This is a genomic window from Acinetobacter amyesii, assembly GCF_002018365.1.
GTDB lineage: Bacteria > Pseudomonadota > Gammaproteobacteria > Pseudomonadales > Moraxellaceae > Acinetobacter > Acinetobacter amyesii.
In genome coordinates this window covers 230,009-287,679 of record NZ_MVKX01000005.1, presented here as the reverse complement: position 1 = coordinate 287,679, position 57,671 = coordinate 230,009, and the positions used below count along the sequence as shown (strand labels likewise).

Annotated in this window: 50 protein-coding genes and 1 pseudogene (2 of these 51 running past the window's edge); 29 read left to right on the top strand and 22 right to left on the bottom strand. The window is 40.9% G+C overall.

Features of this window, described 5'->3' with window-relative positions; all coding sequences use genetic code 11:
• The 4 genes from B1202_RS09865 to ahcY form a co-directional block, all read right to left on the bottom strand.
• Positions 1–970: the start of an EAL domain-containing protein gene (locus tag B1202_RS09865; protein ID WP_078190424.1), read on the bottom strand. It extends 1,907 nt beyond the left edge of the window; the window shows 970 of its 2,877 coding nt (coding positions 1–970); its start codon is at positions 968–970; its stop codon lies beyond the left edge, outside the window.
• A gap of 183 nt (positions 971–1,153) precedes the next feature.
• Positions 1,154–1,867 carry a 16S rRNA (uracil(1498)-N(3))-methyltransferase gene (locus B1202_RS09860; protein WP_078190423.1) on the bottom strand — a complete coding sequence of 238 codons (714 nt, stop codon included), beginning with the start codon at positions 1,865–1,867 and terminating at the stop codon, positions 1,154–1,156.
• A gap of 32 nt (positions 1,868–1,899) precedes the next feature.
• Complete coding sequence (gene metF, locus B1202_RS09855; RefSeq protein WP_078190422.1) at positions 1,900–2,736, bottom strand: methylenetetrahydrofolate reductase [NAD(P)H]; 837 nt, start codon at positions 2,734–2,736, stop codon at positions 1,900–1,902.
• A 192-nt stretch (positions 2,737–2,928) separates the two neighbouring features.
• Positions 2,929–4,311: an adenosylhomocysteinase gene (gene ahcY / locus B1202_RS09850; RefSeq protein WP_078190421.1), complete on the bottom strand. Its 1,383-nt coding sequence runs from the start codon at positions 4,309–4,311 to the stop codon at positions 2,929–2,931.
• Positions 4,312–4,584: 273 nt separating this feature from the next.
• Between ahcY and B1202_RS09845 the strand changes: the two genes are divergently transcribed.
• Together B1202_RS09845 and B1202_RS09840 are read left to right on the top strand one after the other, a co-directional pair.
• Positions 4,585–5,532 (top strand): DUF4424 family protein, encoded by a 948-nt coding sequence (locus B1202_RS09845; RefSeq protein ID WP_078190420.1) that lies wholly within the window; start codon positions 4,585–4,587, stop codon positions 5,530–5,532.
• Between the two features lie 65 nt (positions 5,533–5,597).
• Positions 5,598–6,122: a cysteine peptidase family C39 domain-containing protein gene (locus tag B1202_RS09840; protein ID WP_078190419.1), complete on the top strand. Its 525-nt coding sequence runs from the start codon at positions 5,598–5,600 to the stop codon at positions 6,120–6,122.
• 64 nt (positions 6,123–6,186) lie between these two features.
• Here the strand turns inward: B1202_RS09840 and B1202_RS09835 are convergent, their stop codons facing one another.
• The 6 genes from B1202_RS09835 to radA form a co-directional block, all read right to left on the bottom strand.
• Entirely contained in the window at positions 6,187–6,699 is a 513-nt protein-coding gene (locus tag B1202_RS09835; protein WP_078190418.1) for a tetratricopeptide repeat protein, read from the bottom strand.
• Positions 6,700–6,812: 113 nt separating this feature from the next.
• Positions 6,813–7,151, bottom strand: a complete 339-nt coding sequence (locus B1202_RS09830) for a DUF3325 domain-containing protein (RefSeq protein WP_078190417.1) — start codon at positions 7,149–7,151, stop codon at positions 6,813–6,815.
• Positions 7,148–8,899 carry a PepSY-associated TM helix domain-containing protein gene (locus tag B1202_RS09825; protein ID WP_078190416.1) on the bottom strand — a complete coding sequence of 584 codons (1,752 nt, stop codon included), beginning with the start codon at positions 8,897–8,899 and terminating at the stop codon, positions 7,148–7,150. Before B1202_RS09825 ends, B1202_RS09830 begins: the two co-directional genes overlap by 4 nt.
• Position 8,900: 1 nt before the next feature.
• Positions 8,901–9,248: a hypothetical protein gene (locus B1202_RS09820; protein ID WP_078190415.1), complete on the bottom strand. Its 348-nt coding sequence runs from the start codon at positions 9,246–9,248 to the stop codon at positions 8,901–8,903.
• Positions 9,249–9,449: 201 nt separating this feature from the next.
• Positions 9,450–10,448 carry a Tim44 domain-containing protein gene (locus tag B1202_RS09815; RefSeq protein ID WP_078190414.1) on the bottom strand — a complete coding sequence of 333 codons (999 nt, stop codon included), beginning with the start codon at positions 10,446–10,448 and terminating at the stop codon, positions 9,450–9,452.
• Between the two features lie 123 nt (positions 10,449–10,571).
• Positions 10,572–11,960 carry a DNA repair protein RadA gene (radA, locus tag B1202_RS09810; protein ID WP_078190413.1) on the bottom strand — a complete coding sequence of 463 codons (1,389 nt, stop codon included), beginning with the start codon at positions 11,958–11,960 and terminating at the stop codon, positions 10,572–10,574.
• 185 nt (positions 11,961–12,145) lie between these two features.
• On the opposite strand from radA, the pseudogene B1202_RS09805 reads away from it, so the two are divergent.
• A pseudogene (locus B1202_RS09805) lies at positions 12,146–12,502 on the top strand (hypothetical protein); the annotation flags it as partial.
• Between the two features lie 247 nt (positions 12,503–12,749).
• Here the strand turns inward: B1202_RS09805 and B1202_RS09800 are convergent.
• A complete protein-coding gene (locus B1202_RS09800; RefSeq protein WP_078190412.1) occupies positions 12,750–14,111 on the bottom strand; it encodes an alanine/glycine:cation symporter family protein in 1,362 nt (453 codons plus the stop codon).
• A gap of 333 nt (positions 14,112–14,444) precedes the next feature.
• Between B1202_RS09800 and B1202_RS09795 the strand changes: the two genes are divergently transcribed.
• From B1202_RS09795 to B1202_RS09765, 7 genes are all read left to right on the top strand, one after another.
• The gene (locus B1202_RS09795; protein ID WP_078190411.1) at positions 14,445–15,848 is read left to right on the top strand and encodes an amino acid permease; all 1,404 of its coding nucleotides are present in this window, start codon (positions 14,445–14,447) and stop codon (positions 15,846–15,848) included.
• Positions 15,849–16,192: 344 nt separating this feature from the next.
• Positions 16,193–16,402, top strand: a complete 210-nt coding sequence (gene lptM, locus B1202_RS09790) for an LPS translocon maturation chaperone LptM (RefSeq protein WP_416202522.1) — start codon at positions 16,193–16,195, stop codon at positions 16,400–16,402.
• 24 nt (positions 16,403–16,426) lie between these two features.
• The gene (gene lysA / locus B1202_RS09785; RefSeq protein WP_078190409.1) at positions 16,427–17,671 is read left to right on the top strand and encodes a diaminopimelate decarboxylase; all 1,245 of its coding nucleotides are present in this window, start codon (positions 16,427–16,429) and stop codon (positions 17,669–17,671) included.
• 13 nt (positions 17,672–17,684) lie between these two features.
• Positions 17,685–18,530 carry a diaminopimelate epimerase gene (gene dapF, locus B1202_RS09780; RefSeq protein WP_078190408.1) on the top strand — a complete coding sequence of 282 codons (846 nt, stop codon included), beginning with the start codon at positions 17,685–17,687 and terminating at the stop codon, positions 18,528–18,530.
• A gap of 99 nt (positions 18,531–18,629) precedes the next feature.
• Entirely contained in the window at positions 18,630–19,232 is a 603-nt protein-coding gene (locus B1202_RS09775) for an alpha/beta fold hydrolase (RefSeq protein ID WP_078190453.1), read from the top strand.
• An 8-nt stretch (positions 19,233–19,240) separates the two neighbouring features.
• A complete protein-coding gene (locus B1202_RS09770; RefSeq protein WP_078190407.1) occupies positions 19,241–20,170 on the top strand; it encodes a tyrosine recombinase XerC in 930 nt (309 codons plus the stop codon).
• A 280-nt stretch (positions 20,171–20,450) separates the two neighbouring features.
• Positions 20,451–20,822, top strand: coding sequence for a hypothetical protein (locus B1202_RS09765; RefSeq protein WP_078190406.1), 372 nt, complete (start codon positions 20,451–20,453; stop codon positions 20,820–20,822).
• A 465-nt stretch (positions 20,823–21,287) separates the two neighbouring features.
• Here the strand turns inward: B1202_RS09765 and B1202_RS09760 are convergent, their stop codons facing one another.
• Positions 21,288–21,782 (bottom strand): Lrp/AsnC family transcriptional regulator, encoded by a 495-nt coding sequence (locus B1202_RS09760; protein WP_078190405.1) that lies wholly within the window; start codon positions 21,780–21,782, stop codon positions 21,288–21,290.
• Positions 21,783–21,895: 113 nt separating this feature from the next.
• Between B1202_RS09760 and B1202_RS09755 the strand changes: the two genes are divergently transcribed.
• From B1202_RS09755 to B1202_RS09730, 6 genes are all read left to right on the top strand, one after another.
• Positions 21,896–22,501 carry a LysE family translocator gene (locus tag B1202_RS09755; protein ID WP_078190404.1) on the top strand — a complete coding sequence of 202 codons (606 nt, stop codon included), beginning with the start codon at positions 21,896–21,898 and terminating at the stop codon, positions 22,499–22,501.
• A 525-nt stretch (positions 22,502–23,026) separates the two neighbouring features.
• Positions 23,027–23,779 carry an electron transfer flavoprotein subunit beta/FixA family protein gene (locus B1202_RS09750; protein WP_078190403.1) on the top strand — a complete coding sequence of 251 codons (753 nt, stop codon included), beginning with the start codon at positions 23,027–23,029 and terminating at the stop codon, positions 23,777–23,779.
• A gap of 18 nt (positions 23,780–23,797) precedes the next feature.
• On the top strand, positions 23,798–24,730 hold the full coding sequence (locus B1202_RS09745; protein ID WP_078190402.1) for an electron transfer flavoprotein subunit alpha/FixB family protein: 933 nt from the start codon (positions 23,798–23,800) through the stop codon (positions 24,728–24,730).
• Between the two features lie 462 nt (positions 24,731–25,192).
• Positions 25,193–25,825, top strand: a complete 633-nt coding sequence (locus tag B1202_RS09740) for a hypothetical protein (RefSeq protein WP_143221595.1) — start codon at positions 25,193–25,195, stop codon at positions 25,823–25,825.
• A gap of 290 nt (positions 25,826–26,115) precedes the next feature.
• On the top strand, positions 26,116–29,100 hold the full coding sequence (gyrA, locus tag B1202_RS09735; RefSeq protein WP_078190401.1) for a DNA gyrase subunit A: 2,985 nt from the start codon (positions 26,116–26,118) through the stop codon (positions 29,098–29,100).
• A 73-nt stretch (positions 29,101–29,173) separates the two neighbouring features.
• Positions 29,174–29,617, top strand: a complete 444-nt coding sequence (locus tag B1202_RS09730) for a DUF3887 domain-containing protein (RefSeq protein WP_078190400.1) — start codon at positions 29,174–29,176, stop codon at positions 29,615–29,617.
• Positions 29,618–29,685: 68 nt separating this feature from the next.
• On the opposite strand, the gene gltP is transcribed toward B1202_RS09730, so the two are convergent.
• Positions 29,686–30,981: a glutamate/aspartate:proton symporter GltP gene (gltP, locus tag B1202_RS09725; RefSeq protein ID WP_078190399.1), complete on the bottom strand. Its 1,296-nt coding sequence runs from the start codon at positions 30,979–30,981 to the stop codon at positions 29,686–29,688.
• Between the two features lie 460 nt (positions 30,982–31,441).
• Between gltP and B1202_RS09720 the strand changes: the two genes are divergently transcribed.
• Positions 31,442–31,990: a hypothetical protein gene (locus tag B1202_RS09720; RefSeq protein ID WP_078190398.1), complete on the top strand. Its 549-nt coding sequence runs from the start codon at positions 31,442–31,444 to the stop codon at positions 31,988–31,990.
• Positions 31,991–32,109: 119 nt separating this feature from the next.
• On the opposite strand, the gene B1202_RS09715 is transcribed toward B1202_RS09720, so the two are convergent.
• The 4 genes from B1202_RS09715 to B1202_RS09700 are packed head-to-tail and all read right to left on the bottom strand — an operon-like array spanning position 32,110 to position 37,027.
• On the bottom strand, positions 32,110–33,207 hold the full coding sequence (locus tag B1202_RS09715) for an ABC transporter permease (protein ID WP_078190451.1): 1,098 nt from the start codon (positions 33,205–33,207) through the stop codon (positions 32,110–32,112).
• A gap of 17 nt (positions 33,208–33,224) precedes the next feature.
• Positions 33,225–34,355, bottom strand: a complete 1,131-nt coding sequence (locus tag B1202_RS09710) for an ABC transporter permease (RefSeq protein WP_078190397.1) — start codon at positions 34,353–34,355, stop codon at positions 33,225–33,227.
• A complete protein-coding gene (locus B1202_RS09705; RefSeq protein ID WP_078190396.1) occupies positions 34,355–35,518 on the bottom strand; it encodes an HlyD family secretion protein in 1,164 nt (387 codons plus the stop codon). The genes B1202_RS09710 and B1202_RS09705 overlap by 1 nt, the downstream gene beginning before the upstream one ends.
• A 21-nt stretch (positions 35,519–35,539) precedes the next feature.
• Complete coding sequence (locus tag B1202_RS09700) at positions 35,540–37,027, bottom strand: TolC family protein (protein WP_078190395.1); 1,488 nt, start codon at positions 37,025–37,027, stop codon at positions 35,540–35,542.
• A gap of 348 nt (positions 37,028–37,375) precedes the next feature.
• Here B1202_RS09700 and serC point away from each other — a divergent pair, with 348 nt between their 5' ends.
• Positions 37,376–38,455, top strand: coding sequence for a 3-phosphoserine/phosphohydroxythreonine transaminase (gene serC, locus B1202_RS09695; RefSeq protein WP_078190394.1), 1,080 nt, complete (start codon positions 37,376–37,378; stop codon positions 38,453–38,455).
• A gap of 605 nt (positions 38,456–39,060) precedes the next feature.
• Here serC and B1202_RS09690 read toward each other — a convergent pair.
• Complete coding sequence (locus tag B1202_RS09690) at positions 39,061–39,993, bottom strand: hypothetical protein (RefSeq protein ID WP_078190393.1); 933 nt, start codon at positions 39,991–39,993, stop codon at positions 39,061–39,063.
• Between the two features lie 266 nt (positions 39,994–40,259).
• Here B1202_RS09690 and B1202_RS09685 point away from each other — a divergent pair, with 266 nt between their 5' ends.
• Positions 40,260–40,748 (top strand): YaiI/YqxD family protein, encoded by a 489-nt coding sequence (locus B1202_RS09685; RefSeq protein WP_372491130.1) that lies wholly within the window; start codon positions 40,260–40,262, stop codon positions 40,746–40,748.
• A gap of 5 nt (positions 40,749–40,753) precedes the next feature.
• The gene (locus B1202_RS09680; protein ID WP_078190391.1) at positions 40,754–41,665 is read left to right on the top strand and encodes a DMT family transporter; all 912 of its coding nucleotides are present in this window, start codon (positions 40,754–40,756) and stop codon (positions 41,663–41,665) included.
• Here the strand turns inward: B1202_RS09680 and B1202_RS09675 are convergent.
• Positions 41,662–42,231, bottom strand: coding sequence for a PilZ domain-containing protein (locus B1202_RS09675; protein WP_078190390.1), 570 nt, complete (start codon positions 42,229–42,231; stop codon positions 41,662–41,664). The genes B1202_RS09680 and B1202_RS09675 overlap by 4 nt on opposite strands.
• A gap of 28 nt (positions 42,232–42,259) precedes the next feature.
• Here B1202_RS09675 and B1202_RS09670 point away from each other — a divergent pair, with 28 nt between their 5' ends.
• From B1202_RS09670 to B1202_RS09660, 3 genes are all read left to right on the top strand, one after another.
• Positions 42,260–43,495 (top strand): lipoprotein-releasing ABC transporter permease subunit, encoded by a 1,236-nt coding sequence (locus B1202_RS09670; RefSeq protein WP_078190389.1) that lies wholly within the window; start codon positions 42,260–42,262, stop codon positions 43,493–43,495.
• Positions 43,488–44,171, top strand: a complete 684-nt coding sequence (gene lolD / locus B1202_RS09665; RefSeq protein ID WP_078190388.1) for a lipoprotein-releasing ABC transporter ATP-binding protein LolD — start codon at positions 43,488–43,490, stop codon at positions 44,169–44,171. Before B1202_RS09670 ends, lolD begins: the two co-directional genes overlap by 8 nt.
• Before the next feature lie 105 nt (positions 44,172–44,276).
• Positions 44,277–46,736, top strand: coding sequence for a DNA internalization-related competence protein ComEC/Rec2 (locus B1202_RS09660; RefSeq protein WP_078190387.1), 2,460 nt, complete (start codon positions 44,277–44,279; stop codon positions 46,734–46,736).
• Positions 46,737–46,768: 32 nt separating this feature from the next.
• Here B1202_RS09660 and B1202_RS09655 read toward each other — a convergent pair whose 3' ends face one another.
• Positions 46,769–47,737, bottom strand: a complete 969-nt coding sequence (locus B1202_RS09655; protein ID WP_078190386.1) for a lysophospholipid acyltransferase family protein — start codon at positions 47,735–47,737, stop codon at positions 46,769–46,771.
• Positions 47,738–47,865: 128 nt separating this feature from the next.
• Here B1202_RS09655 and sppA point away from each other — a divergent pair, with 128 nt between their 5' ends.
• Positions 47,866–48,891 carry a signal peptide peptidase SppA gene (gene sppA / locus B1202_RS09650; protein WP_078190385.1) on the top strand — a complete coding sequence of 342 codons (1,026 nt, stop codon included), beginning with the start codon at positions 47,866–47,868 and terminating at the stop codon, positions 48,889–48,891.
• Positions 48,888–49,697, top strand: coding sequence for an alpha/beta fold hydrolase (locus tag B1202_RS09645; protein WP_078190384.1), 810 nt, complete (start codon positions 48,888–48,890; stop codon positions 49,695–49,697). The genes sppA and B1202_RS09645 overlap by 4 nt, the downstream gene beginning before the upstream one ends.
• A 74-nt stretch (positions 49,698–49,771) precedes the next feature.
• On the opposite strand, the gene purN is transcribed toward B1202_RS09645, so the two are convergent.
• Positions 49,772–50,401 carry a phosphoribosylglycinamide formyltransferase gene (purN, locus tag B1202_RS09640; protein WP_078190383.1) on the bottom strand — a complete coding sequence of 210 codons (630 nt, stop codon included), beginning with the start codon at positions 50,399–50,401 and terminating at the stop codon, positions 49,772–49,774.
• A gap of 9 nt (positions 50,402–50,410) precedes the next feature.
• Positions 50,411–51,481: a phosphoribosylformylglycinamidine cyclo-ligase gene (gene purM / locus B1202_RS09635; protein ID WP_078190382.1), complete on the bottom strand. Its 1,071-nt coding sequence runs from the start codon at positions 51,479–51,481 to the stop codon at positions 50,411–50,413.
• Between the two features lie 134 nt (positions 51,482–51,615).
• Here purM and cxpE point away from each other — a divergent pair, with 134 nt between their 5' ends.
• The 4 genes from cxpE to B1202_RS09615 all read left to right on the top strand — a co-directional run.
• A complete protein-coding gene (gene cxpE / locus B1202_RS09630) occupies positions 51,616–52,833 on the top strand; it encodes a chloramphenicol efflux transporter CxpE (RefSeq protein ID WP_078190381.1) in 1,218 nt (405 codons plus the stop codon).
• A gap of 18 nt (positions 52,834–52,851) precedes the next feature.
• Entirely contained in the window at positions 52,852–53,556 is a 705-nt protein-coding gene (gene hda, locus B1202_RS09625) for a DnaA regulatory inactivator Hda (RefSeq protein WP_078190380.1), read from the top strand.
• Positions 53,557–53,674: 118 nt separating this feature from the next.
• The gene (gene rbtA, locus B1202_RS09620) at positions 53,675–55,486 is read left to right on the top strand and encodes a rhombotarget A (protein ID WP_078190379.1); all 1,812 of its coding nucleotides are present in this window, start codon (positions 53,675–53,677) and stop codon (positions 55,484–55,486) included.
• 24 nt (positions 55,487–55,510) lie between these two features.
• Positions 55,511–57,671 carry the 5' portion of a CSLREA domain-containing protein gene (locus tag B1202_RS09615; RefSeq protein ID WP_078190450.1) on the top strand. Its footprint extends 254 nt past the window's final position, so the window shows 2,161 of its 2,415 coding nt (coding positions 1–2,161); the start codon lies at positions 55,511–55,513; the stop codon falls past the right edge of the window.

The following is a 57,671-nucleotide window of genomic DNA, read 5'->3' as shown; positions in this document are numbered from 1 at the left end:
CAGGATGGATCACATGTTGTAACTGTTGCTGATGCTCTTTCGAATGTCTAAGGGTTTTTTCTTGCTTATAGTTGGTGACAACGATTTTACGGTCTTTGATATTCCAATCCCAAGGACGTAAACCGGCAATTTCATGCGCAAGGACTAAATTGGCCTGTTGGTTTTCTAAATCCTTGTTCATTTGCTCAATGTCGAAGGTCCGCTCTTTAACTTTCTGTTCAAGGATTTGGTTACCTAGCTGTAGTTGTAATTCGATGTCTCTTGATTTGTTGACTTCGTCTTGGAGCTGCTGACACAGTTCATCAGTCCATTTGACTTGTTGCTTGGCACTATCAACCAGTAGGTTGTTTTTTGCATGTAAAGTCGATACACGACGATGAATTCGATATGACGTCATGGCGCACATTAGAATCACAATGAGCCCAAAATTAATACTCAGGCTAAATAAGTGATTTGAACCATCTAAGAAAAAGAACTGTGCAATCAGATACGGCACAATAGAGGGAATAAATGCTAAACAAAAATAATTGAGTTTTTGCGTTAAATAGGTCAAACCAAAGGTTTGCGTCACGATCAAGAGTAGGGCGGAGAGCGTTAAGGCCTGAATCGGTTCAAAGCTTTGATTGGTCGCAGGTAAATAGTAAAAAATTAAAAAGATACCGCTCGCAATCAGCGTACCGACTGAAAAACACTGAAACTGTAGCCAACGATGCGCAATTATCAGTGAATATTGTTCGGGTTTAAAATAAACGGTGCTAATCAGCCAGCATAAACTGACAAAAACTTCGGTAAAAATAAACCAAATATTGAAATATAAAGATGGCGATTTATAAAAAATTTGATATATCGAAAAAATATATAAGCAAATAATCAGAATACTGACTAAAAAATAGCGGCTATGGCGAATCGTGTTCGCAATTTGAGCAGTATGATTGTACTGCTTGATATATTCATCTTGTTTATACGTCATGAATATAAAAATCCTGCCTTAACCAAATTTAGATCGTTGTATTTGTATTGTTCCTGAGAGTATTTGTTTATTCTTAGTAACAAATCATTTGTTTTTATTGACTCTAGGGTAATTGCGTTACAAATAAAAAGCAATATCAAGGATGCCATCATTGATGCTTTCAGATGAACTATCGAGTAAAAATTAAATAAATTTATAATTTAAAATTGAAAGTGCAACTACGGGTGCAGTTTCTGTGCGAAGGACACGTTCACCGATACACCAGTTCACGAAACCTTTCTCATTTGCTGCGCTGATCTCGGCTTCGCTCAAGCCACCTTCAGGGCCAATCAGTAAGGCAAAGTGCGGGTCAGCATCAGCTAATACATCAACTTCATCTTTATTGGGTGCGAGTACCAACTTGGTAGTCGGCAGATTACTCTCCAGCCATTTTTCAAGGGAAAGGGGCGCAAGGACTTTAGGGACAATGTTGAGACCACATTGTTCACATGCAGCAATGGCAATACCTTGCCAATGGTCGAGTTTCCTTTGATCACGATCGTACTTCAAACGCATTTCACAACGTTCGGATGTGAGTAGTTGAATTTCAGAAACACCGAGTTCCACCGCTTTTTGAATCGCATAATCCATTCGGTCGCCTTTGCTCATCACTTGACCCAAGAGCGCCGTAAAATGTGGTGTGCGATTGCTTGGATTGAATTGCAAAACTTGGACGGCAGCCGACTTTTTAGCGACTTCAACCAATTCAACATGATATTCGCCACCTTGCCCATTGAACAAAGTGGCAGTTTCGCCCACTTGAGCACGTAAAACTTTTACCCAGTGATGAAACACTGTTTCCGTTAATTCAACAGTCGTATCAACAGTTAAATCAGCTTCAATATAAAAACGTGGCATTAAAGTTTTACTCTCAAAAAGGTCGAAATGTCTTATGCAAGACCGAGGTCTTTCACAAGTTGACGTGTAGGGTCAGTGGTGTTCATGGTGTAGAAGTGCAAGCTTGGTGCACCGCCAGCAATCAGGCGTTCGCAAAGTTTAACAATCACTTCATGACCGAAGGCTTTGATTGAATCGGTATCGTCGCCATAAGTCGCAAGCTGTTTGCGAATCCAACGTGGAATTTCTGCACCTGTACCATCAGCAAAGCGGATTAAGTTGCTTGCATTGGTAATCGGCATGATGCCTGGCGCTACAGGAATGTTCACGCCTTCTTTTTGAATGCGCTCTACAAAGTAGAAATAGGCATCTGGATTAAAGAAGAACTGGGTCAATGCTGCATTTGCGCCTGCATTGGCTTTGTCGCAAAAACGTTTGATGTCGAGATCAAAACTGTCTGCTTGTGGATGCATTTCAGGGTATGCGGCAACTTCAATTTTGAAGTGATCACCTGTATGTTCACGGATGAAACGCACTAAGTCAGTTGCATAAGGCAATTCGCCTAAGCCCACCTGACCAGACGGCAAGTCGCCGCGCAGCGCAACAATACGGTCAATGCCTTGCGATTTATACAAATCCAGCAATTCAGCGATACGTTCTTTGCTGTCACCAATACAAGACAGGTGAGGAGCAACAGGCGTGCCTTTACCGTTGAAATCGTTCAATGTAGACAAAGTGCGTTCACGGGTAGAACCGCCTGCGCCGTATGTTACAGAGAAAAATTCAGGATTTAATAATTGTAGTTCTTGGTGTACAACTTTAAGTTTTTCCGCGCCCGCATCAGTTTTGGTCGGGAAGAACTCAAAGGAAATAGGAATCTGTTTTGACATGTTCAAATCCTTTTTTATAAATACTATTTGTTTACCCTCTCCCTGACCTCTCCCAAAGGGAGAGGAGTATTCATTACTGAATTATGCAGGGTTAAACACCCAGCTTATTAAATTGATAAGATTTTAATCCTGAATACAATTTAACGAAGCTGTCACCCTCTCCCTCTGGGAGAGGGATGGGGTGAGGGTCAATTAATATTTATAAGCCTCAGCTTTGAACGGGCCTTCAACTTGAACACCTAGGTAGTCAGCTTGTTCTTGAGTCAAAGTCGTCAATACGCCACCGAAACCTGCAACCATTGCAGCAGCAACTTCTTCGTCTAATTTCTTAGGAATAAGTTCTACGTGGATTGCAGCTTGTTTTTGATCTTCTGGAAGATCAGCAAATTTTTCAGCGAATAGGTGCATTTGACCCAATACTTGGTTAGCAAAAGAACCATCCATAATACGTGAAGGGTGACCAGTTGCATTACCAAGGTTCACCAAACGGCCTTCAGAAAGAAGGATCAAGTAATCGTTTTCATTTTCTGTACGATACACTTGGTGAACCTGTGGCTTCACTTCAACCCACTTGTAACCACGTAGGTAGTTCGTGTCGATTTCAGTATCGAAGTGACCGATGTTACAAACTACAGCGCCCGCTTTTAATGAATCAAGCATTGCTGCGTCACATACGTGGTAGTTACCAGTAGTCGTTACGATCAAGTCAGTATTTTGAAGAAGGTCAAGGTTGATGTCTTCTTTCTTGCCAGTTTGAACGCCGTTTGTGTACGGAGCAACAACTTCGAAACCATCCATGCATGCTTGCATTGCGCAGATTGGGTCAACTTCAGTTACGCGTACAATCATGCCTTCTTGACGAAGTGATTGAGCAGAACCTTTACCTACGTCGCCATAACCGATTACAAGCGCACGGCGGCCAGATAAAAGCATATCTGTACCACGTTTGATGGCATCATTTAAAGAGTGACGGCAGCCGTATTTGTTGTCGTTTTTAGACTTAGTTACAGAGTCGTTTACGTTGATTGCAGGAACTTTTAAAGTACCGTCACGGTGCATTTCGTAAAGACGTTGAACACCTGTAGTGGTTTCTTCAGTAATACCGTGGATTTTAGCAATCACTTCTGGGTATTTTTCATGAACAAGTGCAGTTAAGTCACCGCCATCGTCCAGAATCATGTTGGCATCCCAAGGTGTGCCGTTTACATTGATTTGCTGTTCAAGACACCACATGTATTCTTCTTCAGTTTCGCCTTTCCAAGCAAAAACTGGAATACCAGCAGCCGCGATTGCAGCAGCAGCATGGTCTTGCGTAGAGAAGATGTTGCAAGAAGTCCAACGAACTTCTGCGCCCAATTCAACTAGAGTTTCAATTAAAACTGCAGTTTGAATTGTCATGTGGATACAGCCTAGGATTTTCGCGCCAGCAAGCGGTTTAGCTGCTGCATAGCGTTTACGAAGGCCAATAAGTGCTGGCATTTCTGCTTCAGCAAGTTTGATTTCTTTACGGCCGTAGTCAGCTAGTGAAATATCGGCAACTTTGTAATCTGTAAATGAAGCATTAACCGCGTTCATCACGATCTCCTTAATAAAAACAATTGATCATTCAGTTCGCGGATGCCGTTGTTGATTAAAAACGAGTGTTTTAACCGAATCGTCGAGCCTAGCGATCTTATATTTAGTGTCTATAAGAAAGTCGCAGCATCCCTCGACTAGCGCAGTATTGTACTTGGAATTACGTTTTGTTCCAATCTGAAATTGGTTAATATCTGACTTATAGATTTCTTGATCTGTAAAATTAAGCTGTGAGTATTTAAATTTAATAAATCGCTTGGGAGTATAAGAAGAATGATTAAACCCTTAATGGCTTTATTGATGTTTTGGCCGGTGCTTACCATGTCTAATGACTCAACGGGTTATGTGGCAACAGGCGGTGTGCAATACCTGAAAAATAAAGACATTCAAATGTTCAGTGAAGACCTGTTTATCAGTAAAAAAATCATTAAGGTCGATTACCTGTTCAAAAATTTAAGCAATCAAGATGTGACTGAGACGGTCTTATTTCCGTTGCCAAAAATAGAAAACTTCTTTGAATCAGATTTTGCCAATACAGAAAAGCTGCTCAAAAGTTTTAAAGTTCAAGTGAATGGAAAAACGATTCAGCCCGAAATGCATGTACGCACTTTTATTCAAAAAGATGAGAAAACAGCGCCGATAGATATGACTGAGAGTTTTAAGCAATGCGGATTTACGGAAAAAGACATGCTGAATCCGTGGAGCAGGCAAGATGTTGAATATGAAACTTTTGAGACAAAGCTTAGAAGCTGTAAAAATGCAGCGCTGCAAAAAGTATTGCCCAAAGATTTGAGTGAAGAAATTTCATGGTCATCTCAGGTGATTTATAGCTGGAAGCAAACCTTTAAAGCCAATGCGCTCACACGTGTACAGCATCAATATGCACCGCTGGTGGGTGGGTCTGTGGCTTTATATCCTGATGAATATAATCAAAGTTATTGTATGGATCAAAAGTTTAAGGCAGGACTCAGAAAGGCCAAATCACAGCATGCACCATTTCAAGCGCTGGGCTATATCTTAAAAACAGGCGCCAATTGGGCAAAGCCTATTCAAGATTTTAAATTGACGATTGAGCGTGATGCAGGAGAGCTGGTTTCTTTTTGCTGGGCAGGAAAAGTGAAGAAAATCAGCGCTACGCAGTTTCAAATGGTTGAAAAGAATTTTGTACCTAAACAAGATTTGGACATTATTTTTGTACATGTGAAATCAGGTCTAGATTAAAACTTGCAGGCAAAACTGCTGCGATTTGTTTATCATCGTCCATAAGCAATTTTGAGTTTTGATATATGTCGATGGAAATACCTGATGAGTTGGCAAATTTAGAAGCCAATGGTGGCATTTATGCGGTGTGGATGTTGCTGCAGCACTTAGGTATAGATGCAGACATTCAGCAGCTCATCGAAGTTTGCGCTTATGAAGCTGGCCAAGGAACAACAACCATTGGTTTGGCTGTAGGACTGAAAAAGTTTGGCTTTCAAGTCAAGTTTTACACAGAGCATGATCCTGAGCTGCAAGACAGTGAAAAACGCAGCTATGCAGAAGCGGATCAATTGGAACTGCCTGTATTACCCGCAATTGGCTATGCACAAATTCAGCAGGCCTTTGAACAAAATCAGTTTGTGATTGTCTATTACGATACCCTAGAGGGCGTGGGGAATCATTCTTTGGTGTATGACATTGACGAAACAGAAATCAGTTTCTTTGACAGTTTTGATGCAATGCCAGCAGACGTATTTGAACAGCAGCGTGGGGCAGAGGGCATTTGCCGACAAGTGATTACTGTGGATGTAAATAACTATGTGGCGAGCTGAGCCATTTTGTTAAAAGCAAAAAGCCCATCATGAGATGGGCTTTATTTTTTAGAAAATAATTGGATTATTGCTCAGCCACATTGGCTTTTTCATTCCAAAAATCTGCTTTTTCTTCATCAGCGTCGATGCCTAAACCATTGGCATAAATAAAGGCTAAATCACGCATGGCTTGAACTTCACCTAAATTTGCAGATTGTTCAACCAGTTCAATGGATTTAGCGACATCTTTTTCCACCACATCGCCGCGACGGTAAAAATTGGCCAATTCTAAAATAGCGGCAGGATGGTCATGTTTTGCCGCTTGTTCTAACCAGCGATGTGCATGTTCAAAATAGGTTTTAGATTCTTCAGGATCTTCTTCCAACATGTCTTTGGCATAGACTGCATAGCCTTCACCCAGCCAATACATTGCTTCTACATGACCTAACTGAGCTGCTTTGAGTGCCCATTCTTCAGCAAGTTCAACATGCTCATCATTTTCACTTTGCATATAAATTTCAGCCAGTTCAAATTGAGCATCTTTATTGCCTGCCATGGCGCGGTTATATAAAGCAGGAGAGATTGAAAGTTCAGACATGTGTAATCCAAAAGAGCAGAATAGGCATAGCCTAATCGGTTGGCATGAAAAAAGCCAATCCGAAGATTGGCTTTCAATGTTTAGAGAATGTTTAGAGATGGTTGTCTAAAGAATTAAAATTTCAATAACACAGCTGACAATACAAATATGACAACTAATGCACCAATAATTTTCCAAAAATATTCAGCGATATAACTAATACATAGCCCGACAAATAAAGCCGCAATGGTCAGCGCGCCAAACCAATAACTGATGTTATTGCTCGGCGTGCCAAGTGAGAGGCAAAGTAGTAAGGCAATGATCAATAGCGCCCAGCCGACCAGCGTGGCTAAGCGTGTTTGGGCCACACTAAGTTCTTTGCTGTAGAACTGCTTTTGATGTTTAGACATGCTGTTTGCCAAGGCAAAAAAGCCTAAGCTACTCAGTGCCCAAATCAGGAGAAAGAACATCATGCTTCAGCCTCCTTTGTGGCACGCGCTTTTTTAACAGGCAGCCCTTTATGCTTTTTCACTTTGTAAAATGAATAGGCAAACAAGATAGCCAAAAGCCACATTGCAAGATCAAAGGATGCAATCATCCATTGGCCATTTGCCATGGTATTCCAAAGCGCTTGACCACCAGTCATGAAGTTTACAATCGGCAGTAAGGCAAAAATTGCTGTGGCAAAAGCTAAAAGTTCTAGCCACGCTTGACGGTGCGTACGGAAAATCGCATAAACGAGCGTCAGTAGCCAAACAATAAAGAAACTACGAATTTCTAATTCCGAACGGTTTTCAAGCTGTGCTGGAATAAAACGGTTGGCATAGAAAAATGCTGCACAGGCAATCGGCAAACCAATAATCGCTGCAATATTGGTCACTTCAACCGTGCGGTAGCCAAATGATTTAAAGCCTTGTTTCTGCTGTTGAGGCGCACGTTTTACACACCACAGAATGAGACCTGTAGCGACCATCAGGGTGCCTACAATCCCTGAAATAAACAGCAGCCAACGTAGTGCTAAATCTACACCGCGTGCTTCATGCAGCGTAGTCACTACATTGTAAATACCCATCGGTACAGAAGGGTGCTTTAACTTGGCACTTTCGTCAGTTAAGTCTTTGCCAGTTACGCCATCAAATTGTTTGCTTGCATAGACATTTCGATACGCAACACTTTCACCATGTAAGGCACGTAGTTCAATTTTTGCTTGGTCTGTATTCGGTGCAATGATGCTAACGGTGCTAATAGGATTAGTTTTCCATTCAGCCTGAACTGCGGTCACGATCGGCGCTAAGTTGGTCAACGGCGCAGCAACGACAGGTTGCTCTTCACGTTTAGAGCGACGATCTCCTCGACCTTCACCACGGCTCTCAGCACGATTTTCGCCTTGGTTTTGTGCAGAATTGGTACGGGCTTGATGTGGGCGTTCGCCACGTTCTTCGCGTCCTTGAGCAGATTCACGTCCTTCAGGTTTATTTTCCTGAACTAAGGCACGATTTTGTTCTTGTAAAAATTGTCCCCGGTTTTCATAAATACGTTCAATCCCCCAAGGCATGATCGTAAATAACAGCAGTAATAGGCCACTAAAGGTGATCATGATGTGGAAGGGAAGCGCAAATACTGCGGTAGCATTATGTGCATCGAGCCAAGAACGTTGTCCTTTGCCTGAACGGAAGGTAAAGAAATCTTTAAAGATTTTTTTATGAGTAATCACACCACTAATGATGGCAACTAACATCAACAGTGTCGCTATCCCGATAAACCATCGTGTCCACATACGTGGCATGCCATATAGTTCGAAATGGAAACGATAGAGAAAATTACCACCACGTGTATCGCGCGGCTCAAGTACTTCACCTGTAGCACTATCAATGTAGATTTGTTTACCACCACGGCGTGCGCGAGGGTCTTCACCTTGTTCACGAACGGTAATTAATGTGGCATTTTGACGCGTATTCGGCAGCAAAATATTCCAAGCACCTGCATTTGGATGATTTTGCTGTAAATAATTCAGTGCGACTTGAGTTTGTTGGACTTGTGAACTGGCTGGAACAGATTGATGCAGCTCAGGTGTCATCCAAACATTGATTTCATTTTTAAAGAAGCTTAGGGTCCCAGTCAGGAAAATAGCATATAGCAACCAACCTAAGATGAGGCTAGCCCATGTATGCAGCCAAGACATGGACTGACGCGGTCCCTCTACTTTTGCATCAACACGCATTTTAGCTTCCCATCATCATGTAAATGGCATACAAACACACCGCAGGGATCACAATGCCTAAAGTTGCTTTGAGGGCTTTATTCACCATAAAGACCCAAATAAATGCACAGCTCCACAGGATAAATGCAATTAAAGTTGCACTCATGGCTGCACTTCCACGGTCTTCGCTAAATACATCTGCGATTACGATTGCAGATAGCATCGCGACAACATATCCGCCCACTAAAGCGAGGGCAAAGCGATAGAAAATCATCAAGCGATAGGTCAATAGAGAGGGGGTGTCTTTACGCGTTTTAGGCAGCGCAGATGTGAGGGGTGTCACGAGTGCCTCAGGTGGTGAGCTATTCATAAAATACTTAAGCGCTTGGAAATTGTATTAAAGTTAATCTAAATGATAACAATTATTATTAATAATTAGAATAATGTATTCACAAAATTATTGATTTTTCAGCATGCTGAGTAGAAATGGATTTAAATGAGGGAAATTAAAGGCAAAAAAATAGCGACCGAAGTCGCTATTTTAGAATGCAAGAATGCTTAAATGTCTACATTATTGCTCTTGTTGAATGCCTGCAACTAACCAGTCTTGATCAGAACCCGCAGGTTTAACAAAATGCCATACTTCAGCAAATGGCTGTGGCAGGCTATTTAAGTCTTCACTTACAGTACCTGTAAAACGCACACTTACAACGTATTGACCATTTTCGTTCGCAGAATCGACCACCATAGCATTTAAGTTTGAAAACTCAGCAACGTCTTCATCTTTGTTCGCCATAATGTCGTTATACATAGACTGGTATAGGTCAGGCGTTAAGTAACGCTGAATTTCAGAAATGTTGCTTGCCGTATTCATCGATTGAATGTGGTTAAAACGCTGACGTGCAACACGTAAGAATGTTGCTGGTTCTGTACCATCAGGCAATTGATTACCGCTATTAGTATAAGCGGCACCAAAAGGCGCGTTCGTTGCAGCAGCTGCACCAAATGGAGCATTTGAAGCTGAATTACCGCCTACAGAATTACCAAAAATATTCGTATTGTCATTGCCTGCACGAGGTGCAGCATTTTGTTGGCCAAACGGTGCATTGTTTGCACCGCTGTTTGGCGCATAAGGATTGTTAGCGGCTAGTTTTTTTTTTGCGCCCATCTTACGGAAAATGAAGAAGGCAACAGCTGCGGCAAGTAAAATCCAGATCCAGCCTGGAATACCACCTTTCTCTTCCTGTTGTTGAGCTTGCGCTTCAGAAGCTGCTTGACCATTATTGTCATCGGCCATTGCATTTGCAGCGACAGCACCAATTGCAGCACCAGCCACACCAGCAGCAACCATTCCGCCTACATTCGAGCCAGATTTTGCTGGAGCGCCAGCAGTTGCAGGCTGTTGAACAGGAGCAGATTGACGAGGTTGCTGATAAGACTGAGTTGGAGCAGCTTGACGGCTCATACCATGGCTTTTACCACCACCGGCACGTTTCGCTTCTGCAATCGGCGCTACCAAAAGGGCTGCTGTTAAAAGAGCAGTCATCAAACCACGCTGTCGAACTTCCATCAAATTTTCCTATATCTATATAAAGTTAAAATAGCCATCTAGTTATGCCGCCATTTGTACTGAATTTCAATAGAACATCAGTAAAAAATTGAAAATTCATTCAAAATAAACTATTCAACGTGACTAAGACTCATCGGTGAGCGTAATTGCCTGACTCAACGCCTCATGTAAACGTGCGACAGAAATAATCTCTACACCTGAAATGGGTTTTTGCGGTGCATTCCCACGCGGTAAAATAATGGTTTTAAAACCATGCTTAATGGCTTCTTTGAGTCGTTCTTGTCCATTGGGTACAGGACGGATTTCGCCTGAAAGTCCGACTTCGCCAAAGACTGCCAAATGTTGTGGCAATGCTTTAGCTCTTAAGCTAGAGGCACAAGCTAAAAGTACCGCAAGGTCAGAACCGGTTTCCGTGATTTTTAAACCACCGACGACATTGACATAGACATCTTGTCCTGCGGTTTGTACGCCACCATGACGGTGCATAACCGCTAAAAGCATGTTTAAACGGTTTTGTTCTAAACCTAAGGCCACACGCCGAGGCTGTCCGTGTGCATCATCCACCAAAGCTTGAACTTCAACCAAAAGTGGGCGTGTACCTTCACGGCTAATCATGACGATAGAGCCCGGAATGGCTTCATCATAACGACTAAGGAAAATGGCGGAAGGGTTTGATACCTCGCGCAGACCTTTATCGGTCATGCCAAATACCCCAAGCTCGTTGACCGCACCAAAACGGTTTTTCACCGCACGAATCATACGGAAGCGAGAGTCAGATTGACCTTCAAAATACAAAACACAATCGACCATGTGCTCAAGCACACGAGGGCCGGCCAAAGAGCCTTCTTTTGTTACGTGACCGACAATAAACAGTGCAGTGCCACTGTTTTTGGCAAAACGGGTCAGGAGTGCAGCCGATTCACGAATTTGGGAAACACCGCCCGGCGCAGACTGGAGTGTCTCGGTGTATAAGGTTTGGATCGAATCTAAAATGGCCACGGCAGGGCGTTCATGTGCCAATACTTCACAAATACGCTCGACACAGGTTTCGGCCATGACTTTGAGTTGATCGGTCGGCAAATCTAGGCGCTGGGCACGTAGTGCCACCTGAGACAAAGATTCCTCACCAGTGACATATAAGGCAGAACTTTTACTCGCCGCCATATAGGTTGCGGTTTGTAGCAAAATAGTGGATTTACCAATGCCGGGGTCACCACCAATCAGCACTACTGAACCTGTGACCAGTCCACCGCCAAGCACACGGTCAAATTCACCAATACCTGTTGCCATTCGGGTTTCATGCGAAACGGAAACTTGATTTAAGATGGTCACAGCAGCGGCTTGACCTGCATAGCCACCGCCCATTTTAGGCTGTGCACGGTGTGTAACGGCGGGTGCAATATTGACTTCGACTAATGAATTCCATTCACCACATTCGGTACATTGACCGGCCCATTTGGGATGATCAGCACCACATTGTTCACATCGATAGACACTTTTTGCTTTCGCCATAATATTTACTGTGCACAAACTCAAATTGAGTCACAGCATAGCGGTGAATACATCGAAAAACCAAGTTTTTATCGCATGAAATGACTGTTGAAGGTCAATTGATGTCGTTTTATTTTCAAGAGCTGCACTTTTACATAGTAAGCACTTTATAATAGCGCATTATATTTTTTGAAATGGGTCACCACATGACTGAACTATTACGACATATCGATGCCATCGCACGTGAAAAAAATCGTGATGTGTTATTTGTGCATTTTGAAGAATATGATCATCAACATCCTGAGAAAAATACGGTACGTAATGACGTTATGCACTGGTTTGACCTGCAAAATATCGAGTATTTCCCTTGTATGGGGCTAGAAGGTGAGTCTTTAATCGATAGCTATACAGGTGATTTATACCTTGACGTGCCTTTTGATGAAAGCAGCCCTGCATATAAAACCCTCAGTGAATATCTTGAAGATGAACAAGGGAACATGAAAATTCAGGGGGTATTGTTCTTTTCTTTATCTTTGGAAATTGCCTTAGAAATCGAAGCTGATTTGATGGAAGCCAGTGCTGTAGATTCTGAATATGCTGAAAATGAGTTTGGTGACCAATTTGGTGAAGGCTTTATTGAAGATGCTGAATCAGATCCAAAAGATGAGGCAGCCAATGAACGTAATACGAAAAACGACAAATTTGATGATGGTCAAATTGGCACGATTCAATAAGTAAATATCGATTTTCAGTCCGAATAAAAAAAGCCACGTGAATTCACGTGGCTTTTTGTTGAGCAGGATGGAGGGATTAGTACAACTCACCTGATTTACGACGTTCAATAAAATCTTTCGATTCTTTCACAATGATGCCTGAGAGCAATAACAGTGCAATACAGTTTGGTGCAGCCATCAAACCGTTAAAGGTATCGGCAAATAACCAAACGAGATCGAGTGTTACGACACAGCCGACAAAGACTGATGCGATGTAAATTAAGCGATAAATCAGTACTGACTTTTCACCTAAGAGGTATGTACAGCATTTTTCACCATAATAGCTCCAACCCAGAATGGTTGAATAAGCGAAGAAAATAATACCGAAAGTCACGACCCAACCACCGAAGCCTGGCAGTAGTTTGTCAAAAACACTGATCGTTAATACGGCACCCGTTTGATCACCAAAGCTTTGTCCCGCCATGATGAAGCCCATCACAAGTACGATACCTGTAATTGAGCAAACAATGATGGTGTCTAAGAACGTACCTGTCATAGAGACAAGACCTTGACGTGCTGGGTGGTCAGTTTTTGCAGCCGCAGCGGCAATGGGTGCAGAGCCCATGCCTGCTTCGTTAGAGAATACACCACGTGCCACACCATAACGAATCGCAGCACCAATCGCACCACCTGCAGCAGCTTCGCCGGTAAATGCATAGCTAAAGATCATTTTTAGTGCAGGCACCACCAATTCAAGGTTGTTGAAAATAATGATTAAGCCACCCAAGACATAACCTACCGCCATAATTGGAACAATAAATGAAGAGGCTTTAGAAATGGATTTGATCCCGCCTAAAATAACGAGAGCGGAGAATATGGTGATGACGATTGCAGTGGTGAGTGTGCTGATCCCTAAGCTGTTTTCAACAGCAAGTGCTACAGTATTGGACTGTACTGAGCTACCAATACCAAAGGATGCCAAAGTACCAAATAGGGCAAATATCACTGCCAACCATTTCCACTTAGGCCCAAGTCCACGTTCGATGTAATACATCGGACCACCGTTCATTTCGCCATTTTCATTTTTATGACGAAACTTTACAGCGAGTACACCTTCACCATATTTGGTTGCCATACCAAAGAGCGCGGTCATCCACATCCAAAACACTGCGCCCGGACCACCGAGTACACAAGCGGTGGCTACACCGGCAATATTACCTGTACCAATGGTGGCAGAAAGTGCGGTCATGAGTGAGGCGAAATGTGAAATATCGCCATCATGATGATCGGCTTTAGGATGCTTGCCAAAGACTTGTTTGAATGCGAAAGGCAACATGCGGAATTGCCAGAAAAGCAGTCGGAAGGTAAGGAATACACCTGTTCCGACAATGAGGACCAACATGTATGGGCCCCAGACCCATCCACTGAGTGTTTCCATGATATTTTGAATTTCTTGCATAGTATCTTCTTCTTATCGGCCCTGAGTGAGTGAATGCTACATTTTTGATATCTGTAGCAATTGATATGCCATTGTTAGAAACTTCCATGATTTTTGGCATAATTTTTTTATCGTTGGTAAAATATTTTTTGCATAAAATTTAAGTTATTACAAGTAAATTGTTGTTTTATTGGTCGCTTTAAAATGTGAACTGGCGCTAAGATTTTTATATATAAGAAAAATAAATTAACTTTGTCACTTAATCCGAAAATATAGATGATGAAAAATAATTTTGTATTTTCTGAAATTTTTACGTTAATTTGTCGCAATTGGAACGCGAAGTTGAATTAAATAATGTCAAATGAAATTCATGGATCGCACGCTAATAGCGGCGATTTGAAACGAAGCTTGTCCAACCGACACCTGCAATTGATTGCGATTGGTGGTGCGATTGGTACAGGTTTATTTATGGGGTCAGGAAAGACCATCAGTTTAGCTGGTCCGTCCATCCTTATTATCTATATGATTATTGGTTTTATGGTTTTCCTCGTCATGCGTGCATTAGGCGAGTTATTACTATCAAATCTTGAATATAAATCTTTTATCGATTTTGCAACCGACTTAATCGGCCCATGGGCAGGTTATTTTGTGGGTTGGACCTATTGGCTGTGCTGGATCACTATAGGGATTGCAGATTTATCGGCCATTATTTATTACCTGCAATTCTTTAATGGAGGTAACCCGTTCTCGCCCGAAGAAGGGGTGATGATCAGCGTTGCCGCCATTGTGTTTATCATGGGTTTAAACCTTGTTACGGTTAAACTTTTTGGTGAATTAGAGTTTTGGTTTGCACTGATTAAGATTATTGCAATCGTGGTGCTCATTGGTGTCGGTCTTTGGATGATCTTTACCGGCTTTAGCTCATCGACAGGTGAAATCGCATCATTCACACATTTATGGTCGCATGGTGGTCTATTCCCAACAGGTGTAACCGGCTTCTTGGCAGGTTTCCAGATTGCTATTTTTGCCTTTGTTGGCGTAGAACTCGTCGGTACTACGGCAGCAGAAACCAAAGATCCAGAGCACAACTTACCTAAAGCTGTGAACTCGATTCCAATTCGTATCATTATTTTCTATGTGCTTGCACTTGTGATTGTGATGTCAGTAACACCTTGGAATACCATTGACCCAAGCATTTCACCTTTCGTGAACTTGTTTAGCCAAGCCGGTATTGCTGCTGCTGCGATTATTATGAACTTGGTGGTGTTGTCATCAGTCATGTCATCTATGAATAGTGGTGTGTTCTCGACTTCACGTATGTTGTTTGGTTTATCTCGTGAGGAGCAAGGTCCAAAAGCGTTTGGTCGTCTAAACTCACGTGCAGTTCCTGCAAATGCGTTGTATTTCTCTGCAGTTTGTTTACTGTTGGGTGCGGCATTACAGTATTTCGTACCGAACACGGTTGAAGCCTTCACTTTAGCAACTACACTGTCTACGATTTTATTTATCTGTGTATGGCTCATGATTATCTGGAGCTATATCGTTTACTATAAAACTCGTCCTGAGTTGCATGCGAAGTCAACCTTTAAATTACCGGGTGGCTTATATACCTGCTGGCTCGTGATTATCTTCTTCATCGGCATGATTTATGTCTTGTCGCTAGAAGCAGATACCATGAAAGCGCTTATGGTGAGCCCAATTTGGTTCATCATTTTGATTATTGGCTATTTCGGTTTTTATAAGAAAAAGCACCATTAATTTACATTTTTGAACTGATGTAAAAACATAAAAAGCTGCTCCTGAGGGGGCAGCTTTTTTATTTGGATATGGATTTATTTTGCGTTAAAACAGATTGTTTATTAGCGCTTCAATTTGTATAAAACAGCATTCAAATTGATAAGCTATTTCAGTGAAATCAATAGCCTGATCGAGCTAGAAATAAAGACAAATAAGGATTGAAAACAGCACCGTCAAATTTTGCTTAAATTTAGTGCAGAATGGCAAAAAGCTCACTTGGAATTACAGGGCTTTTCTTTTATCCGCGGGTTGATCACGTTATACTCGGAAAAATCTTTTCATTAGGTACGTTTATGTATCGTTTTATGAATTATAAAATTATTGTATTAGCAAGTGCTTTGCTGCTGACCGCTTGTGGTCAGTCTGGTGCATTGCATTTACCATCAGATGCAAATGCAGATAAGCGCGCAAAATATCTGATTTATCCAGATACGCCTGCACAGCAAAAGCAGGAAAAACAAGCGGCACCTGTTGCAACTGAATCGGAATCTTCAAATTCTAACCCTACACCTTAATGCTTTTATAGAAAGGATACTTTCATGAGTTTCACCCGTACGAATGGGGTATTGCATGCAGAGCAATGTTCTTTACAACAGCTTGCACAGCAATATGGCACACCGCTTTATGTTTATTCAAAAGCTACTTTTGAAAAGCATTATTCAGATATGGATCGTGCATTTAGCTTTATCGACCATCAAATTTGTTTTGCGGTAAAGTCAAACTCTAATCTTGCGGTGTTAAACGTACTTGCCAAGCAGGGTGCTGGTTTTGATATCGTGACGGGTGGTGAACTCGCACGTGTATTAAAAGCCGGTGGTGAAGCTTCTAAAATTGTATTCTCTGGTTTGGGTAAAACTGAAGCCGATATCCAAAAAGCGTTGGACGTGGGTATTGCATGTTTTAACGTAGAATCTCATGCAGAGTTGGATCGAATCCAAAAAGTTGCTGCGGCAATGGGTAAGAAAGCACCGATTTCATTGCGTGTAAATCCAGATGTGGATGCCAAAACCCATCCTTATATCTCTACGGGTTTAAAAGAAAATAAATTCGGTATTCCTTCAGACAGCGTTTTTGACACCTATGCGTATGCGGCGTCGTTGCCAAATCTTGAGATTGTCGGGATTGATTGCCATATCGGTTCACAGTTGACTGAAACTCAGCCTTTTGTTGATGCACTTGATCGTGTCATTGTGATGATCAATCAACTGAAAGAGATGGATATTCAGCTAAAACACATTGATATTGGTGGTGGTTTAGGTGTGACTTACAAAGACGAAGTTCCGCCAACTGTTGAAGAATATGCTCAGGCAATGCGTCCGGCTTTAGAAAAATTAGGCCTTAAGGTGTATATGGAACCGGGTCGTAGTATTTCTGCAAATGCAGGTGTGTTGTTAACCAAAGTTGATTTACTCAAACCGACCAATCATCGTAATTTTGCCATTATTGATGCTGCAATGAACGACTTAATCCGTCCCGCTTTATATGAAGCATGGATGGATATTCAGGAAGTAACGCCTCGTGCAGATACAGAAAAGAAAGACTGGGATGTTGTTGGTGCGATTTGCGAAACCGGTGATTTCCTCGGTAAGCAACGTCAGTTGGCGATTCAAGAAAATGACGTGCTTGCAGTATTGGGTGCGGGTGCTTATGGTTTTGTCATGAGCTCAAACTACAACAGCCGCGGACGTGCTGCTGAAGTAATGGTTGACGGTGATCAGTCTCATTTGATTCGTGAGCGTGAAACCATCGAATCATTATGGGAACGTGAACGTTTATTGCCTTAAGGAGAAATTCGAGATGTTATTAGAATTTACCAAAATGCATGGCCTTGGCAATGACTTTATGGTGGTTGATCTGATTAGCCAACGGGCTTATTTAGATACAGTGACGATTCAGCGTTTGGCCGACCGTCATTTTGGTATTGGTTTTGATCAGCTTTTGATTGTAGAACCACCTGATTTACCCAACGTCGATTTCAAATATCGTATTTTTAATGCGGATGGTTCGGAAGTTGAACAATGCGGTAATGGTGTACGTTGTTTTGCGCGCTTTGTGCATGAACGTAAATTGACCAGCAAAACCAAAATCAAAGTACAAACCAAGTCAGGTATCGTAGAGCCTGAATTAGGTGCGAATGGTTGGGTGCGCGTTAATATGGGTTATCCACGCTTTTTACCGCATGAAATTCCATTTATTGCGGAAGAGCCTGAAAACTTATACGACATTGCATTGGCGAATAATGAACAGCTCACCATTGATGTGGTGAGTATGGGTAATCCGCATGCAGTGACGATCGTTCCTGATGTCATTACCGCAGACGTCACTAAAATTGGTCCACAAGTCGAATCGCATGAGCGTTTTCCACAGCGAGTAAATGCTGGCTTTATGCAAATCGTCGATGAGAAACATGCACGCTTACGTGTATTTGAACGTGGTGTCGGTGAAACCATGGCCTGTGGTACAGGTGCTTGTGCAGCGGCAGTATCAGGTATGCGTCGTGGTTTATTAGCCAATTCAGTTGAAATTGAGTTGGCAGGTGGTAAGCTACAGATTGAGTGGCAAGAAGGTGGTGTAGTCTGGATGACTGGACCAACTGCAACAGTTTACGAAGGACGCTTAGATTTAAGCTACTTCCAAGGTTAAGTGGATATCACTGCACAAAAGGGCACTTTCATTTGAAGGTGCTTTTTTATGTCTGAAATTCCGCTATGCTATGAAAATGTATTGAAACACAAGTGCGTTATGACACAGCTGATCTTTTTACCAGGGGCATCTGGTAGTACTGATTTTTGGACACCATTGGCTGTAAAGATCCAAGATTATCCAGATCAGAAAATCGTCGCTTATCCTGCTTTTGCAAATGAGCAAGCCCATGATGATGTACAGGATTTTTCAAGTTTAAGCCGTTATGTGCTGGATCATATTCAGGACGAGTGCATTATTATTGCGCAGTCTATGGGTGGGATATTTGCCGTGCAGGCTGCGCTTGAAAAGCCCGAACAGGTAAAAGGGCTAGTATTGATTGCAACTTCTGGCGGTATCGATATGACTGCTTTTCAAGTTGAAGACTGGCGTACGGCGTATCAGCAGCAATATTTAGATTATCCAGACTGGTTTAGCACAGTAAAACTAGACTATGCCACGCAACTGGAAAATATTCGACAGCCAGTACTGCTGTTATGGGGGGATGCGGATTTCATCAGTCCTGTGGCTGTAGGTGAGTTTTTGCAGCAGCAATTAGCATCTTCTTCACTGCATGTGATTGCAGGCGGTGATCATCTCTTTGCCTCAAGTCATGCAGATATTTGTGCCGTGCATATTTCTGCATTTTTAAAGCAGTTTTAGGAGAGATAATGTCCAAGGTTTTTGATCCTCAAATTTTGCTTGGCATGTGGCTCAAAGAGCGCAAAATACAAAATCAGTCAGAACACACGCTACTGGCTTATGAGCGCGATGTCAGTGATTTTCTCCAATTTTGTACAATACGCAACTTGCCACTGCATGATGTTGAAAAGTCAGATCTGCGTGAATTTGTCGCTTATAAAGTTGAACAGTTTCAGCTCAGTCCAAGTAGTTTGCAGCGTATGTTGTCCTCCATTCGCCAATTTATGAAATGGGCAGAACAAGGGGATTATCTCAGTTTTAATCCCGCAGATGATTTTCAGCTCAAACGCCAATCACGTCCTTTACCAGGATTGGTTGATATTGAAACCATTAAACAAATCATGGAACAGCCTGAGCCGGAAAGTGAAACTCAACGACAACTTTGGATACGTGATAAAGCGATTTTGGAACTGCTATATTCAAGTGGTTTACGTTTGGCAGAAGTGCAGGGCTTAACCATTCGAGATATTGATTTTAATCGCCAACTGTTACGTATTACGGGTAAAGGGAATAAAACCCGCATTGTACCTTTTGGTTCTAAAGCCAAAGAGGCTGTGATGCATTGGTTGCAATTATATCCTGCATGGCATGGTGATTTTGTCCCAGAAGCTCAAGTTTTTATCACCCAAAAAGGTAATCCACTCGGGGTAAGACAAATAGAAAATCGAGTTAAATTTCAAGCTCAACGTGCAGGTGTAAATGTCGATTTACATCCGCACTTATTGCGTCATTGCTTCGCCAGTCATATGTTGTCCAATAGCGGTGACTTGCGTGCTGTTCAAGAAATGTTGGGGCATAGTAATTTAACCACCACGCAAATTTATACCCATGTGGATTTTGATCGATTGGCACAAGTTTATGATCAGGCCCATCCACGGGCGCAGCATAAAGATTCGTAACAATTGCAAATACGACTTTGGCTCGTAGTGGTCTAAATATTGCTTAAATTTATAGGCTAGATTTCACATTTTGCATCCTAAAGTGGTCTGCTTCATGAAAGTTAAATAAGGATGTGAAAAAATATTGGTAAAATTGACCGACATTTTGAACTATTGTCGCATTATAAAAATTCAAATTATCGGGTATAAAAATTGTCCATTATTGAATTGACGTAAGTGCTGAAGTGAAATTCGCCATTTACTAAATTGCTGTACCGTTAAAAAATATATAGGCCATACCATGATTTCAGATATTCAAGAAAAATATGACCAGTTAAATGGTCAGCAAAAAGAAATTTTTGCAGGATACGGCTTACGCCAAATCAAACACTTCGTTGAAATTGGTTTGCCTGAAATAGAAGCAGTATTACCTGAAGGCTCACAGCTTCAAGGGATTAATGCGGATGGTAAAGTTCAGGCGTTTAATGCGGCGACGGGCCAATACTTTATTTGGATTTCGGATAAACAGTGGCAGCTGAGCAATAAAGCAACTGTAAAATTTGACAGCAAAGAAGATGCCCTCACCATTTGGCGTATTTTTGATTTGGCACAATATGAACTTATTGACCTAAGCCACATCCATCGTGACTTTTTGGAAAATCAGCCAGCCTAAACTATCCTGCAAATATACAACTCATGGGCTATCTTCATTGGATTTGAATGTTTAGCCCTTATATCACTCGCTCCATGACATGTTGAGATGCTTGTGAGCAGAGCGTTAGAGTGTTGATCTTCTTTGCATAGCTTAGTTGCCTAAACAAAAATTTCTAAATGCCAATCCGTTTCGCTGCTTAGTAATTCAATTCGTTTAGTTTTGATAGCGAGAGCCTGTCAATCCAATCAATGGTTTTCCTACTTGAGCAATTGAGCTCAAAGACCTCCTAGATATTTCCTATTCAATTGCTGCAAATGTGCCGCAAATCATTATTTTTCTTTGCTTAAAATATAAGGAAATACCGCATAGCTAGGTATTTGCATTCGAGGCTGTGAATAACTGCGTCACTACATTGCCAAGCGTGTAGTATCAGCTTCGTCGTTTCTGATGCTTGAGTTGCTCGTTGGTAGATCAATTGTGTGGTTATAAATCTTCTAACGGTAACTGGAAGCTTTGTTTGATGATTTGGCTTGGTAAATCAGTCTTTACACTGGTGATGCCATTTTTCTTGGTTAAGTGCGTAGACTGAAATTTGCGGTAACTTTCTAGGTCAGGCACCACTACTTTGAGCATTGCATCGCACTCACCCAAAATAATGTAGCACTCCATGACTTGAGGAAGTTCTTTCATCGCTTCGATAAAAGTATCGATGGTTTCAGCATCTTGCCCAGTTAACCAAATACGAGAGAATAGAATCAATTGAAAGCCAATTTTTTGTGGATCGACCACTGTGGTGTAATTCTGAATCACACCTGCCTCTTCGAGTAATTTGACCCGACGTAAACAAGAAGAAGGAGAGAGTCCGATTTCCTTGGCTAAGTCATTATTTTGCATACGACCATTATTTTGAAGTGCGCGAATGATATTTTTATCAATACGATCTAGTTTAACTAGAATTGACTTAGAAGATGTCTTCATAAAATAGAATATAATTCTAAAAATAATATCTATTATAGAATATTTGATATCCTATTTTAAAGCGATTCAAACATACTAATTTCACTTTCAGGACATAGAAAGGGAAAATTGAAATGTCTGTATTTGCTTTATTTGCCTTAACGGTAATTCCCCTTATTTTCACACCAGGACCCGATATGCTTTTTATCCTGTCACAAGTGATGGGTAAGGATGCAAAAGCAGGCATGATGGCAACAGTAGGTGTGTGTTCAGGTTACTTGGTTCACTCGATTTTGGTGGCATTGGGTATTGCTGCGATTATCGTGTCATTTCCACTACTCTTTGAAACAATCCGCTGGTTGGGGATTGCTTATCTTTTATATTTGGCGACGCATTTGCTACGTTCAGTATTTAGCAGTAAAAAATTAAGTATTGAGAAAAAGTCAGCGTCAAACCCGATTAAAAAAGGCTTTTTTACGGCTTTACTGAACCCGAAAGGTATGTTGATTTATTTTGCAATTTTGCCGCAATTTATCGATAAATCAGCGAATACCGTGAGCCAAGGCTTGATTTTGTCCTTCATTTTTATTGGGCTGATATTTGTGGTGTATTGTAGTTTGAGTGTGGTCTTTGCACGTATTACACAAAAAACTGAAATCGACGAACGCAAACAAAAGTGGATTGATGGTACATCAGGTGGTTTATTAGCTCTTGCTGCGACGTGGTTAATTGCCAATTAAAACGCAAATGTAAAATGGGCTAAATGCCTTAACTAAAACCTTCGTGAAAGCGGAGGTTTTTTTATATGTGCTGAATATCGACAGATATTAAGAATAAGAAAGGGAGAAAAACACGCCAATTAGCTTCAGAAAAGTGAAATCAGCGCTAAATTCATTATGCTTCTATCTTAAATGACAAGTTTAGATATGTTGCCGAATGTGTAGAGAGAAAGCTCTATTTAAGAAAGATTGATCGAAAATTGATATTAAATCAGATCTTTTGATGAGCTAAATCAAGTAAAAAAATAATAAAAATCAATGCTTAAAAAATAACTGAATAATGCGTTTTTTTGGATAACTGAAGCATTCTTTAAAAAATGTGAACGATAAGTTCAAGGAAATTACGCTTTTTTACAGGTCTTTCGATAATTGTGACTTGACCGAAATGCCGTACACATTGCAAGATAGGGCACCTAAAAAATTTAAAGTGAAGAGTTAATATAACTTTTCTCAACATTTACATTTGCTAAAACAGCCGAGGATTACATGAAGGCTCTTGTTGCTGTAAAACGTGTGGTTGATGCCAACGTTAAAGTTCGCGTTAAGCCGGACAACAGTGGTGTTGACTTAACGAACGTTAAAATGTCAATTAACCCATTCTGTGAAATCGCAGTGGAAGAAGCGGTTCGTTTAAAAGAAAAAGGAACTGTTTCAGAAATCGTTGTTGTTTCTATTGGTCCTAAAGAAGCTCAAGAACAAATCCGTTCTTCTATGGCGCTTGGTGCAGACCGCGGTATCCTTGTTGAAGCTGACGACAGCCAGTTAGGTGCACTTGAAGTTGCAAAAATCCTAAAAGGTGTTGTAGAAGCTGAACAACCTCAATTGATCCTTCTTGGTAAACAAGCAATTGATGACGACTCTAACCAAGTTGGTCAGATGCTTGGCGCGCTTTTAGGTGCTGGCCAAGGTACTTTCGCTTCAGAAGTTAAAGTTGAAGGCGACAAAGTACAAGTGACTCGTGAAATCGACGGTGGTTTACAAACTGTTGAACTTGCACTTCCTGCAATCATCACAACTGACTTACGTTTGAATGAGCCACGTTATGCTGCTCTTCCAAACATCATGAAAGCGCGTAAAAAACCGCTTGATATTAAGTCACCTGCTGATTATGGCGTTTCACCTGCGACTAAGCTTAAAACTGTTAAAGTTGAAGCTCCAGCAGAACGTAAAGCGGGCGTACAAGTGAAGTCTGTAGACGAGCTTGTAGACAAATTGAAAAACGAAGCGAAAGTGATCTAATACAGAAGGATAAAAATCATGAGTATTTTAGTTATCGCTGAGCACGACAACAAAGCACTAAATGGTGCAACTCTTAACGTTGTTGCTGCAGCGCAAAAAATCGGTGGTGATATCACTGTATTAGTAGCTGGTTCAGGCGCTCAAGCAGTTGCTGACCAAGCGGCTAAAGTAGCTGGTGTAAGCAAAGTATTGCTTGCTGACGACGCTGCTTATGCAAACCAATTGGCTGAAAACGTTGCTAAATTAGTTGCTTCTATCGGTGCGGGTTACACTCACATCCTTGCCGCTTCTACAACAACAGGTAAAAACGTTCTTCCACGTGCTGCTGCACTTTTAGACGTAAGCATGTTGAGTGACATCATTGCAGTTGAAAGCCCTAAAACTTTCAAACGTCCAATCTATGCAGGTAACGCGATTGCAACTGTAGAGTCTGGCGAGTCTGTTGTAGTTGCGACTGTTCGTGGTACTGCATTTGATGCTGTTGCAAGCGAGGGCGGTTCTGCTGCAGTTGAAGCTGTTGCTTCTACTGGTGATGCTGGTATTTCTAAGTTCGTTTCTGAAGAAATCGTGAAATCAGAACGTCCAGAATTAACAGCTGCACGTATTGTTGTTTCAGGTGGTCGTGGTGTTGGTTCAGGTGAAAACTATCACACTGTACTTGACCCATTAGCGGACAAGCTTGGTGCTGCTCAAGGTGCATCTCGTGCAGCAGTTGATGCTGGTTTCGTACCAAACGATATGCAAGTAGGTCAAACAGGTAAAATCGTTGCTCCTGACTTGTACATCGCAGTGGGTATCTCAGGTGCGATTCAGCACTTGGCAGGTATGAAAGAATCTAAAGTGATCGTTGCGATCAACAAAGACGAAGAAGCGCCAATTAACTCAGTAGCTGACTACTGGTTAGTAGGTGACTTGAACACTGTAGTTCCAGAATTAGTATCTAAAATCTAATTTCTGAACACAGTTCAAGACGCTCCTAAGCTTATGGCTTAGGGGCGTTTTTTATTGCGGAATGAATGGCGTTGTAGATATTCTTGATCATACCTAAAGGATTAGCCATGCATGAATTTACATAAATATGCATTGCATTTTTATTTTTCATATTTATGAGGGTACAGAATTTTTAATTTAGTACTTCAAAATTCATACGATGTGATTTCTTGTTGTCAGTATTAGGCACTACTGTAGCGTAAGCTAAACGTATGTTGAAACTTAAATGGTAAGTAAGCAGGAGCAATCGCTTGGTAATAGGATGGAAATTAATAAATTATAAAAAATACAAAGATTTAAAATAAAAAAATCAAGATCTATTCTTCAAGTTTGAATCTAAAACTTAAAGCAAGCTTAAAGGATTGTATATTTTGTGTTAACATTGCTATTTTATTGAACTTGCCCTTTAGGCGGAGTCTCCCTTTGAAATTTGATTTTCAGTTACCAGTCAGTGTATTGGTGCTGATGATCTGCTGTTTACTTTTTCCTGTTTTACAAAGTATCTCTTTTCCTTTATTTGATGGAATGACTGTTACAGCAGTTGAATCGGTCCAAGCATTGTTATTGCTGTTTTTTGCGATTTTTACTTTTTTCTATATTCGACCACTTGAAATGCAAGATGGAAAGAAACAATTTTGGTTGTGGGCTGTCGCATGGTGGTTGTTGCTATTTGGTCGTAGCATTAGCTGGGGGCGCGACTATTTTCCTGATGTGCCTAAACCGTATTTTCGTTTAATTTCGGTATTCATGATTGCACCTGTCGTCTTTATGCTGTTTTCGCCGTATTTACGCCAAGAAATTGCACTTAAGCTAAAAACCTTGGCTTTACCAATTTGGCCATTGGGCTTGGTGATATTGGGCTTACTGATTTCTGATGCAGTTGAGCATAGTCGAAGTCTTAGTTTTTTATTTTTGTACGATTTGGCTTATAAGGATTTCATTGAAGAAGTTTATGAATTTCCGCTTATTTTAGGTTTGTTCTTAACAGCATACCCATGGATGCAGCAGGATCATGTACCTCAAGAAATAGAGGTCATGCAATTTCATAAAGAGTGATTTTTATCACATTTATGCGTCTAAATTTGAAGCTTCGAAAAGATTTTTTTTGAACATTAAATAACCTCTATTCGTAGAGGTTTTTTTCACAGCAAATAAAATCAAAATGCTTAAAATAAATACAAAAAATCATGGTTCTAGTGCAAGATGATTGGCACAAAAATCAGGGTTTTTATGCTATACTGTTGGACTTGATTTTTGATATTGGTTCAGTGTTTTTTGAACTAATTTTTACAGATTTACGATATATAAATGCGGGCAGAATTCTGCTTGTATAACAAGGAGTATGCATGAGCGTATCGGAAATTAGACCGATTGCCATTGAGGATGAACTGAAGAGCTCATATCTCGATTATGCAATGAGCGTGATTGTGTCACGTGCGTTGCCAGATGTCCGAGATGGTCTCAAACCTGTTCACCGTCGTGTGCTTTTTGCAATGCACGAATTGGGCAATGACTACAACAAAGCTTACAAAAAGTCTGCCCGTGTAGTCGGTGACGTCATCGGTAAATATCACCCACATGGTGACTCAGCTGTATACGAAACTATTGTTCGTATGGCTCAAGATTTCAGCTTACGCTATCAATTGGTTGATGGTCAGGGTAACTTCGGTTCTGTCGATGGTGACAGTGCAGCAGCAATGCGTTATACCGAAGTTCGTATGCGTAAATTGACCCACGAACTTTTAGCGGATCTTGAGAAAGATACCGTAGAGTGGGAAGACAACTACGATGGTTCTGAACGTATTCCACAAGTCATGCCAACACGTGTGCCTAACTTGTTGATTAACGGTGTAGCTGGTATTGCTGTAGGTATGGCAACGAACATGGCTCCGCATAACATGACAGAAGTCATTAATGCATGTCTTGCTTATGCCAACGATCCGCACATCAGCATTGAAGGGTTAATGGAACACATTTCTGGTCCAGACTTCCCTACAGGCGGTATCATTTACGGTAAATCAGGCATTGTCGATGCGTACCGTACTGGTAAAGGTCGTTTGCATATCCGTGGTAAATATCACATTGAAGAAGACCAAAAATCGGGCCGCAGCACGATTGTCTTCACTGAAATTCCTTATCAAGTTAACAAAGCAAAAACCATTGAACGTATTGCTGAGTTGGTCAAAGAGAAAAAACTTGAAGGTATTTCTGAACTTCGTGATGAATCAGATAAAGAAGGGATGCGTATTGCAATTGACTTGAAGCGTGGTGAAAACGCTGAAGTGATTGTAAATAACCTATTCCAAAATACCCAATTAGAAAATTCATTCAGCATTAACATGGTCTGCCTCGATAATGGTCAGCCTAAGTTAATGAACTTGAAAGATATTATCGCTGCGTTTATCCGTCACCGTCAGGAAGTGGTTACACGCCGTACCATGTTCGAATTGCGTAAAGCACGTGAACGTGGACATATCTTAGAAGGTTTGACGGTTGCACTCGCAAATATCGATGCGATCATTGAAACCATCAAAACATCTGCAAACCCTAGCGAAGCACGTGAACGTTTACAAGCGGGCGAGTGGGCAGGCGGTGGTGTTGTTGCATTGCTTGAAAAAGCGGGTGCGGTATCTGTCCGTCCAGATGAAATTGAAGGCGAAGATCCAGCACGTCCATTTGGTTTAACAGGTGATATTTATCGTCTGTCTCCAACCCAAGTAGGTGCGATCTTAGAACTTCGTTTACATCGCTTAACTGGTCTAGAACAAGACAAGTTACAAGCTGAATATACAGAAATTCTAGGTCAAATTGCTGAATACACTGCAATTTTGAACGATTTCAACTTATTGATGAACGTGATTAAAGAAGAATTAGCTTTAATCCTTCAACAATATGGCGATGCACGTCGTACTGATATCGTGGAATCACGTATCGACTTCTCTCGTGAAGATTTAATCCCTGAAGAGCAAATGGTACTGACTGTTTCTAAATCAGGCTATGCAAAAACTCAACCATTGTCAGACTACGCTGCACAGCGTCGTGGTGGACGTGGTAAGTCTGCAACTTCAATGAAAGAAGACGATTACATCCAACATTTGATCGTGACTTCAAACCACGCAACAGTGCTTTGCTTTACCAATGTAGGTAAAGTTTATCGTCTGAAAGTATATGAAGTACCTCAAGCATCTCGTGGTGCGAAAGGTCGTCCGATGGTGAACTTATTGCCATTAGATGAAAACGAAACCATCACTGCTATTTTACCAGTGGTCGATGCGCCGAAGAAATTTAAAGAACGTTTGGCTGACTTTAAAGCATTTGTAAAAGCCAATAGTGCACAGCTACAAACCAATGAAGTGATTAATAGTCATTTTGCAGGCTTAGAAGCTGCACTTGCTGAGACTGAAGATGGTGCAGATGATTTATCTGATGCACTTCGTATTCAGTTGAAACAATTGGGTCTAGAGTTGTCTACGACTGATCTTGATGACGAAATCATCAATGACTTTGCACAGCAAGCGGAAGCCGTTCGTAAAAACTTCTACGTATTTATGGCAACAGAATACGGTACGATTAAACGTGTTGAGTTAGAACAATTCTCGAATGTTCGTTCAAACGGTCTACGTGCAATTGAGCTCAATGGTGATGACACCTTAATCGGTGTTGCCATTACCGACGGAGAACAACAAATCATGTTGTTCTCAAACGAAGGTAAAGCCATTCGTTTTGCAGAAACTGACGTGCGTTCAATGGGTCGTTCTGCCAAAGGTGTTCGTGGTATGCGCGTGACCATTGGTGCAGCAGCTCAAGCTGAAGACGCTGAGGATGCGGATGTAGAGTCTGATGATGAAGATAACTCTGATTCAGCTCTCATTAGTCGTATTGTGTCATTGGTGGTTGTACCTGAAACCGGTGAAGTACTTTGTGCTTCAGCTAATGGTTATGGTAAACGTACACCAGTAGATGACTTCCCAACTAAGAAACGTGGCGGTAAAGGTGTTATTGCAATCAAAACGTCTGAACGTAACGGTGAACTTGTTGGTGCGGTAGCGATTGATGCGTCTAAAGAGCTGATGTTAATTTCAGATGGTGGTACGCTGGTTCGTACACGTGCGTCTGAAGTGGCACAAACAGGTCGTAATGCTCAAGGTGTTCGTTTGATACGTTTAGGTGAAAGCGAGATCTTAGTCGGTGTTGTGGCGATCGAAGCAGTTGAAGAAGACGAAACTTTTGAAGAAGTGGAAGCAATCGAAACTGAGCAGCTTGTCGATGATTCAACGATTATTGATCAAAATGACAGTGAATCAGATCTCAATGAGCCTGAAGAAGACTAATTGAAGATTGAGAAAAGAGGGCGCTACGGCGTCCTTTTTTATAGACAGATAATTTTAGATTGATGAGTACAATATGAAATTAAAATATTTTGCAATGGCTTCACTTATTGGGCTTGGCGGCTGTGACCAAATTGGTCAAAAAGCCTTAAATGCAATCCCAGACCCAAGTGCTGAACAGACTGTAGTTGCCCAAGCTGCCTATGATCAGTTGCGTGAAGGCAATTTTGAAAAGCTGTACACCTACTTTGAACCAGAACTCAAAGCCAAGTTTGAACAGAATGAAAAAGAGCTGCGTAAATTTGCACGAGGCATTCCGAAACAAGATTACTCACGCAAAAATATAGTGGCTAAGCACATTGAAAAATCGACTGAAAAACCGTCTTTATATACGGTCACTTATGAGTACGGTTATACCAATAAAAACCTTGTACAGTATGATGTAAGTTTTGATAAACCCGCAGGAAGTAACAAAATTCGAGATTTTAATATTTCAGTTTTTGGCGAAAAAAATAAATAAAATTGGTGAAAGAATAAAACAAAGCTGTAAAAAAAGGACGCTGAAGCGTCCTTTTTTATGTCATAAAATTAAGCGGCATCTTTTAGATTAGCGGCATAATTTTTTTGTTTTTCAGTATCAAATTGGCCTTCCCATTTGCTGATCACCAGTACCGCAAGCGCGTTACCAATCACATTCAGTACAGTACGTGCCATATCTAAAATACGGTCAATACCCGCAATGAATGCCAGACCTTCAAGAGGAATACCGACACTGCCAAGAGTCGCCAGCAAGACCACGAAAGAAACGCCAGGTACACCTGCAATCCCTTTAGAGGTAATCATCAAGGTCAGTACCAGAATCACTTGTTGGGTGATTGTCAGATCGATCCCGTAAAGCTGAGCAATAAAGATAGCCGCGATACTTTGATATAGGGTCGAACCATCGAGGTTAAATGAATAGCCAATTGGAATCACGAAACTGGTAATCGGTTTCGGAGCACCATAAGCTTCCATTTTTTCCATAATACGGGGGAGGACAGTTTCAGAACTTGCAGTTGAATACGCGAGAATCAATTCATCTTTTAAGATCTTGATAATGGCCCAAACACTGAAGCCACAGAATTTAGCAACAGCACCTAATACAATGAAAATAAAGAAGAAGATTGCACCATAAACTAAAACTGCGAGTTTAAGCAGTGGCACAAGAGAGCTGAATCCGAAATTCGCAACAGTTGCAGCAATCAAGCCGAATACACCAATAGGTGCAAACATCATGATCATGTGCGTAACTTTAAACATCGTTTCAGAAACAGCGGTCAACACTTTAATTAAAGGTTGTTTTACTTCCTGATCAAGCGCACCTAAACCTACACCAAACATCACAGAGAAAAAGATGATTGGGAGCATTTGACCACTAGTCAAAGCTGCAAAAAAGTTAGATGGAATAAGTGAAAGTATTGTTTGAATCAAACCATGAGAATGTTCACTGACTTCATGTGTTGTTTCTTGATACTTTGAAATATCGACTTGCGTCAATGCAGACATATCAATGCCGGCACCAGGTTGGAATACGTTGGCTGCAACTAAACCGACTAAAATAGCAACAGTGGTAATGATTTCAAAATAAATAATCGTTTTGAAACCTAGTTTACCTAAGTTACTACCGTGACTTGTATTGGCAATACCTAAAATAAGCATCGACACAACAAGCGGAATAACGATCATCTTAATAAGGTTAATAAAAATTGAGCCCAAAGGAGTCAAAAAGTTATTAACTAAAGCATCACGATATTCAGGAGAATAGTGTAGGAAAGCACCAACAAGTATACCGAGAATGAGAGCAATCACGATTTGCCAGGCAAGGCTCACCTTAATCTTTTTCATACATCAGCTCTTATGTCAGATTTGGGAGAAAAAAGCCCACAGTCATCCACGAACAAATGTTGCAGACAGACTGAATCCGCCATGACAAAAAGTTCTGAATAATTTGGGAGATAAATACGACAATATTTTGCAGTTTATATGAGAATACAGCCAACGATTTTGATCAAAACCAAACTGTTTGATCGATAAATTATCATTTTAAGTTGTATAAGCGATTCGATTGTTAAGTTTAATTTATAAAACGAATAAAATTGAGTTATTAATAAACACTTCACAACATCTCTGATTTGCCTAGAAAGATCGAAAAACTAAATGTGAGCCTGTATTTTTCATTTTTATATAGAAGTTTGCTTTATACTTGTGAGGCAGATAAATCAGTGAAAATTCTATAAATCACACAGACCATCCGAACTAAATTTTAACGTTATATATTATTAATAATAACCAGAGGGCTTGTACGGTGTTGAAAAAATTAGTCGTCATCATCACTTTAATCTTACCTATAACGGCTTGTGAAAAAATCGGCGATTTCTTGATTGCAAAATTCGAATCAAGCCTACCAAGTGAGACAAGTTCACAGCGTGCGAAGTCAGAAAAATTATTCGTCGCGCTACACGAACCCAATCAAGACAGCTTTTTGGCATTGGTTGAAGAAAATGTTCGTGATGCGATGCTGGCAGATCCGGAGCTGTTCTCACGTATGAAAAAGCTGATTCCAGCAGGTCAACCTAGCGCTGAGGTGGAAGTGATTCAGCGAATGGCAAATACTCGGCTGGGAGAAGGTGAGACCACAACGATTGTGTATAAATATGATTATCCGCAAAAAGAACTGTATATGAGTGTGGTCTTTGCAGGTCATGATGGGGACGATAAAGTCAAAGGATTCTGGCTTGAAAACGCTGCAGAAAAAGAATCAGATGATTTGGTTACTGAGATCACCTCAGATGCAGATGATTTTAATATTCAAGTGGATGAAGCATCGACTGTGACGCCAACAGCATATAGTTAATAGGTGGCAGAAAGCATTTAAATTTGAGACATGATTAGATACAAAGCGTTCGAGTCTATGATGAATAGGTTTGAACGCATTTCGCTTGAGACCAGACATGTCTTACAGCACAAACAGTTTTATCTTTTGGCAAACTTTAAACGCCAGACAGCCAGACATAAAAAAATCAGTCCAATACTTGTGAGGTAAAGCAGTTTTGGGATGACGATTACTGTAGGCACACCCATCTGATTGAGTTGAAGGAACATTTGAATGCCTTGGGTCGAAGGTAATGCTTGAGCGAGTATTTGCATCCATTCAGGCATAGCTGCATGTGGCCATGCCGTTCCCGAAAGTAGAAAAAGCGGAATAGAACTAAAAACGATGACATGTCCTGCACGTTCTGGTAGGTCAAGAAAGGTGGCTAGATAGAGTGTCATTGCAATAATACAACTGAGGAAGATGGGCACAGCAATGAACATGCCCCAAAAATTTCCACCCCGTGGATAGTCATTCAGCCAAAAGGTAAAACCAAATAAATAGAAGCAGCCCAAAGTTCCTATGGTCAAAATACACAAGAAGATGCCAGCCAATTGTGTATAGCTCGGACGCCAAGTGGTGTTTTGTCGATAGGTCGCAATCAGCATGCACAGACCCAATAAAATCGTCTGATGAATAATTAAGGGTGCAACCGCTGGGAAAATATAGCTGCCATAGCCTGAAAGTGGATTAAATAATGGAATCTTATGGATAGATAAAGCCGGGCTAAAATCGGATATGTTCTGGAATTTTTCTGCATATTCGACGAGGGCATTTTCCATCGAACTGGCTAAACCTAAGCCAATTTTTTGCGTCTTTAGAAAGTTTGCAGCACTGAGATATAAACCAATTCCACCGGTTTCACCACGGCGAATGCTATTTGAAAGATTACTCGGCAGCAGTAAAATCCCGTCAGCCTGCTGACTTCGGAGCATATTTTCAGCTTCAGCAAAATTACCAGTCACAGCTCGAATTTCTACATTGGGACTATTGGCTACGGCACCAATAATCGTATTGGTGAGTATGCTTTGTTCCTCATCCACCACAATGATGGGGAGCGAATCTGCGTGTTCCGCTTGATAAGCAATGGGATAAAAAAAACTGTAAAGAAAAACAGAAAGCACCAATGTGGTAAAAATCGAACTGTGCTTCACAATATCTTTAAAGGTTTGAATATAGTGTCTGAATAAAGCTTTTATATATGTTGAGATTTTATTCATATGACTTGCTCCTTCAGTACTTTACGTAAAAAGAAGCTGGCAAGAACAAAATAGAACAGACAGTAAATGATCAGGGTGACAAGCGGTGTGATTGAAATGGAGATAGGGCTACCAATGACCCATTGTTCAGTTTGTAATTTGGCATAGGGTGTATAGGGAATAATATTCGCCCAGAACTTTGTAAACATTGGCGCGTTATTCAGCGGTAATGTTACCCCTGCAAAACTCAGTGATGAGCCCCCATATACAGCGATAAAACCAAAAGATTTGGTGAGATCACGTGTCGCCAAAACTACAGTAGAGCTGATAAAGGCATAGGCTGTATAAAAAAACAATTGCCCGAGCAAAATTAGCAGTAATGAACCCTGAACAAACCACCCTCGAAACACGACTAGCCACAACATCCACGCCCATGTCCAAGCGGTAAAAATGAAAACATAACTGAGATTTTTAGCGATTAAAGCTTGAAAGACAGAACTTGGATTCACCCATTGATTTACAGTGCCATAATTGAATTCTTGACCAACCGAAAATGCGACGCAGCAACAGAGTAATAAATGCAGAATCGCAGGAATCATATAAGGCTCTAAATAGAACTCATAATTTAAACCCGGATTATATAAAGGTGAAATTTTGACATTGGGCGTCGGTGCATCGAGGTAGGGAATAGTATTTTCTAAATACTGATGACCACTAAAATCGGCCATGGCTTGCAATGTACTTAGCAGCATGGCTGATGAAATACTATTGCCGACACTAAAATAGCTTTGGTTATAGGCAATGCTGACTTCCGCATCTTTTGCTTGAACCAGTCGTTGCTCAGCGCCAGCAGGAATATGAATATAGCCCCAAATTTGAGTCTGATTTAAAAGCTTTTCAGCATCATCCATGCTTGGTGTAATGGTGGCTACTTTTAAGGTATGGTTCAGCTGCGCAAAGTGGGTAATGTTACGGCTTAAACTGCTTTGGTCTTGGTCTATGATCGCAATGGGTAAATGATCTGGTTTGCCTTGAGCAAACATATTGGTAAAGAGCAAAATCACAAGGGCAGGGGCAAGTGTGACCATACACAAGTCCCATTTATGCTGCATCAAATAGCGAAACTCACGCAGAATGCCCCTAAACATTATTTACGCTCTTCAATTTTAAACAACACGCTCATACCCACTTTTAAGTCAGCAATTGGCTGAGCGGGTTTCAGTTGGACTTTAAAACTACGAATGTCATAGCCGCCCGTTTGTCGCGTGGTTTTAATCGTTGCAAATTCACCTTCGGCTTCGATGTGATCAATTTTAAACTCGGCAGATTTGTTTAGCGCCGGTATAAATCCTTGCATGGTCTTGAGTTGATACACTTGAGCATACTGGTCTTCACGGACATTTAAGCTAATCCATAAGCTATCATCTTGAATCAGGCTTACAACGGGCACACCCATTGCAACTAATTCTGAAACTTTGCCATAGGTTTTTGAAATGGTGCCATTGGACGGTGCAAATAACTTCGTTTCAGCCTCAAGTGCATTGGCTTCAGCCAACGCGGCTTGCGCAATCTTGACTTGGGCATCTGCCGAGCTTTGTTGTTGCGGTGTACTGCCACGTTTTGCACGCGCATATTGTTGATAAGACGCTTCTGTCATTTGTGCAGCAGACACTGCGGCAGCTTGCATTTCATCACGGCGTTGTCGTGAAATCACACCTTCTTTATAGAGGTTTTGACCACGTTGGTAGGTGGTTTGCGCCAATTGTTGCTGTGCTTTTAGACTTTGCCAATTGGCATATAAACTATCAATATTTTCTTGTTGAGAGCCGCGTTCAGCTGTGGATTGCAGTGCTTGGGCAGATTGGAGTGCAGCTAAAGCCTGTTGTTTCTTTGCATCGACTTCAGGGCTGGTTAAACGGACCAGCGCTTGACCTGCTTGTACTTTTTCACCGTCATGCACATATATTTCTTCGATACGACTGGGTACTTTGGTACTAATGTGGATGGTTTCAGCCTCAACTCGACCTTGTAATTCAACCTGCTTGGGCTGATAACTTTTCCATAAGCCAAATACAATCAATGCCAAAAGCAGAACCAAGACAATGCCAATCCCGAACTTGATCAAAGCAGATTTATTGTGACTATGCGCAGAGGTATTTTTCGTCTTTGCATCGGTATTGGTATTCACTTTCTTTGGAGTATCCTCAGCAGTATTTGCTGTAGATGAAACGTCTGAAGTCGAGACATTGGATTGGGATGTTTCAGCTTTCGCGGAGGCATCTTCTTGGTGATCAGTTGGTTCCTGATTCATGTTGTTTCCCCTCAGCTAAGCTTAGCGAATATAGTCGGTGTGTGATTGATTGATATAGCTTTGGAACTGGTCAATGCTCCCGTGACTTTGTAGCAGTGTTGCGAGTGACATCACGTATTTATAAGCATTGAGTGCCATTTCACTTTGCAGCCCGCTCAGTGCATTTTGTGCATCAATGACTTGCGTGGCCGTACCCATATCTTCTTTAAATGAAAGCTGTTGGATTCTTAAATTTTCTTGCGCGGCTTTTAAATTTTGCTGCAACAACAGATGACTTTGCTGAGCGCTGGTGACTTCATTAAACGAGCTATAAATTAGGCTTTCAATTTCTTGTTTGGTACGTTCAGTCATTAATTCAGAAGCATAGCGTTGAAGTTCAGCAGCTTGTACGGATTTGTTTTTATCAACACCTGAAAATAAGTTGTAGCGAGCGGCAACACCAACGATCCAGTTTTGTTTATCGTCGAGACTATATTCACCAAAGGCAAAGACGTTGGGTTTTTTTGCTGCGCTTTGGGCTTTTACATTGGCACCGGCCAATTGACTGTCCAATTGCATTTTACGCACCAAACTAGACTGATCCTGATAACTTTTCAGTAAGGCAGTTATATTTTGATTGTGTTGCTGATTGATAAATAATGGCGTTGAAAGATCGGTAATTTGGCTGCTTTGCATTAAGTTATTTAACTTAAATAAGCTTGAGCGAAGATTCGCTTCAGTATTTTGAAAAGTTCTGAGCGCATTATTCTTCGCCACTTCAAATTGCATACGCTGGCCTTTGCTAATGAAACCCTGTTGTTCCATTTTGAGCGCATTGGCATAGTGTTGTTGCATCGCATTTAAATTGAAACGGCTACTTTCAACTAATTTTTTTTGCAATTGAGCATTAAAATAGGCTTGGATTAATTCAAAACGTTGCACATCTTGTTGTTGTTCACTGCTAATCGCGCTGCGTTTGGCTTGAATATTGGCAATTTCCTTGGCGCTAGACGTTAACCCACCGGTATACAGCGGCATCATCACGGAAACGGTAGGGCGGATTACTTGATCATCTAAGACCACCTGTGACGAATCCGGAATTAAGCCCACACCATCACGGATTGGCTGTTGTAGACTGTCCTTTAATGGGTCTGCCAAATCACTCGGTAAGCTTTCATCAATTTTATTATTAATGCCATTACTCAGTGTTTGTTCTAAGTTGTTTTTTAAGGCACCGAGGGGGATATCGAGTTCATTATGAAAGGCATAGGCACGGACGTTTAAATCCACACGAGGTAAGCCGAGTCCTTTCATGGCCTGAGCTTGAAGTTCGGCAGATTGTTGTAGCGCTTGGTTGGCCTGAGTGCTATACGAGCTGGTGAGTAGACTTTGTTCTGCTTGGCTATAACTGATACTTTGCGCAAGTACCGTGGGGCTAAATAAGCCACTCATACAACCAAGGCCAAGCAGCAATCCTGAACGAAATGTATGTTTAATTTTTATAGAATAATCTGTTCGAGGTAGAGGCATAAAAACACACTCACAGCTAGGATGGGTTCATTATAGTCATTGTGATGAAGTTGGGTAAATTCACTAAGTTGTTGTATTGTTTCATATACATATGTAAATAAATTTTATCTTTGCAGCGCACATCATTTTTCTCACATCAAGACCTTAAATTAGCATCAATTCAAGGTGTAAAAAATATCAGTAAATCTAATAATTTGAATTAAGAAGAATTAATTTTGATCTTTATTGAAATTTTGACTTCAAATGTCAGACAGCATTGGAATATTTTCAGCTTAAACTACTGCAAGCACGCGTCAGATATGGTTAAATGCCATCATTTTATTGTGTTTCACTTTGAAAGGAAAACTCATGCGCGCGTACAACTTCTGTGCTGGTCCTGCTGCATTACCCACTGCCGTTTTAGAAAAAGCTCAAGCTGAAATGCTTGACTGGCAAGGCAAAGGCCTTTCGATCATGGAAATGAGCCACCGTAGTAAAGACTATGTTGCTGTGGCAGAGAAAGCAGAAGCTGATCTTCGTAAGCTGATGAATATTCCAGACAACTATAAAGTGTTATTCCTTCAAGGTGGCGCATCACTTCAATTCTCTGCGATCCCATTAAACCTATTGGGTAAAAACAGCAAAGCAGACTATATCCACACGGGTATTTGGTCTGAAAAAGCGTTGAAAGAAGCACAGCGTTATGGCGACATTAATGTTGTTGAAGCGGGTACGAGCATTGACGGTAAACTTGCGATTACTGATCAAAGCACTTGGAACTTATCTGATGATGCGGCTTATGTGCATTATGCAGATAATGAAACCATTGGTGGTCTTCAGTTTGCCAACATTCCTGAAACGGACAAACCATTGGTAGCCGATTTTTCATCAAGCATTTTATCTGCACCATTAGACGTATCTAAGTTCGGTTTAATCTATGCAGGCGCTCAGAAAAATATTGGTCCTGCTGGTTTAACTTTGGTGATTATTCGTGATGATTTATTGGATCAAGCGAAAGCAGATATTCCAAGTATCTTGAAATATTCAGCTCAAGCGAAAAATGGTTCAATGGTGAATACACCTTCAACTTATGCATGGTACTTATCTGGCCTTGTTTTTGAATGGTTACTTGAGCAGGGCGGTGTAGACGCAATTTATAAAGCGAATATGGCAAAAGCTGAATTGCTTTATGGCTATATCGATTCAAGCGATTTCTATGCAAATCCAATTGCAAAAGAATTCCGTTCAATCATGAACGTACCATTTACTTTGGCGAATCCAGAATTGGAAAAACAATTCTTGAAAGAAGCTGAAGAAAACCACTTGCTGAATTTAGCTGGTCACCGTTCAGTGGGTGGTATGCGTGCAAGTATTTATAATGCTGTTCCGCTAGAAGGCGTTCAAGCACTGGTTAACTTTATGGATGACTTTGCGAAACGCAACGCATAATCCTAAAGGAATAAAAAAACCGGCATTTGCCGGTTTTTTTATTGAATAGATTAAAAAATAAAAGTATGTAACACGTATGCACAAATCAGCATACCTAACATAAAAAATAAGCAGGACATTGGCTCGATTTGATATCGAGATTCCATGTGATGGTCAACTTGCGATAAGTTTTCTTCTTGCACGACTTTCATAGATATTCTTTCCGATCTATTTATCGTTAATTACTATTTCTTAAACGCATTTTTAACATAATTATTTGATTAAATAAAGTACTATCTGCCATAAACTTACTAAACTATTTAGTTTATTTAAAAATAAGCAACCGAATTGCTAAATTTAGTTTCATAAATTTCCTATCTTATTTATTTATATTAGATTTTTATATTTTATCTTTTGCAGATGGATTTATTTTTCATCATTATTTTGAATTTAATATTGTGGATAAGTTATTTTAATTTGAATTTAAAAATAGAATAAATCGACTAGTTTGTGGATAAAAAATATACAATCATTTAAATATTCAGCGAATACACATGATTAGCGAGAAATAAAAAAACCGCACTGAGGCGGTTTTTTTATTTGAAAATAGGTTTTTTGAATTCAAATTAGGCAGATTTTGCGTAAATATTGGCTTGTATCCACAGGTTGCCACGAATATATTGCCCAACATTGAAATCTTTATGCGCCGGATTTCGTGTTGCAACACGAACAATCACCGCTTCTTGGTTTTCTTCGTGGATTAAGGTCACATCATACAGCGTATAGTCTTGCTCTTTAAATTGCATGGCAGTTTTGCCAACAATATGCCCTTGGAACCATGCTTCATCTTCTTGTCCGAGGTTTTCACCATATAGGTATGCAACCATTTTAGAAAAATCGACGGTCACTGGTGCTTTGTCATCTTCAGACTTTGGTTGCCACGCTTTAATTTGTTCGTGTAAGTCTGCAGGGGCAACACCATTATTTGCTGCCAAGATATCGTTTAAAGCACGATGATGTTTAATCGATGCAGGATCGTCAACGACAAGCTGTTCATGTTCTGCGACAGCTTCGAGTTCATAGGCCCAAGCATTGAGTTGCACACTGTAGCTTGCATCTTTTTCATATTGGTCGTGATTGACGCTATATAAACTATCAAAAGCATACACACTGGTATTTGTGCCTAAGTCGAGGCAAAGCACTGCTTGTGTATTGGATTTACAGGTAATAATACGTTCAATGGTGGCTTTGGTTTTATATGGGCTATCAAAACTTGGAAATGCAGTTTTAACGGCTTTAGGTTTATTATTTTCTACCGCAATCACTTGGCACAGTTGAATCGACGCTTGTGATGGACCTTGAATCAGCCAGGTACTTTGATCCATATCAGATTCTTGTGCGCATAAGCCCATCGGCATAATGGGTGCATCCAATGCCTGACCCAGCCAAACTGGTACATCCGTTGTCGGGTTGCCTGTAAGCAAATTCCAATGTTCAACATGACTACCAAAAGTTTGATCTTCAATAGTGATAATTTCAGGGCTATTTTGTTTTTTCATATGCACAATTGATATTGGGTTGGTTTCATAATTAATAAATCGAGGGTTATTTGAAATTTTCAAGTCACCGACGTCATATTTATCATGAAATCATGCATAAAAAATGTTTTCAGTAGGATTTAAATGTAAAAGCATTGGAAAATAAGCCCAAGTTGGAGTCATTTTGCAGCTTTTCGATTCTCATGATTAGAGAAATGTAGATCCATTCAGCGGATGCAGATCCCCAAATTGTCATGTAGATTTGTTACTATGAGTCATGTTTAAAAGTGAATGGAAAATCAGTGCTGCCATTTAAATTATGGGTGGATGCAGATGCGTTACCACGCATTTTACGTGATGTAATTATTCGTGCTTCTGATCGTTACCAGTTAGAAGTCACTTTTGTCGCCAATCAAAATGTTGGGATAACGCCTTCGGTGCGGATTAACTCGATTCAAGTCATGAGCGGGGCGGATGCAGCGGATAAAGAAATTATTCAGCGCATGAAAGAGCACGATATCGTGATGACACAGGATATTCCACTTGCTGCTGAAGTGATTGAGCGGGGCGGTATAGCGATACATCCACGCGGAGAGATTTATACCACAGCAAATGTCAAAGCACGTCTACACTTGCGCGACTTTATGGATACTTTACGGGGCGCAGGTGTACAAACTGGTGGTCCAGCCCCGATTTCTGAACGTGATAAGCGCGAATTTTCCAGTAGCTTAGATCAAACCATTCAAAAGCAAAAACGTAAAACGGCACAGAAGTAAAAACCATGCCATCTAAAACAAATCTAGCGACGACCTATGCGCTGTTGGTCTTTATTTGGTCGACCACGCCACTTGCCATCGTTTGGAGTGTCAGTGATATCAATGCGTTTTGGGCACTGACATTACGCTTTTTTATCGCATTACCCTTGGCTGTCGCATTATTGTTTATTTTTAAACATAAACTGCCGATGGATAAAACCTCGCTGCACAGTTATTTGGCGGGGGCGTTTAGTTTTATTGGTTCTCAGATTTTTACCTATATGGCAACGGCCTATCTCAGCTCAGGTATTATTGCCCTGATGTTTGGTTTAGCGCCAATTATGACGGGGCTGATCGGTCGTTTCTTCTTTCATACCTATCTGCATCGCTTGCAATGGATTGGGATGTTGATTGCCGTCTGTGGTTTAGCCATTATTTGCTTAGGCGGCAGTGATCAGCACGTACAGCCTGTTGGTATTGTCTTAATGTTAATGAGCGTATTCGTCTACTGTATGTCGATTTTTTGGGTGAAAAAAGTCAATGCGCCATTACAGCCCATGTCTCAAGCCACAGGTTCGATTCTTATCTCAGCACTATTTTCTGCCGCGATGTTACCGTTTATTTGGCAGTATGTACCGACACAGATGCCTTCAACTAAAGCGCTCATTGGCTTATTTTATGCAGTGATTATGGCTTCATTGATTGCGATGTTTTGTTATTTCAAACTGGTACAAAACATTAAGGCGACAACTTTGTCTTTAACAACAGTTCTCACACCGATGCTTGCGATGTTGTTCGGGGCACTGTTAAATGATGAAAAATTAACCTTGATGGTGTTCTTAGGGGCGATTGTACTGTTGACTGGTTTATTTGTGTATTTCTACAAAGACTTACAGGCAAGTCGTGAGCTTGCCCGAAAAACACAAGCTTCGAATTAAAGCTTTTGCTGAGTCAGTGCGATGCATTCAGCCAATTTAACCCGGTCTTGAGGGAGCAGCGTGATAAAATAGGCACCCGTACGGTACAAGTTGCTTTCTTCTTCACGGCTATAAACCACTTGCGCAGTTGCCGCAATATGGAAGAAATTTTCAGGGTGGCTTAAGGTCACATGGATATAAGTACCTTCTTTAATCGCGCGTTCGCTAAAAAAGCTCAAACCAGTCTCTGAAAAATTCACATGCTCAGGCACTGGTAACATGCTTTGTACAATTGCGTCGTATAAAGAACCCGTAATAAGGTTTAACTTTTGGTTAAATAAGGATAAGATTCGAGCAATTTGTTGATCTTTCTCAGCTAATTGTTCTAATTCGTAGTTGAGTGCATGATCAAATTGATCTAATTCAGCAAGTAGTAGAAAATAGCGCGGCAATACAAAATTAGGATCGTAAGGATCATTCAGTGCAACATCATCAGAGATAATCTGATAGTTGATGCGCAAAGCAGCATCGATACGCGACATTACACGGCGTTCAGTTTGAACGCTTTGATGCTGTAAATTTTCCATAATATATATTACCTCGGACTAGATGGTTATGTTTAAACCAATCTCGCTGTATATAGGGTTGAGATACACTCGCGCTCGGCGCAGTAACCACTTTATTTCTTTTATTGCTCTGGTATCCATGATCGGCCTCACGCTTGGTGTGGCAGTCCTTATTACAGTTTTATCTGTGATGAATGGTTTCGATCGTGAGCTGAAAACTCGTGTCTTAGGAATGATACCTCAAGCCACTGTTTCTTCAACACAAATTTTAACAAATTGGCCTGAACTTGCAAAAAAAATTGAGCAGCATGAGCATGTTCAAGGGGTCGCACCATTCACCCAATTACAGGGAATGTTGACGGCACAAGGTCAAGTGTCTGGCATTATGGTCAGTGGGATTGAACCTCAGTATGAAAAAAAGGTATCAATTATCCAAGACCATATGGTGGAAGGCAGTATCGATAACCTGAAAAAAGGTGAGTTTGGTATTGTCCTTGGCAAGCAAATGACAGATGCCTTAGGTTTAGGCTTGAATGACAGTGTGACCTTGGTGCTTCCTGAAGCAACACCTTCTCCTGCTGGGGTCGTTCCGCGTTTTAAACGATTTAAAATTGTGGGTATTTTCAGTATTGGTGCAGAAGTTGATTCGATGATGGGCTATGTGGCCCTGAACGATGCGTCGACTTTATTAAGACTGCCAGATGGTGCACAAGGCATCCGTATGAAGTTGGATGATATTTTTGCAGCGCCACAAGTGTCTCAAGAAATTGTGCGTGATCTACCTGCAAACTTCTATGCTTCAGATTGGACTTATACACACGGCAATCTATTCAGCGCGATTCAAATGGAAAAGGCAATGGTAAGTTTATTGCTGTTCTTGATTGTATTGGTTGCGGCATTTAATATCGTGTCTTCATTGGTGATGGTGGTCACTGATAAAAAATCCGATATTGCCATTTTGCGTACTCTAGGCGCTTCACCGGCTACAATCACGCGGATCTTTATGGTGCAAGGTACAGTGATTGGGGTCATTGGTACGGTGTCTGGGGCGATTTTAGGGATTATCGCTGCATCGAGTATTAGTAATTTAGTCGGTTGGTTGAATACAACACTGGGCTTAAATATGTTTGATGCTTACTTCATCAACTATTTACCGTCTTATTTAAGATGGCAAGATGTTGTGGTGATTGTGTCCTTATCATTGGGTCTTAGCTTTATCGCGACTATTTATCCGGCTTTACGTGCAGCTAAAGTTCAACCTGCAGAGGCACTACGCTATGAGTAATTTAGTTTTAGATGCCCAAAACATTACCAAATCTTTTACCGATGGGAAGTCTACAGTCGATGTGATTCGTGGACTTTCATTACAAGTCAAAGCGGGTGAGTTTGTTTCGATTGTGGGGTCAAGTGGTTCTGGTAAAAGTACGTTGTTGCATGTATTGGGTGGCTTAGATCGTCCAACATCGGGTCAAGTGTTGATTAATGGTCAACGCTTTGACACTTTAGGTGAAGCAGAGCGTGGTTATATACGTAATGAGCATTTAGGTTTTGTATACCAATTCCATCACTTACTACCTGAATTTACCGCCTTTGAAAATGTCGCAATGCCATTAATGTTACGGAAGTCGAGTAACTTCAAAGAAGTCAAGCAGCAAGCTGAATATCTCTTGGAACGCGTTGGACTTTCCCGCCGTATGACACACAAACCCGGTGAGCTTTCGGGTGGTGAACGTCAACGTGTGGCTTTGGCCCGTGCATTGGTAGCAAAACCTAAGTTGATGATGGCTGATGAGCCTACAGGGAACTTAGACCGTAAAACTGCAGTGAAGATTTTTGAGTTGCTATCTGAGTTGCGTAAAGAATTTAACATGGCCATGTTAATTGTGACCCATGATGAATATTTAGCGCAATCTGCCGATGCGATTTTGCATATGCAAGATGGTTTATGGGTAGATGACTAAGCGCTAAATTGATTTCGCAAAAATTAGTGGATTAAGATTGTTTGATTGAAGCTCACCTCGGTGGGCTTTATTATTGCCAGCACATAATAAAAATAATGATGACTCATGTTGCAAAGCTTTTGTATTGGCTGGATTTCAGGCATTTCTTTTATGGGGTTCAGGTTTTGGAATCCACAACTCTCGACAGCTCAGTTACTTTTTATCGTCCTGATTTGGCTAGGTTTACAGCTTTGTATTTCACCAAAACTAAAAAGTATCTTTTCGAAAATCTTACAGCTCAGTACAAATTTATGCATGGGTGCAATTCTCGGCTTTAGTTTCGCTAATACTCAACTCGATCAGCGTTTGGCATTGGTTGAGCATCAGAGCAGACAAGGCGAGTTTATTGCGTATATTCCACAGATCAGCCAACTCAAAGACCAAGCGATTCAGCAAAAAATCGAAGTGCTCAATCTGAATAATCAGATTCAATATTTTATGGCGTATTTACCCAATTCAATTTTGCAAAGTCATGAGCAGACGATCCAGTTGGTTCCTGGACAATATTATCGAATGTATGGTGAGTTACGACCTACCCAAAGCTATGTGACAGAAGGTGCATTTGACCAAGAGCGGTGGAGCGTACAGCAAAATATACATGCTAGTTTAAAGGTGAAGTCGGTCGAATTGATACCACCCCAACAAATGACTGCAATGGGCTATGGCCAGCAGTATCAACGACATCAAGGTGTGTTACATCAGTTCAAAATAAAAGTCGAACAGCAGCGTTTATATTTAAGAGCGTTTATATACCAACAGCCGCTGCGGAATCATGGCTTGCTGCTAGCACTGCTTACAGGTGATAAAAGTTTACTCACTGAAGGCACCAGTGAGTTATTTCAACGCTTTGGGATGAGTCATTTACTGGCGATCTCTGGTCCGCATGTACTGGTTTTTGCCAGCATGCTCTGTTGGGCGATGCAGTTGGGTATCCGTAAATATTGTCCCAAAATTTATCTCAAATGGCCTAAACAATATGTATTGGTCGTGCCCTTTATCTTCTGTGTCCTTCTATATTGCGCATTTACTGGCTTTGAAATACCTGCACTGAGAACGCTGACGATCTGCCTAGTCGCCAGTAGCATGCTTTTGTTACGGCAAACCATTCAGCCTTTTCAACTGCTGGTTTTTAGTGCCGCAATTTTATTGCTCGTGGATCCCTTTAGTATTTTATCCGCAGCATTTTGGTTGTCTTATGGCGCATGCTTTATTTTACTGCGGATTTATCAAACCTTAAGGAAGCATATACTGTCTCAAACAGAAGTCATTTTTTGGCAAAAGTTAAAACATTCAATGTGGTTGATGGTGGAATCACAATGGAAAATCTTTGTTGCCTTATTTCCATTGATGGTGATTTTTTTCAAGCAAGTCACGTGGATTAGCCCATTAAGTAATTTATTCGCCATCCCGTGGCTAGGGGCAGTGGTGGTTCCTTTAGATATCATCGGAGGGGCACTTTCATATATTTCTACACCTTTGGCGCATTTGGTCTTTTTATTCAATGATCTTTGTCTAGAAGTGTTATATGTATTTCTCTATGGCTTAGATCGACTCTTTGCACCACAAATGCAAGATGTCGCATTGACGTCCACTCAGATCGTACTGTTGATACTCACGATAGTAATCTTATTTTTACCTGAAGGAATCTTGCCAAAATATTGGGCGGTCATTGCCTTTTTTGCTCTGTTTATCCAATGGAAAAATTCAGCAAATTTTCAACTTTCAATTTTAGATGTGGGGCAAGGGCAGGCGATCTATATCCGTTCTGTAGATCATCACATGATGGTGGACTTCGGTGGAAACTATGATGAAAGTCAATTTAGTGTCGGGCAGAATATCATCCGGCCATTTTTGAGTGTGAATGGTGTCCATCGACTAGATCGGGTGTTATTGACTCATTTAGATCAAGACCATAGTGGTGGCTTTTTCTCATTGGAGCAACAGCTTGATATTGGGCAGCTTTCAAGTAATGAGCGGGTACAAACCACGAACCAAGCTCCACAGCGCTTATGTCAGCGTGGTCAGCAGTGGAATTGGGATCAGCAAGTCTATTTTGAAATACTCTCGCCAAAGCCTGAAGATCTGACAGATGCTCATTGGAATGCCAATGAACGCTCTTGTGTACTGTATGTGATGGTCAAAGGCGTCAATGGGCCACGACGTTTTCTATTGATGGGGGATGCGGGTTGGGAGACGGAATATCAAATATTACGTGATTATTCAGACCTAAAAGTCGATGTCTTGGTACTTGGACATCATGGTAGTCAGCACAGTTCATCCTATGCATTTTTAAACCATTTTAAGCCCAAGTTGGCGATTGCTTCTGCGGGACGCTTTAATCGTTATGGGCATCCAGCAAAGATGACCCAAACACGACTCAAACAATTAGACATTCCACTCTTGCAAACTGCACAGAGTGGAAGTATTCATTTCAAGCAAAATAAACAGCAAATCGAGTTGATCGAAGAGCGAACAAAGTATAAATGGCTCGATCTATATCGCAGCCTATCAAAAGAATCCGAATAGAGAAACTCGCTCAAGGGCAGGGCTTGAAGATGTTATTCAGCCACTGTCATTGTTTGCTGTTGTTGATATTCCTCACGAATATCATGGATGCGTTGAGCAGCCTCTTCATCACTAATATTGTATAGATTTCTCAATTTAGGATTGGCTTTAAAACGTTTATAGCTCCAATGATAATGCTCTGGATAACGATGAATTAAATCTTCCACTGCTTTAAAGATAACCATCGAGCCATCATCTGCATTGCCTTGATAAATGCTTTCATCGATGGGTTCGATATGCATATCAAAACCATGATTATCATTACGAATGGCGTACAGTAAGAGCGCACGTGCTTTGGTTTTTTGAATCAGTTTGGCACTTAAATTACTGGTTTTTAATGGGATGCCAAAATAAGGGATCATTTCACCGCCGGCATTGGGCGTATGGTCTGGCAAAATCACCGTCGTCCCACCTTGTTTTAACGCTTTGAAAATTTGACGAACACCTGATTCATCGGTTGGAACCAATGTTGCTTGCTCGCGGCTTCTTGCAGCACGAACAAAGTTGTTGGCAGATTCGCTTTTCACTGGCTTGTACATGATGGTCATTTTGGTGTACTGCGCAATCCACGCATTCATGATTTCCCATGTGCCAAAATGCGGGACCACAAGGACAACGCCTTTTTGTAAGGCCAGCGCATCATGTAAATATTCAGCGCCATGTACGTGATGAATTCGTTGAATATTTTTTTCAGTACTTGCACCCCAAATGTTGAAAAATTCAAAATAAGAACAAAGTTCGTTTCGAATCGCTTGTTTGGTGAGTTGAATGCGAGCTGACTCTGATAATTCAGGCAATGCAATTTTCAGATTGCGTTGAATCGTAGAGTAGGTTTTAGAGATTTTTAAAACATTGACTAACCCAGCCAAACCTTTTGCAATTAATCTTGAAATTTGAATAGGTTGACGGCTGATAAATTTTAACAGGTGATATGTGGTGTCCTGTGAATTTTGGTCGGTCATCTTGTTTAAGTCTGATACAAATGAAAGAAAATTTAAAATAATTATAGGGGAAAATGAATTGATTAGACAGTTATAGCGATTAGCGTGTATATAATGACTACAAATTAACGATTAACTAGGTTTTTTTTATGTCCGAATGGCCACCAAAACCTGAAGAAAAACAGCAAAGTTCTTCAAACAATATCCAGCAGCCAACTGGAAATGAATGGAAAATATTAGAAAAAGCCGTGCTTTCTTCCGTTGAGGAACAACGTAGAGCACGTAGATGGGGTATATTTTTTAAATTTTTAACCTTTGCTTATTTGCTATTTATTATCATTGCGATGGCAAAAAGTTGCAGCATGTCGTCATCTGATCCTGCAGCAACAGCGGGTTCACATATTGCCGTGGTTGATATCATTGGGACCATTGCAGCGGACAAGCAAAGTGTAAACAGTGCAAATACCATCAAAGCTTTGAAAAAAGCCTATGAAAATAAACAGAGCAAAGCGGTTGTTTTAAATATTAATTCACCGGGCGGTTCACCTGTTCAGTCAGATGAAATCTGGCAAGAAATTCAGTACTTGAAAAAAGCCCATACCGATAAAAAACTGTATGCCATTATTGGTGATACTGGTGCTTCAGGTGCGTACTATATTGCTTCTGCCGCAGATGAAATTATTGTCAACCCTTCAAGTTTAGTGGGTTCAATTGGCGTGATTATGCCGAATTATGGTGTTAGTGGTTTGATGCAAAAGTTTGGTGTAGAAGATCGCACCATGACTTCGGGTGAGAACAAAGCGATTTTATCCATGACTCAACCTGTCGATGCTGCACAAAAAGCACATGTTCAAGGTGTACTCGATAACGTTCATGCGCATTTCATTAATGCCGTGAAAGAAGGTCGCGGTAAGAAATTAAAATCGAATGATCCGGCTATTTTCTCAGGTTTATTTTGGACGGGTGATCAGGCTGTGAAGCTGGGTATTGCTGACCGTACAGGTAGTTTGAATAGCCTGAAACGTGAATTGAAAACTGAAAAAGCTGTGAACTATACCATTGAAAACAGCCCATTTGATTCTGTGCTAGGTCGTATGGGAAGTTCATTTGGTCAAGGTTTGGCAAGTGCATTGTCACAACAGGTTCAATCTGAAAACAGCACGAAGTTACAATGAAACCGTTAATTCATTTTGCGCACGCCAATGGCGTGCCATCACAGGTTTATCAAAAATTGTTTGATTTACTGAGTGATGAATATGATGTGATCTATGTGCCGTTACTTGGGCCAGATAAGCGTTACCCAATCGATAACCATTGGAAAAGCTTAACACAGCAAGTAATAGACAGTATTGTACGTCAGGCCAATGGACGTAAGGTGATTGGATTAGGTCACTCATTAGGTTCGGTTTTAACATTTCAGGCTGCGTTACAACGCCCAGAGTTGTTTGAACAAGTGTTAATGATTGATCCGCCTATGATCATGGGGAAAGAGTCTTTTGCTTTGCACATCGCCAAACTCCTCAAACTAAAAGTCGTCGATAAAATGTCGCCGGCAGGCTTGTCGAAGCGTCGTCGTGATCATTGGGACAGTCGTGTACAAGCAGCAGAGCTTTTAAGGCCGAAAGGTTTTTATAAAGATTTCGATCCAGACTGTTATCAGGCCTACATTGATCATGCTTTGATGGACGATAAACTGCGTGGTGGGGTGGAATTAACGATTTCACGTGATGATGAGGTTCATATTTTTCGAACAAACCCTTCACTGTGGTGGTTACCTCAGGCTCAACCACAAGTGCCTGTACAGCAGTTAATTGCAGAGCAGGGACCATTTTTGGCTCGGCACTTTCCACAAATGGTCGAGAAAAAATTTGCGATTCCATTTAAAGTTGTTGGTGGGAGTCATATGTTTCCATTAGAAAAACCAGTAGAAACGGTGGAGTTAATCAAACAAATGTTAGCGGTTCATACCAAACATGAATGATTAAATGTACTCAAATAAAAAACGCATCCGAGGATGCGTTTTTTTTTTCTATTTAAAATAGATAAAAACTGATTTTAAAACTTGCAGAATTGAACAGGTGCTTGCATCGGTTGATTGCGATATAACACCCCATCTACAGTATGTTGGATCGTACCATTACAGATCCATTCTGCGACTTGAGGGTAAATCACATGCTCAAGCACATGAACGCGATCTGCTAAACTTTCAGCATGATCATGCACATTGACTTTAAGCACACCTTGAGCAAGCGCTTGGCCAGCATCTAGCTCTGCAGTCACGTAATGAACTGTACAGCCATGGAAGACATCACCAGTGTTTAACACACGTTGATGAGTATGCATGCCTTTATAATTTGGCAACAAAGAAGGGTGGATGTTAATCATTTTCCCTTCCCATGCTTTGACAAATTTAGCGCTTAAAATGCGCATAAAGCCTGCCAAAATCACCAAGTCAACATCCCAGTCGAGCAGTTGTTGATGCATTACATCATCAAAAGCTTCACGACTTGGATATTGTTTGTGTTCAATGACTGCAGTTGCAATCTTTGCTTTTTCTGCACGTTGCAGTGCAAAAGCGTCAGGTTTATTGGAAATTACCCCAACGATTTGACCTGATAGATTGGCATCGATCAGGGCTTGCAGGTTGGATCCGCTGCCTGAAACAAGTACAGCAATTTTAATCATGAACGTTGCTTATGCGAAAACTACACGGATTTTTTCGTCAGCGCCTTCAACAGATTCAGCATTGTCTGCAATGTGACCCATTGTGAATGCTTTCTCGCCAAGGCTGTTGAGTAATTCAACAGTTTTGTCAGCATCAGCTGCATCAACCACGAGAACCATACCTACGCCACAGTTAAATGTGCGGTACATTTCAAATTGTTCAACACCACCTTCTTTTTGAAGTAGTTTGAACAATTCTGGCCATTCCCAAGATGCTTCATTCACTACCGCTTGAGCACCATTTGGCAGTACGCGAGGTAAGTTACCCGGTAAACCACCACCAGTGATGTGTGCCATTGCGTGTACATCCACTTCTTTCAATAACTGAAGAATTGGTTTTACATAAATACGAGTTGGTTCCATTGCTGTATCTGCAAGTGGACGACCATCAACGATTTGAGTAAGGTCAACGTTTTTCACATCTAAAATTTTACGAAGAAGTGAGTAACCATTTGAGTGTGCACCAGAAGATGCAACACCAACTAAAACGTCACCCGCTTTAACTTTAGAGCCATCAATAATTTTGCTTTGCTCAACTACACCTACGCAGAAACCTGCAAGGTCGTAGTCTTCGCCTTCATACATACCTGGCATTTCAGCAGTTTCACCGCCAACCAATGCACAGCCTGCAAGTTCACAACCCGCACCGATACCAGTCACAACATTTGCTGCAACGTCAACGTTGAGGTGGCCAGTTGCATAGTAGTCAAGGAAGAACAGTGGTTCAGCACCACATACGAGAAGATCGTTTACGCACATTGCAACCAAGTCTTGACCAATTGTGTCATGACGGTTCAAATTCAATGCTAAACGTAATTTTGTACCAACACCATCTGTGCCAGATACGAGAACAGGTTCTTCATAACCTTTAGGAATTTTACAAAGAGCGCCGAAGCCGCCTAGACCGCCCATTACTTCAGGACGTGCAGTACGTTTCGCGACAGATTTGATACGATCGACTAACGCGTCGCCCGCTTCAATGTCGACACCTGCATCTTTGTAGCTTAAACCAGTGTTTGGGGTAGAAGTTGAGTTGCTCATAATGAAGTCTCCGCATTCGCGCGGGGATTATAACCTGAATATGCAAAACTCTTATGCTATTTCGCACTAAAATGTTATCTTTATTAAAATATTTTCTTTTCTATAACGATTACATTGAAAAAAGGTGACTTTATATGGGTGATCGCACCTTGCGCCGAATTTTTATTCTTGCTGGGATAGCATTGATCCTATGGGTTTTATACTTATTAAAGCCTGTAGTTGTTCCTTTTATCGGCGCATTTCTAATTGCATATTTATTTAGCCCTTTAGTCGATAAATTACATAAAATTGGTTTGCCGCGCTGGTTGTCGATCAGTTTGGTCTTTGTTGGAATTGGTGTCGCTATTTTCCTTGCAATGTGGTTCCTCGTACCACTGGTATGGGAACAGTTGATGTATGCGAAAAACAATATTCCAGGCAATATTCACTGGGTGAATTACACCTTCCTGCCATGGCTATCTGAAACATTTAATCTTGTACCAATGGAAATTGATACCGAGCAAATGTCAGCAGCGATCATGGAATATATTCAAACCAATTATAGTGCAGACAGTATTCAAGCCATGTTATTAAAAGTGGCTCAATCAGGTCTGAACTTCATACAAATTGGTGGCACGATTGTCTTAATTCCAATCATTGCCTTCTATTTCCTATTAGATTGGGAACGTATGTTAGAAAACATGCGTCGCCTTATTCCACGCAAATACGAAAAAAGCACATTAACCATCGTAGGCGAATGTCATGAAGTTCTAGGCGCATTTGTAAAAGGCCAGTTCTTGGTGATGTTCTTGTTGGGCGTTGTATATGCGGTTGGACTTCAATTGGTGGGTATTGAGGTTGGCATCATCATCGGGATGATTGCAGGTTTAGCCAGCATTATTCCGTACTTGGGTTTTGCAGTCGGTATTATTTCGGCAGTTGTGGCATGTCTATTCCAATTCGGTTTAGATTGGGTGCATTTGGCCTTAGTGCTGGTTGTCTTCATGGTGGGACAGGCGATAGAAGGTTATATCCTACAGCCGTTCTTACTGGGTGACAAAATTGGTTTGTCTCCAGTGGCCGTGGTTTTTGCAGTACTTGCAGGCGCACAATTGGCAGGACTGCTCGGAATGCTCATTGCATTGCCAGTCGCAGCAATTATTGTGGTGTTATTACGTCATGCGCGTGAAAATTATGAGAAAAGTAATTTATACCGAAATGATGTACTCGTGGTGAATGATGCTGAAATTGGCACATTAAGCGTAGAAACCAATCAAATTGCTGTCGATATTGAGCTCAAAAATCAGTCTGCAAATTCGCTGCAAGATCCTGAAATTTCGAGTAACATTGAACGATCAGAACATAAAGATTGATAAGGCCAAAATATAGATATGCGTCAATTGCAGTTAGATATAGAACCTCAGCTCGATGCCCGAATTAGTGATTTTTCTGGGCCGAGTTGGGGACATGTAATCGATGGTGTACGTCAATTACATGCAGGATTAATGAATCGTTTCTATATCTATGGCGGAGCTGGCACAGGAAAAAGCCATTTACTGTCTGCAATATGTGATTCATATTTAGAAATTGGCAAATCAGCAATTCAAGTTTCATTGCTTGAATTGCTAGATGCGCCCACTGAAGCGATTACTTCACTAGATCGCTATGATTTGGTGGCTTTAGATGATATTGAAGCCATCAGTGGAGTTCCACATTGGCAAAAAGCCGTTTTTCACCTGATTAACTATAATAACGAAGAAGGTGGTCAATTGGTCTTTTCATCTCGACTAGCGCCAATTGAACTCAAACTTGAACTGCCAGACCTACAGTCTAGATTAACTCAGGCTGTTAGTGTGAAAGTGCCGAATGGTAGCTTATACGCAGACCGTCAAGCGCTCGTGAACTCTGTTTTAGCGCGACGTGGCATCCATATGGATCAACAAATTGTGGATTATTTGTTGGCACATGGGCCACATCAGGCGTCTATTTTACTTCGTTCTTTAGAACAACTGATTCAGATGTTAAAAGGTGAAAAAGTCAAATTGAGTCATGCCAATTTAAGACAAATTTTTGCCCTAATTGATGAATATCGGTAAGCAATAAAAATTCTTGAGTAATTACTCAAGCTGTGACAAAGTACATAAAAATATTTTAATGTTGCAAGGATTGTGCAACTTAAGAATAAAAAGATAAAAAATATTTAAGGAGATGGATATGCTCAAACAGAGCATAGGCATTGGCATGCTTCTCATGGCAGGTCATGCATTTAGCGCAGAAATTATCGTTACAACCACTGAAGATGTTGTAAAGGATGACAAGGAATGTTCACTTCGTGAAGCCATAGAATATATCAATAATGGTATGCCAGAAGCCGGATATAATGGTTGCGGGGGTAAAGACGCCTATGCCTCAATTTCTCTGAAAAAAAATGAAGTTTATAAACTCACTAAAAAAATTGATATTAAAGCAGAACTTAATCTGAAAACGGCGTATGACAGTAACGTCAATGAAGATGTCGTACTCGGTCTTAATAATGCCGTCATTGAAATGACGGGTAAGGATCAAATTTTTAATATTAATGATGGCGAAAAAGAACTACTTGCTATCAATTTTAAAGAAATTTCATTTAAAGGATGTAAGCAAGATCAATGTGCTGATAAAGGCGGAATCATTTTTAATAATGAAAAACTCACACTTGAAAATGTAAAGTTTGAAGATGGCTATGCACGACTTGGTGGTGCAATCTACAATGTTGGATTTTCAGAAGATGGCGCAGCTGTAGCCAGCCGTCTATATATACGAACCACGATTTTTCAAAACAACAAAGCGGTAGATGGGGGTGCAATTTACTCAGAAGCACCGGCTTATGAAATCTATACATCTTTGTTCAAAAATAATGAAAGCACTTCTGGTCGAGCGATTGTTTACAATCAAAATGGGCTCGCAGACATCAGCAAGTTGGTGTTCAGTAACCCTCAAAATATCATTGCCAATAGCACCTTTTTCAAAAACAAAGGTTTTGCTGTCAACTTACGTGATGGTTTAGCACTCAATAATATTACAGTACTGAAGAACAGTGGCGGTATCGAACTAAATAGTACCTCTGAGCATGCTTATTTAGCCAATAGTGTGGTGATTGGTAATGCGCTCAGTGGTACCGCTCAAGATTGTAAAGTCGTGAACTCAGGAACAGACCAATCTGTTTTTTATAACAACTTAGTGGCTGCGAGTTGTCCTGTTGGGCCTGCTGCAAATTTAAATGATGTGTGGTCTGGGACGAGTTTAATTGCGGGTGAAGATGAAGGTAGCTGTAAAACCTTAACAGAAGATCGTAACGCACTTTTCTGTCCATTTACCACAGCAAATAACGCATTTATTGGTTATTTACGTCCTCGTATTTTATTAGATTACGAAACGATTTTCTCAAGCCCGATATTAAATAAGGGGAAGACAACAGCAGATGGCAATGAGCATCATGTGTATTGTGAGTCTTCTGATCAGCGTGGAAAAAATCGTAATTTGGATGATGTTTGGTGTGATCGTGGGGCTATCGAAATTGTGGTTCCTGTGAGTATGCCTCGATTAGGTAAAGACATACGTACAGGTGAAGTGGCCAAGTTTAATATTTTAGATGCATTAGGTGACAGTGATTTAATTCCAAAAGAAGAATGTACAAAAGTGATGGGTATGGCAAATCCTACGGGTGAGCCATGGCAAGATGGTTGCCCAATAATTGTACAAAGCACCGAATCTAAAGGTAAATTTACACTGAATTTGAATGGTGATTTTGAATACACGCCAAATGGAAATTGGCATGGCGCAGATATTTTTGAATTGCGTGTGGTGACGTCTTCAACCCGTTTTAATACTTCGGCAAAAAATTATTTAGCTGCAGAAGTGCGTATTTTCCAAGAACCAAACAATGAAATGGAAAGTAAAACCGTTAAAACATCAGGTGGTGCTCTAGGCTGGGCGAGTATTTTTGCGTTGCTTGGCTTAGTTGGATTTCGTCGCTTTAAAAAATAGTCTGGATAGAATTAAGGACAGCACATGAAAAATTATAAAAAAGGATTGCTGGCGGTCATGGTCCTTGCGGCTATGTCATCTATGGCAGCGACAAGTAACATCATCAAAGTTACGACCTTTGATGATGAAAATGGAGAAAATCTCAATCAATGTTCTTTACGTGAAGCAATTGAAACTGCGCGTAAAAACAAATCTTTTGGTGGATGTAATGTCGGCAATCCAAATAATGGGCAGACCGATTATATTCAACTTGAAGCAGGTGAATATCTTCTGACCAAAGGTGAGTTAGTTCCGCTCAATCAGATCGTGATTGAGGGGAAAAGTCGCTTTAACTATGATTCAAAAAATTTACTGACGCAGAAATTTCCTGCCTATGAAGATATTAGAACGACGATTAATGCCCAAGGCAAATCGCGTATTTTTAATACTTCACGCTCAGAAGCCAACTTTATCGTCAATAATGTACGCCTTACTGGCGGGATGGCAGAAGATCGAGGTGGTGCTTTGTATTTAGGGGGAGCATTTACCTTAAATAATGGTGCGATAGAAAACTCTCAAGCCAAAGTTGCTGGCGGTGCAATCTACTCCGTTGCGCATAATATGTCGAAAAAAACATTATTGGTGAGCAGTTTAGTTCAGGGTAACGTTGCACCTAAAGGTAGTGTTGTTGCTATGGACTGTATCGGGAACTTGGGGGATACCCAGCCTGAAATTGTGTTCCAGCAAAGCAGTATTATTCAAAATGGTTCATCCACGAGTAATAGTGTGATGGACTTCTGTGGAAATGCCAAAGTTGAATTGACAGCAAATACGATTGCAAAAAACCAAGCAAATCCAAGTACGGGTAGTATTATCCGTGCCATTTCTCAGGGAACGGAACGTTTAAGTGCTTTCTCTAGCTTCGTTTTAACCAGTAATACAATAGTCGAAAATAATGCGGCTAGTACCTATTATTATGATAACAATGGTACAAAGGCTTGGTATTTCAATGTATTGGCCTACAATACTGGTGGAAAATCTTGTCGCTATCTGAATAATGCTGTACCTGATAATAGTCAAAAATTTGTTGCAAGTAATAATGCATTTGAACTGGCAGCCGCACAGTGTGATTTACCCGAAAGTGTGCTGAATAGTACGGAAAGCTTTCTGCAAAACCATGATGTAAGTAGCTATGCTTTGGGGACTTTATTAAGCGCCCTACAAACAAAATCTGCTTATAACTTGTATTTACCTTTGTATTACCCGAAAGCAATCGGCAGTGGTTTTGACTTGATCAATCTTGGCTTAGATGGCTGTAGTGATGCGGATCAACGGGGCATTTTGCGGATCACAGATGGTACCTTACAGTTATCACCTACGCAAAGAAACACATGTGATATTGGTTCGGTTGAGTTAATGAATTTAACCGCAGCAGATATGGCAGATATTACCAATGAGTCTTTAACAGCTCTGCAAGATAAGTATCAAAATACAATTGATGCCTTGAAAAAGGATATCGACGATCCAGATTATGCAGAATACAAAGTTGCCAATCAGGATGATTTAACAAAGTACGAAGCGGTATTAAGTGCATTAAAAAATAACCTTAAATATCGTGCAGTTTATTTTGATCCATTCCCTGCATCATTACCTCAAGAAGAGTCAGTGAATGGTAGTGCTGAAACACGACAAATTGCCTTAAATGCAGACAACTACACCGTGACGACTTCACCAATCGGCATTGGTAGTGAAATTACGGTGTCTAGTACAGGCGAAGCAAGTATCGTAGGTAATCCACCACATGACCTACACTGTGATTGGGATGCGGGAATAAAACAAATCGTTATATATCGCACTAGTGGGGCAACAACAGCGCCTACCGAATACGGTTTTTGTAAATATACGCTAAAACAAAAGACAGGGAGTCAGGCGGAATCCTCTGGTGTAGTACGTGTGGCCTTTAAAAATATGACCCCAGTGGCAAAAGCTGCCCAATATACGATTAGTCCTTCAAATAATTTGTCTGTTACCGTCAACAATTTATTAGAAAATGCTAATGATGATGGTGATGGTCCAGTTGCATCTATGCCAGCGGGTAAATCGGTATGGCATAAAAATGAAGAAGGCCAAATTATTCCAATTCGTTTTACGAAAATCCCAGCAGGTTTAAACTTTGAAGCTGAGTATAGTGGTAGCTGTCCGGCAA

Bases quoted from the DNA above. Each gene is read 5' to 3' on its own strand.
- B1202_RS09820 (WP_078190415.1), bottom strand. From the start codon at position 9,248: ATGAATAGCTCACCACCTGAGGCACTCGTGACACCCCTCACATCTGCG.
- B1202_RS09830 (WP_078190417.1), bottom strand. From the start codon at position 7,151: ATGATGTTCTTTCTCCTGATTTGGGCACTGAGTAGCTTAGGCTTTTTT.
- rbtA (WP_078190379.1), top strand. From the start codon at position 53,675: ATGCTCAAACAGAGCATAGGCATTGGCATGCTTCTCATGGCAGGTCAT.
- metF (WP_078190422.1), bottom strand. From the start codon at position 2,736: ATGTCAAAACAGATTCCTATTTCCTTTGAGTTCTTCCCGACCAAAACT.
- B1202_RS09795 (WP_078190411.1), top strand. From the start codon at position 14,445: ATGTCAAATGAAATTCATGGATCGCACGCTAATAGCGGCGATTTGAAA.
- B1202_RS09765 (WP_078190406.1), top strand. From the start codon at position 20,451: ATGATTTCAGATATTCAAGAAAAATATGACCAGTTAAATGGTCAGCAA.
- B1202_RS09815 (WP_078190414.1), bottom strand. From the start codon at position 10,448: ATGGAAGTTCGACAGCGTGGTTTGATGACTGCTCTTTTAACAGCAGCC.
- B1202_RS09760 (WP_078190405.1), bottom strand. From the start codon at position 21,782: ATGAAGACATCTTCTAAGTCAATTCTAGTTAAACTAGATCGTATTGAT.
- B1202_RS09745 (WP_078190402.1), top strand. From the start codon at position 23,798: ATGAGTATTTTAGTTATCGCTGAGCACGACAACAAAGCACTAAATGGT.
- radA (WP_078190413.1), bottom strand. From the start codon at position 11,960: ATGGCGAAAGCAAAAAGTGTCTATCGATGTGAACAATGTGGTGCTGAT.
- purN (WP_078190383.1), bottom strand. From the start codon at position 50,401: ATGATTAAAATTGCTGTACTTGTTTCAGGCAGCGGATCCAACCTGCAA.
- B1202_RS09860 (WP_078190423.1), bottom strand. From the start codon at position 1,867: ATGCCACGTTTTTATATTGAAGCTGATTTAACTGTTGATACGACTGTT.
- B1202_RS09840 (WP_078190419.1), top strand. From the start codon at position 5,598: ATGTCGATGGAAATACCTGATGAGTTGGCAAATTTAGAAGCCAATGGT.
- B1202_RS09645 (WP_078190384.1), top strand. From the start codon at position 48,888: ATGAAACCGTTAATTCATTTTGCGCACGCCAATGGCGTGCCATCACAG.
- serC (WP_078190394.1), top strand. From the start codon at position 37,376: ATGCGCGCGTACAACTTCTGTGCTGGTCCTGCTGCATTACCCACTGCC.
- lptM (WP_416202522.1), top strand. From the start codon at position 16,193: ATGAATTATAAAATTATTGTATTAGCAAGTGCTTTGCTGCTGACCGCT.
- B1202_RS09675 (WP_078190390.1), bottom strand. From the start codon at position 42,231: ATGGAAAATTTACAGCATCAAAGCGTTCAAACTGAACGCCGTGTAATG.
- B1202_RS09755 (WP_078190404.1), top strand. From the start codon at position 21,896: ATGTCTGTATTTGCTTTATTTGCCTTAACGGTAATTCCCCTTATTTTC.
- B1202_RS09670 (WP_078190389.1), top strand. From the start codon at position 42,260: ATGTTTAAACCAATCTCGCTGTATATAGGGTTGAGATACACTCGCGCT.
- B1202_RS09690 (WP_078190393.1), bottom strand. From the start codon at position 39,993: ATGAAAAAACAAAATAGCCCTGAAATTATCACTATTGAAGATCAAACT.
- B1202_RS09800 (WP_078190412.1), bottom strand. From the start codon at position 14,111: ATGCAAGAAATTCAAAATATCATGGAAACACTCAGTGGATGGGTCTGG.
- lolD (WP_078190388.1), top strand. From the start codon at position 43,488: ATGAGTAATTTAGTTTTAGATGCCCAAAACATTACCAAATCTTTTACC.
- gyrA (WP_078190401.1), top strand. From the start codon at position 26,116: ATGAGCGTATCGGAAATTAGACCGATTGCCATTGAGGATGAACTGAAG.
- hda (WP_078190380.1), top strand. From the start codon at position 52,852: ATGCGTCAATTGCAGTTAGATATAGAACCTCAGCTCGATGCCCGAATT.
- B1202_RS09845 (WP_078190420.1), top strand. From the start codon at position 4,585: ATGATTAAACCCTTAATGGCTTTATTGATGTTTTGGCCGGTGCTTACC.
- B1202_RS09655 (WP_078190386.1), bottom strand. From the start codon at position 47,737: ATGACCGACCAAAATTCACAGGACACCACATATCACCTGTTAAAATTT.
- ahcY (WP_078190421.1), bottom strand. From the start codon at position 4,311: ATGAACGCGGTTAATGCTTCATTTACAGATTACAAAGTTGCCGATATT.
- B1202_RS09730 (WP_078190400.1), top strand. From the start codon at position 29,174: ATGAAATTAAAATATTTTGCAATGGCTTCACTTATTGGGCTTGGCGGC.
- cxpE (WP_078190381.1), top strand. From the start codon at position 51,616: ATGGGTGATCGCACCTTGCGCCGAATTTTTATTCTTGCTGGGATAGCA.
- B1202_RS09705 (WP_078190396.1), bottom strand. From the start codon at position 35,518: ATGAATCAGGAACCAACTGATCACCAAGAAGATGCCTCCGCGAAAGCT.
- gltP (WP_078190399.1), bottom strand. From the start codon at position 30,981: ATGAAAAAGATTAAGGTGAGCCTTGCCTGGCAAATCGTGATTGCTCTC.
- B1202_RS09750 (WP_078190403.1), top strand. From the start codon at position 23,027: ATGAAGGCTCTTGTTGCTGTAAAACGTGTGGTTGATGCCAACGTTAAA.
- purM (WP_078190382.1), bottom strand. From the start codon at position 51,481: ATGAGCAACTCAACTTCTACCCCAAACACTGGTTTAAGCTACAAAGAT.
- B1202_RS09775 (WP_078190453.1), top strand. From the start codon at position 18,630: ATGACACAGCTGATCTTTTTACCAGGGGCATCTGGTAGTACTGATTTT.
- lysA (WP_078190409.1), top strand. From the start codon at position 16,427: ATGAGTTTCACCCGTACGAATGGGGTATTGCATGCAGAGCAATGTTCT.
- B1202_RS09825 (WP_078190416.1), bottom strand. From the start codon at position 8,899: ATGCGTGTTGATGCAAAAGTAGAGGGACCGCGTCAGTCCATGTCTTGG.
- B1202_RS09770 (WP_078190407.1), top strand. From the start codon at position 19,241: ATGTCCAAGGTTTTTGATCCTCAAATTTTGCTTGGCATGTGGCTCAAA.
- B1202_RS09835 (WP_078190418.1), bottom strand. From the start codon at position 6,699: ATGTCTGAACTTTCAATCTCTCCTGCTTTATATAACCGCGCCATGGCA.
- B1202_RS09700 (WP_078190395.1), bottom strand. From the start codon at position 37,027: ATGCCTCTACCTCGAACAGATTATTCTATAAAAATTAAACATACATTT.
- B1202_RS09710 (WP_078190397.1), bottom strand. From the start codon at position 34,355: ATGTTTAGGGGCATTCTGCGTGAGTTTCGCTATTTGATGCAGCATAAA.
- sppA (WP_078190385.1), top strand. From the start codon at position 47,866: ATGTCCGAATGGCCACCAAAACCTGAAGAAAAACAGCAAAGTTCTTCA.
- B1202_RS09680 (WP_078190391.1), top strand. From the start codon at position 40,754: ATGCCATCTAAAACAAATCTAGCGACGACCTATGCGCTGTTGGTCTTT.
- B1202_RS09660 (WP_078190387.1), top strand. From the start codon at position 44,277: ATGTTGCAAAGCTTTTGTATTGGCTGGATTTCAGGCATTTCTTTTATG.
- dapF (WP_078190408.1), top strand. From the start codon at position 17,685: ATGTTATTAGAATTTACCAAAATGCATGGCCTTGGCAATGACTTTATG.